This is a genomic window from Blautia sp. Sow4_E7, assembly GCF_052116245.1.
Classification (GTDB): domain Bacteria; phylum Bacillota; class Clostridia; order Lachnospirales; family Lachnospiraceae; genus Blautia_A.
Window position 1 is genome coordinate 1 of the sequence record NZ_JBQKLL010000026.1, and the last position, 46,607, is coordinate 46,607.

The 46,607-nt window shown below is 45.0% G+C and carries 46 protein-coding genes, 1 tRNA gene and 1 pseudogene; 24 read left to right on the forward strand and 24 right to left on the reverse strand.

Translation table 11 applies throughout. The features are described from left to right. Positions 1 to 120: 120 nt before the first annotated feature. The 9 genes from ACTQ50_RS13425 to ACTQ50_RS13465 all read right to left on the reverse strand — a co-directional run bounded on the left by ACTQ50_RS13425 (position 121) and on the right by ACTQ50_RS13465 (position 8,709). On the reverse strand, positions 121 to 741 hold the full coding sequence (locus tag ACTQ50_RS13425) for a V-type ATP synthase subunit D (RefSeq protein ID WP_441484617.1): 621 nt from the start codon (positions 739 to 741) through the stop codon (positions 121 to 123). Between the two features lie 17 nt (positions 742 to 758). Continuing rightward, on the reverse strand, positions 759 to 2,141 hold the full coding sequence (locus tag ACTQ50_RS13430; RefSeq protein ID WP_295309791.1) for a V-type ATP synthase subunit B: 1,383 nt from the start codon (positions 2,139 to 2,141) through the stop codon (positions 759 to 761). A gap of 18 nt (positions 2,142 to 2,159) precedes the next feature. Next, the gene (locus ACTQ50_RS13435) at positions 2,160 to 3,929 is read right to left on the reverse strand and encodes a V-type ATP synthase subunit A (RefSeq protein WP_441484618.1); all 1,770 of its coding nucleotides are present in this window, start codon (positions 3,927 to 3,929) and stop codon (positions 2,160 to 2,162) included. Then, positions 3,922 to 4,509, reverse strand: a complete 588-nt coding sequence (locus tag ACTQ50_RS13440; RefSeq protein WP_441484619.1) for a V-type ATP synthase subunit E — start codon at positions 4,507 to 4,509, stop codon at positions 3,922 to 3,924. The genes ACTQ50_RS13435 and ACTQ50_RS13440 overlap by 8 nt, the downstream gene beginning before the upstream one ends. Before the next feature lie 17 nt (positions 4,510 to 4,526). Next, positions 4,527 to 4,835, reverse strand: a complete 309-nt coding sequence (locus tag ACTQ50_RS13445) for a V-type ATP synthase subunit F (protein WP_441484620.1) — start codon at positions 4,833 to 4,835, stop codon at positions 4,527 to 4,529. Between the two features lie 2 nt (positions 4,836 to 4,837). After that, positions 4,838 to 5,269: an ATP synthase subunit C gene (locus ACTQ50_RS13450; protein ID WP_118579356.1), complete on the reverse strand. Its 432-nt coding sequence runs from the start codon at positions 5,267 to 5,269 to the stop codon at positions 4,838 to 4,840. A gap of 87 nt (positions 5,270 to 5,356) precedes the next feature. After that, complete coding sequence (locus ACTQ50_RS13455; RefSeq protein ID WP_441484621.1) at positions 5,357 to 7,327, reverse strand: V-type ATP synthase subunit I; 1,971 nt, start codon at positions 7,325 to 7,327, stop codon at positions 5,357 to 5,359. A gap of 18 nt (positions 7,328 to 7,345) precedes the next feature. Then, the gene (locus ACTQ50_RS13460; RefSeq protein WP_441484622.1) at positions 7,346 to 8,389 is read right to left on the reverse strand and encodes a V0D/AC39 family V-type ATPase subunit; all 1,044 of its coding nucleotides are present in this window, start codon (positions 8,387 to 8,389) and stop codon (positions 7,346 to 7,348) included. Then, a complete protein-coding gene (locus ACTQ50_RS13465) occupies positions 8,389 to 8,709 on the reverse strand; it encodes a hypothetical protein (RefSeq protein WP_441484623.1) in 321 nt (106 codons plus the stop codon). The genes ACTQ50_RS13460 and ACTQ50_RS13465 overlap by 1 nt, the downstream gene beginning before the upstream one ends. Before the next feature lie 565 nt (positions 8,710 to 9,274). Here ACTQ50_RS13465 and trmB point away from each other — a divergent pair. The 3 genes from trmB (at position 9,275) to ACTQ50_RS13480 (ending at position 10,524) form a co-directional block, all read left to right on the forward strand. After that, complete coding sequence (gene trmB / locus ACTQ50_RS13470; RefSeq protein WP_441484624.1) at positions 9,275 to 9,928, forward strand: tRNA (guanosine(46)-N7)-methyltransferase TrmB; 654 nt, start codon at positions 9,275 to 9,277, stop codon at positions 9,926 to 9,928. Positions 9,929 to 10,086: 158 nt separating this feature from the next. Then, positions 10,087 to 10,248: a hypothetical protein gene (locus tag ACTQ50_RS13475; RefSeq protein ID WP_441484625.1), complete on the forward strand. Its 162-nt coding sequence runs from the start codon at positions 10,087 to 10,089 to the stop codon at positions 10,246 to 10,248. A 203-nt stretch (positions 10,249 to 10,451) separates the two neighbouring features. Next, a tRNA-Lys gene (locus ACTQ50_RS13480) sits at positions 10,452 to 10,524 on the forward strand. Positions 10,525 to 11,397: 873 nt separating this feature from the next. Here ACTQ50_RS13480 and ACTQ50_RS13485 read toward each other — a convergent pair. Next, positions 11,398 to 11,964, reverse strand: a complete 567-nt coding sequence (locus ACTQ50_RS13485; RefSeq protein WP_441484626.1) for a C40 family peptidase — start codon at positions 11,962 to 11,964, stop codon at positions 11,398 to 11,400. Between the two features lie 419 nt (positions 11,965 to 12,383). Between ACTQ50_RS13485 and ACTQ50_RS13490 the strand changes: the two genes are divergently transcribed. The 5 genes from ACTQ50_RS13490 (at position 12,384) to ACTQ50_RS13510 (ending at position 19,815) form a co-directional block, all read left to right on the forward strand. Next, complete coding sequence (locus tag ACTQ50_RS13490) at positions 12,384 to 14,273, forward strand: DUF885 domain-containing protein (RefSeq protein WP_441484627.1); 1,890 nt, start codon at positions 12,384 to 12,386, stop codon at positions 14,271 to 14,273. A gap of 187 nt (positions 14,274 to 14,460) precedes the next feature. Further along, positions 14,461 to 16,008 (forward strand): CapA family protein, encoded by a 1,548-nt coding sequence (locus tag ACTQ50_RS13495; protein WP_441484628.1) that lies wholly within the window; start codon positions 14,461 to 14,463, stop codon positions 16,006 to 16,008. A gap of 269 nt (positions 16,009 to 16,277) precedes the next feature. After that, the gene (locus tag ACTQ50_RS13500; protein ID WP_441484629.1) at positions 16,278 to 17,639 is read left to right on the forward strand and encodes an SPFH domain-containing protein; all 1,362 of its coding nucleotides are present in this window, start codon (positions 16,278 to 16,280) and stop codon (positions 17,637 to 17,639) included. A gap of 183 nt (positions 17,640 to 17,822) precedes the next feature. After that, complete coding sequence (locus tag ACTQ50_RS13505) at positions 17,823 to 18,911, forward strand: hypothetical protein (protein WP_441484630.1); 1,089 nt, start codon at positions 17,823 to 17,825, stop codon at positions 18,909 to 18,911. 13 nt (positions 18,912 to 18,924) lie between these two features. Further along, positions 18,925 to 19,815: a TPM domain-containing protein gene (locus ACTQ50_RS13510; protein WP_441484631.1), complete on the forward strand. Its 891-nt coding sequence runs from the start codon at positions 18,925 to 18,927 to the stop codon at positions 19,813 to 19,815. A gap of 243 nt (positions 19,816 to 20,058) precedes the next feature. On the opposite strand, the gene ACTQ50_RS13515 is transcribed toward ACTQ50_RS13510, so the two are convergent. Beyond that, positions 20,059 to 21,414: a uracil-xanthine permease family protein gene (locus tag ACTQ50_RS13515; RefSeq protein ID WP_441484632.1), complete on the reverse strand. Its 1,356-nt coding sequence runs from the start codon at positions 21,412 to 21,414 to the stop codon at positions 20,059 to 20,061. Between the two features lie 307 nt (positions 21,415 to 21,721). Between ACTQ50_RS13515 and upp the strand changes: the two genes are divergently transcribed. Then, a complete protein-coding gene (gene upp / locus ACTQ50_RS13520) occupies positions 21,722 to 22,351 on the forward strand; it encodes a uracil phosphoribosyltransferase (RefSeq protein WP_441484654.1) in 630 nt (209 codons plus the stop codon). Positions 22,352 to 22,573: 222 nt separating this feature from the next. Here the strand turns inward: upp and ACTQ50_RS13525 are convergent, their stop codons facing one another. The 4 genes from ACTQ50_RS13525 to ACTQ50_RS13540 all read right to left on the reverse strand — a co-directional run bounded on the left by ACTQ50_RS13525 (position 22,574) and on the right by ACTQ50_RS13540 (position 26,737). After that, the gene (locus tag ACTQ50_RS13525; RefSeq protein ID WP_441484633.1) at positions 22,574 to 24,211 is read right to left on the reverse strand and encodes a SpoIIE family protein phosphatase; all 1,638 of its coding nucleotides are present in this window, start codon (positions 24,209 to 24,211) and stop codon (positions 22,574 to 22,576) included. A gap of 144 nt (positions 24,212 to 24,355) precedes the next feature. After that, positions 24,356 to 24,979, reverse strand: a complete 624-nt coding sequence (locus ACTQ50_RS13530; RefSeq protein WP_441484634.1) for a GNAT family N-acetyltransferase — start codon at positions 24,977 to 24,979, stop codon at positions 24,356 to 24,358. After that, on the reverse strand, positions 24,976 to 25,836 hold the full coding sequence (locus ACTQ50_RS13535) for a class I SAM-dependent methyltransferase (RefSeq protein ID WP_441484635.1): 861 nt from the start codon (positions 25,834 to 25,836) through the stop codon (positions 24,976 to 24,978). Before ACTQ50_RS13535 ends, ACTQ50_RS13530 begins: the two co-directional genes overlap by 4 nt. A gap of 127 nt (positions 25,837 to 25,963) precedes the next feature. Continuing rightward, positions 25,964 to 26,737, reverse strand: a complete 774-nt coding sequence (locus ACTQ50_RS13540; RefSeq protein ID WP_441484636.1) for a TatD family hydrolase — start codon at positions 26,735 to 26,737, stop codon at positions 25,964 to 25,966. 322 nt (positions 26,738 to 27,059) lie between these two features. Between ACTQ50_RS13540 and ACTQ50_RS13545 the strand changes: the two genes are divergently transcribed. From ACTQ50_RS13545 to ACTQ50_RS13580, 8 genes are all read left to right on the forward strand, one after another. Beyond that, positions 27,060 to 27,827 carry a sulfite exporter TauE/SafE family protein gene (locus ACTQ50_RS13545; protein ID WP_441484637.1) on the forward strand — a complete coding sequence of 256 codons (768 nt, stop codon included), beginning with the start codon at positions 27,060 to 27,062 and terminating at the stop codon, positions 27,825 to 27,827. Between the two features lie 263 nt (positions 27,828 to 28,090). After that, complete coding sequence (locus ACTQ50_RS13550) at positions 28,091 to 29,248, forward strand: pyridoxal phosphate-dependent aminotransferase (RefSeq protein ID WP_441484638.1); 1,158 nt, start codon at positions 28,091 to 28,093, stop codon at positions 29,246 to 29,248. 147 nt (positions 29,249 to 29,395) lie between these two features. Next, complete coding sequence (locus ACTQ50_RS13555) at positions 29,396 to 30,310, forward strand: substrate-binding periplasmic protein (RefSeq protein WP_295309724.1); 915 nt, start codon at positions 29,396 to 29,398, stop codon at positions 30,308 to 30,310. Between the two features lie 106 nt (positions 30,311 to 30,416). After that, positions 30,417 to 31,085: an amino acid ABC transporter permease gene (locus tag ACTQ50_RS13560; RefSeq protein ID WP_441484639.1), complete on the forward strand. Its 669-nt coding sequence runs from the start codon at positions 30,417 to 30,419 to the stop codon at positions 31,083 to 31,085. A 13-nt stretch (positions 31,086 to 31,098) separates the two neighbouring features. Continuing rightward, complete coding sequence (locus tag ACTQ50_RS13565; RefSeq protein ID WP_295309715.1) at positions 31,099 to 31,836, forward strand: amino acid ABC transporter ATP-binding protein; 738 nt, start codon at positions 31,099 to 31,101, stop codon at positions 31,834 to 31,836. Positions 31,837 to 31,883: 47 nt separating this feature from the next. Then, positions 31,884 to 33,143: a M20 metallopeptidase family protein gene (locus ACTQ50_RS13570; protein WP_441484640.1), complete on the forward strand. Its 1,260-nt coding sequence runs from the start codon at positions 31,884 to 31,886 to the stop codon at positions 33,141 to 33,143. Positions 33,144 to 33,157: 14 nt separating this feature from the next. Then, positions 33,158 to 33,763: an AAA family ATPase gene (locus ACTQ50_RS13575; protein WP_441484641.1), complete on the forward strand. Its 606-nt coding sequence runs from the start codon at positions 33,158 to 33,160 to the stop codon at positions 33,761 to 33,763. Between the two features lie 69 nt (positions 33,764 to 33,832). Next, positions 33,833 to 34,819, forward strand: a complete 987-nt coding sequence (locus ACTQ50_RS13580) for an NAD(P)-dependent oxidoreductase (protein ID WP_441484642.1) — start codon at positions 33,833 to 33,835, stop codon at positions 34,817 to 34,819. A gap of 170 nt (positions 34,820 to 34,989) precedes the next feature. Here ACTQ50_RS13580 and ACTQ50_RS13585 read toward each other — a convergent pair whose 3' ends face one another. From ACTQ50_RS13585 to ACTQ50_RS13600, 4 genes are all read right to left on the reverse strand, one after another. Continuing rightward, positions 34,990 to 35,478 (reverse strand): MogA/MoaB family molybdenum cofactor biosynthesis protein, encoded by a 489-nt coding sequence (locus ACTQ50_RS13585; protein WP_441484643.1) that lies wholly within the window; start codon positions 35,476 to 35,478, stop codon positions 34,990 to 34,992. Positions 35,479 to 35,656: 178 nt separating this feature from the next. Then, positions 35,657 to 36,142, reverse strand: a complete 486-nt coding sequence (moaC, locus tag ACTQ50_RS13590) for a cyclic pyranopterin monophosphate synthase MoaC (protein ID WP_441484644.1) — start codon at positions 36,140 to 36,142, stop codon at positions 35,657 to 35,659. A 104-nt stretch (positions 36,143 to 36,246) separates the two neighbouring features. Further along, positions 36,247 to 38,205, reverse strand: a complete 1,959-nt coding sequence (gene metG / locus ACTQ50_RS13595; protein WP_441484645.1) for a methionine--tRNA ligase — start codon at positions 38,203 to 38,205, stop codon at positions 36,247 to 36,249. Between the two features lie 366 nt (positions 38,206 to 38,571). Continuing rightward, entirely contained in the window at positions 38,572 to 38,730 is a 159-nt protein-coding gene (locus ACTQ50_RS13600) for a hypothetical protein (RefSeq protein WP_441484646.1), read from the reverse strand. A 373-nt stretch (positions 38,731 to 39,103) separates the two neighbouring features. On the opposite strand from ACTQ50_RS13600, the gene ACTQ50_RS13605 reads away from it, so the two are divergent. Both ACTQ50_RS13605 and ACTQ50_RS13610 read left to right on the forward strand, forming a co-directional pair. Beyond that, the gene (locus tag ACTQ50_RS13605) at positions 39,104 to 39,502 is read left to right on the forward strand and encodes a Fur family transcriptional regulator (protein WP_441484647.1); all 399 of its coding nucleotides are present in this window, start codon (positions 39,104 to 39,106) and stop codon (positions 39,500 to 39,502) included. A 241-nt stretch (positions 39,503 to 39,743) separates the two neighbouring features. Further along, on the forward strand, positions 39,744 to 40,286 hold the full coding sequence (locus tag ACTQ50_RS13610; protein WP_441484648.1) for an NADH peroxidase: 543 nt from the start codon (positions 39,744 to 39,746) through the stop codon (positions 40,284 to 40,286). A gap of 174 nt (positions 40,287 to 40,460) precedes the next feature. On the opposite strand, the gene ACTQ50_RS13615 is transcribed toward ACTQ50_RS13610, so the two are convergent. The 4 genes from ACTQ50_RS13615 to ACTQ50_RS13630 form a co-directional block, all read right to left on the reverse strand. Then, the gene (locus ACTQ50_RS13615; RefSeq protein ID WP_118050044.1) at positions 40,461 to 41,069 is read right to left on the reverse strand and encodes a recombinase family protein; all 609 of its coding nucleotides are present in this window, start codon (positions 41,067 to 41,069) and stop codon (positions 40,461 to 40,463) included. Positions 41,070 to 41,299: 230 nt separating this feature from the next. Beyond that, entirely contained in the window at positions 41,300 to 42,568 is a 1,269-nt protein-coding gene (locus ACTQ50_RS13620; protein WP_441484649.1) for a hypothetical protein, read from the reverse strand. 54 nt (positions 42,569 to 42,622) lie between these two features. After that, on the reverse strand, positions 42,623 to 42,775 hold the full coding sequence (locus ACTQ50_RS13625; protein ID WP_441484650.1) for a helix-turn-helix domain-containing protein: 153 nt from the start codon (positions 42,773 to 42,775) through the stop codon (positions 42,623 to 42,625). Between the two features lie 38 nt (positions 42,776 to 42,813). After that, positions 42,814 to 43,107, reverse strand: coding sequence for a hypothetical protein (locus ACTQ50_RS13630; RefSeq protein WP_441484651.1), 294 nt, complete (start codon positions 43,105 to 43,107; stop codon positions 42,814 to 42,816). Positions 43,108 to 43,593: 486 nt separating this feature from the next. Between ACTQ50_RS13630 and ACTQ50_RS13635 the strand changes: the two genes are divergently transcribed. Genes ACTQ50_RS13635 through ACTQ50_RS13645 form a run of 3 tightly spaced genes read left to right on the forward strand, consistent with a single transcriptional unit; the run spans position 43,594 to position 44,617 of the window. Continuing rightward, positions 43,594 to 43,845: a hypothetical protein gene (locus tag ACTQ50_RS13635; RefSeq protein ID WP_226821671.1), complete on the forward strand. Its 252-nt coding sequence runs from the start codon at positions 43,594 to 43,596 to the stop codon at positions 43,843 to 43,845. A 58-nt stretch (positions 43,846 to 43,903) separates the two neighbouring features. Beyond that, positions 43,904 to 44,407 (forward strand): hypothetical protein, encoded by a 504-nt coding sequence (locus tag ACTQ50_RS13640; protein WP_118050037.1) that lies wholly within the window; start codon positions 43,904 to 43,906, stop codon positions 44,405 to 44,407. Between the two features lie 15 nt (positions 44,408 to 44,422). Beyond that, complete coding sequence (locus tag ACTQ50_RS13645; RefSeq protein ID WP_118050035.1) at positions 44,423 to 44,617, forward strand: hypothetical protein; 195 nt, start codon at positions 44,423 to 44,425, stop codon at positions 44,615 to 44,617. Between the two features lie 116 nt (positions 44,618 to 44,733). Here the strand turns inward: ACTQ50_RS13645 and ACTQ50_RS13650 are convergent, their stop codons facing one another. Next, positions 44,734 to 45,945, reverse strand: coding sequence for a tyrosine-type recombinase/integrase (locus ACTQ50_RS13650; protein WP_441484652.1), 1,212 nt, complete (start codon positions 45,943 to 45,945; stop codon positions 44,734 to 44,736). A gap of 132 nt (positions 45,946 to 46,077) precedes the next feature. Here ACTQ50_RS13650 and ACTQ50_RS13655 point away from each other — a divergent pair. Both ACTQ50_RS13655 and ACTQ50_RS13660 read left to right on the forward strand, forming a co-directional pair. After that, positions 46,078 to 46,158: pseudogene (locus ACTQ50_RS13655) on the forward strand (NADH peroxidase); the annotation flags it as partial. A 30-nt stretch (positions 46,159 to 46,188) separates the two neighbouring features. Then, entirely contained in the window at positions 46,189 to 46,452 is a 264-nt protein-coding gene (locus ACTQ50_RS13660) for a DUF4177 domain-containing protein (RefSeq protein WP_441484653.1), read from the forward strand. Positions 46,453 to 46,607: the final 155 nt, after the last annotated feature.

The window sequence follows — 46,607 nt, forward strand, 5'->3', positions numbered from 1 at the left end:
TGCATTTTTCGTCATCATAAAAAACACCGCCCTTCTGATATTTATTATATCAGAAAAGCGGTTCCAACAATAGCAAAACCCTGCAAAAGCAGGGCTTTGTCTACAATCTGACAGGGTGCCTCATGCACCCTGCTTCATCCTCTTAATAACTTTTAATCGCGTAAATTCCTCACGCTCTTTCTCCTCCAAAGCATTGGAAATATCCTTCGTCAGAGCCTCGAACTTAGGAATCGTAATATTCTTCAGCGCATTCGCCCTCTTCTGAGTCTTCTTAATATTGCTAGCCAGTCGAATCGCTGAATTCTCAATCATAGACAACTTAATGGAAAGCTCCTTCACCCTCTCAAAAGCCGCCTTCGCCTCATCCAGAGACATCTTCGTACTATAATAAGCATATGTCGGCACATTCCCCGACTTATCATACTCCACCAGCGGAATCTCCGTACCCATAACACTACGTGTCTTAATCCGTATCGAGTCCTCCACCGGCACCGTATGCGAAATCTGATCCACAAACGCGATACCCATCTCCATATTCGCCTTCTGCAAAGCCGCATACGCAGTCCGGAACGTCTCATCGATCTGTCCCTGGATATCCTTCGCCTGATCCACCAGATTCATCATCTCACGAATCAGAATATTACGCTTTTTATCCATCAGTTCATAACCCTGACGGGAAAGAGCAAGTGAATTCTTAGCCAGAATTAAATTACCCTTGGTAGGAAAGGTATTCGGATCCATTCAAGTCACCTCACTCTTTATTTGGTAGTCTCGTGATAATACTGATCCAGAATCTTAGTATCAATACGGTCAAGCTCATCCTTCGGAAGCATGCCAAGAAGCTCCCAGCCCTTATTCAGAGTATCGATAATACTTCTGTTCTCTGTATCTGTCTGGCCAACAAACTCAGCCTCAAAAGCCTTACCAAACTGCAGATACTTCTTATCCAGAGGAGAAAGCTCATCCTCACCGATAACAGAAGCAAGAGCTCTGGCATCTCCAACCTTCGCATAACAGGAAAACAGCTGATTCGCAACATCCTGGTGATCCGCTCTTGTGAAGCCCTCACCAATACCATCCTTCATCAGACGGGAAAGAGACGGCAGAACATTGATCGGCGGGTAAATACCCTGACCATGAAGCTGTCTGTCCAGAACGATCTGACCCTCTGTAATATAACCGGTAAGGTCAGGGATCGGATGGGTAATATCATCATTGGGCATAGTCAGGATCGGGATCTGTGTAACAGAACCGGTACCGCCAGCCACAATACCAGCACGCTCATACAAAGTAGCCAGCTCACTGTAAAGGTATCCCGGATAACCCTTACGGGAAGGAATCTCACCTTTGGAAGAAGAAACCTCACGCATAGCCTCGCAGAAAGAAGTAATATCTGTAAGGATAACCAGAATATGCATACCCTTTTCAAAAGCCAGATACTCAGCTGCAGTCAGGGCGATCTTCGGAGTCAGAAGACGCTCAACAGTCGGGTCATTTGCCAGGTTCAGAAACATGACAACGTGATCGGAAGCACCGCTCTCCTCAAATGTTCTGCGGAAAAACTCCGCAACATCATACTTAACACCCATTGCAGCAAATACAATAGCGAAATTCTCATCAGAATCAGCACCCAGAGAAGCCTGACGCACGATCTGTGCAGCCAGCTTATCATGAGGAAGACCATTTCCAGAGAAAATCGGAAGCTTCTGTCCACGGATCAGAGTGGTCAGACCATCAATTGCGGAAATACCGGTATTGATGTAGTTACGCGGATACTCACGGGTAACCGGGTTCAGCGGCAGGCCATTGATGTTCAGGCTCACCTCTGGTGTGATCTCGCCAAGACCATCGATCGGCTGTCCAATACCGTTAAAGGTACGTCCCAGGATCTCCGGGGAAAGTCCGATCTCCATTGGGTGACCGCTAAGACGTGTATGTGTGTTTCCAAGGGACATATTATCAGTCCCCTCGAAAACCTGGATAACTGCTTTATCTTCGTATATTTCAATGATACGGCCAAGTTTTTCGGTACCGTCATCCATACGGAAGGAGACGATCTCCTCGTAGGAAGCGTTCTTAACGCCTTCCAGAACTACAAGAGGGCCGTTTATTTCACTCAGGCCTAAATATTCGATTGCCATAAAAAACTTACCTCCCTATCAGCCGTTTCTCTCTAATACGTTATCGTAGAATCTGTCGATGTCAGCCTTATACTGGTCAAACATCTCAGGTTTGTTGTTCGGAACATCATATTTGATGGCAATAACACGCTCAAAAATGTTGTCCTCCTTCAGTACGGAAACCGGCATGCCCTGATTTACAAGGGAACGGCACTTCTCGTACAGATAAAGGATGATCTCCATCATATTGAACTGCTTGCTCATCGGTACACAGGTATCCTCAGCATGGAACGCATTCTGCTGAAGGAATCCAAGACGGATCACCCTTGCGATCTCCAGAGTCAGCTTCTGATCATCCGGAAGAACATCACTACCGATCAGCTTTACGATCTCCATCAGGGAACTCTCCTGGTTCAGGATCGCCATCAGCTGGTTACGGTCGCTTACAAATTTGCTGGAAACATTGTCTCTGTACCATGGGCTTAAGTCCTCCAGGTACTCACTGTAGCTTGTCAGCCAGTGGATAGCCGGGAAATGACGGGCATAAGCCAGAGATTTATCCAGTCCCCAGAAGCAGCGGACGAAACGCTTGGTGTTCTGTGTAACAGGCTCGGAGAAGTCACCACCCTGTGGGGAAACCGCACCGATAATAGATACGGAACCTTCGGTTCCATTTAAGTTCTGCATCATACCAGCTCTCTCATAGAAAGCGGAAAGCTTAGAAGCCAGGTATGCCGGGAAACCTTCCTCAGCAGGCATTTCCTCCAGACGTCCGGATAACTCACGAAGAGCCTCAGCCCAACGGGAAGTGGAGTCTGCCATGATGGCAACATCATAACCCATGTCACGGTAATATTCAGCAAGTGTAACACCTGTATAAATAGAAGCCTCACGGGCTGCAACAGGCATGTTGGAAGTGTTGGCGATCAGAGTAGTACGATCCATCATCAGGTTGCCTGATTTCGGGTCGATCAGTTTACTGAAGTCCTCAAGGACCTGTGTCATCTCGTTTCCACGCTCACCACATCCAATGTAGATGATGATATCTGCGTCAGACCACTTTGCGATCTGGTGCTGTGTCATGGTTTTTCCAGTACCGAAACCACCAGGGATCGCTGCTGTACCACCTTTTGCAATTGGGAAAAGGGTATCCAGGATACGCTGTCCGGTTACCAGCGGTACACTTGCAGGGAAACGTTTGTAAGTAGGTCTTGGCACACGGATAGGCCATTTCTGGGCAAGAGCAATGTCACGCTCGCTGCCGTCAGAAAGACGAACGGTTACGATAGGATCAAGGATTGTATAAGCTCCGTCCGGAACGACCTTGATAACCTCAGCATCTCCGATTGTTGGCGGAACCATGGATTTATGAAGAATGGAAGCGGTCTCCTGAGTCTCAGCAATGATAGTACCTGCGCTTACCATATCTCCAACCTTTACGGTTACGTGAACATCCCATTTCTTGGAAGTGTCAAGGGAATCAACACTGACACCACGGGAAATATATTTACCGGAGGATTTTGCAATCTCCTCCAGAGGACGCTGAATACCATCGAAAATATTGTGAATGATTCCAGGTCCCAGAAGAACGGAAATGGCATCGCCTGTTCCTATTACTGTATCTCCTGGCTTCAGTCCTGTTGTCTCCTCGAAAACCTGTACGGTGGTCATGCCCTTTTTCAGACCAATGACCTCACCGACCAGCTTCTCAGGTCCAACATAAACCATCTCGGAAATCTTAAATCCCGGGTCGCCTTTCAGATAAATAACAGGACCGTTAACGCCGTAGATAATACCTGTTTTATTCATGGCTCAGCCCTCCGTCAAATTTGAATTCTTTTTTCAGCTTCTCATAGGCGCTCATGAAAGAATTGTCGATCAGGATATTTTTCGCCGGGATTGTTGCTTTGATGCCGCCCATAAACGGCTCATTGGAAATCTCAACTGTAAATCCTGTCTTTGCAACGATAGAACGCTGTAATGCTGTATCTTCCGGGGAAAGATAGATGAAGATTTCATCATTTCCCGCAAATTCTCTTGCCTTCTGGATTCTTGTACAAAGATAATCCTGATATTCAGGGCTCTCCATAAAGTCCTCCAGATGATTCTTAACCTCTACAAAAAGCTCATTTCTAAGCTCATTCTGTTTGGCTGTCCAGTCACGTCTTAAAGTCAGCTGCTCGGCAGAAAGTGCCTTATTTACCTCGCGGGTAGCATTTTCTGTCTCTGCCTTGATCTGTGCCTCGGCATCCATTTTTCTTGATTCTTTATGCTTTTCAAGCATTTCTTCCAGACTCTTCTTATGGGCTTCCAGTGTATTCTCAGCCTCTGTCTGGGCTTCCGCAACGGAAGTGTCATAGAAATGCTGCAGTTTTTCTTCAATTGTCATGCTTGGTCTTCTCCTGCCTATAACTTTAAGCCAATGGCTTCGTTCACATATGAAGTGATAAAATCAGGTCCACGACCTGTACCATGCCTGTCAGGGATTTCGATGATCAAAGGCGTTTTATGGTTCAGCTTTACATCGTCCACGATCTGGGGAAACTCCCGGCCGAATTTCTCGGTCAGGAGAAGGATCCCGATTTCTTTGTTGGCGATTGCTTTTTCCAGAGCGTCCTTCAGTTCGTCACGCTCATGGACTACCACGCCTTCCACACCTGCCAGTCTCATCCCTGTACAGGTATCGATGTTGTCACTGATCAAAAACATTTTCATAATTATAATTTACCGATGATCATGAAGGAAATGATCAGACCGTAAAGAGCAACACCTTCGGCAAGACCTACGAAGATAAGGGATTTACCAAGAATGCTCTGATCCTCGCTGATTGCACCAAGAGCTGCACTTGCCGCACTGGCTACGGCAATACCACCACCAATACAGGAAAGACCTGTAACAAGAGCTGCTGCGATATATCCAAGACCTGTTGCAATACCTGCATCAGCGCCTGTTGCAGCCTGTACAGAAGAGCTTCCTGCAAACATAACCATTGCTGCTACTAACATAGTACCAAAGAAGAAAAATGCGTTTGTTGCGATTGTTGTTTTGTAACGACCACGGCTCTTCTCGCCGATGAAATAATAACCAAATGGAACGATAATGCTTAATACAAGCGCTACTGCTAAAATAATCTGTGTCATAACTGTCATGATAATTGACCTCCTCGTGTTTTAACATTTGTAATGTCACTGCATTTCACAGAGACATCTGATAAATATTTCACTACCAACGGCAGCTTATTTCGCCTCCGCGTCAGAACGGAAAGGCTCGAATTTTCTTCCGCTTCCCTTGTAGAAACGGCTGAACATCTCGTAATACTCAAGTCTCAGTACCTGAATACCAACGATCAGTCCCTCAAGAGCACATACGAAAATATTTCCAAGAACGATTGCTACCCAGTTCGGGTTTCCATTCTCTGCACCTGCCAGCATCAGCACAACCTGCATCATAGCTGCATGGCTGACTGCATAAGCTCCGATACGCACAAAGGAAAGTGTGTTGGAGAAGTAGCTCAGAAGAACCTCGAACATCTCGAAGAATCCCTGGACAATAAACATTCCTACACCACCGTCAAAAGCTGCCGGCTTCTTTTCCACAAGGTTTGTAAGAGGCTCTTTTAAGAACATTACAAGCAGCGGAAGGATAAACATAATGCAAAGAACGATGCCGCCCGGAAGTTTATGACCTGTCATAAACAGAGCAAGAACAACAACTGCAGAGCCATAGAATACAAGACCGGCAACTGAGTTTGTATCAAACCATGTCTTTTCCGTATCCTTTGCTTTCAGGGAATTCATAATATTAAAAATCATACACAGAAGAATGATTCCCATACCAAAGCCAATGGCAATAATAAATACGGTGTTCAGTTTTCCAATAAAAGGTACATCCATCATGGCATCCATAGGACGCAGCCAGATAGGTTCTATAATATCCTCGAATCCGAAGAAGCTGCCGAACATGAAACCAAAGAATGTGGAAAAGATTCCGGCACAGCTGATGATTCCGGCAAGATCAATATGTTTGAACTTGTAAAGAAGGAATCCGCCAATAAGTAAAACCAGTCCCTGTCCTGCATCTCCGAACATGGCGCCGAAAATAAAGGAATAAGTAAGGGCGATAAACCAGGTGGGGTCCATCTCTCCGTAAGCCGGAAGGCCATACATTTTGGTGTACATTTCGAATGGCTTGAAAAGCTTGGGGTTCTTCAGCTTGGTAGGCGGTGTCTTGTGGGCATCCTCCTGCTCATTCTCATCGATCAGACAGAAGATATGGGTATCTCCGGAAATATCATTCTGGAATGCCTTGGCATCCTTCTCTGTCATCCAGCCGCAAAGGATATAGAAAGGTTCCTTCGGCTTATAATCAGCTGCTGCCTCTTCTTTATTGTCTCCATGTGTGCAGGCTGCCAGCTTACGGATATCAAAGTTCCGTGAAAACTGGGAAAGTGTCAGCTTGCAGGAAGCAATGTCAGATGCATATTTCTTAAAGAAAGCTTTTCTTGCCGCTTTGTTTGCATCCAGGTCAGCAATGGTCTTCTTATACTCTGCTTCAAGTGCTGTGAAAGCAGCCTTGGCAGTTCCATCGTACTGATCCGGTACATAAATTTTTTCAAAGTGCATAGCAGAATATACGGCATGGATCCGCTGTGCTTCATGAACGGGAACAAAATAAATTCCCCAGATATAACGTTCGTCTTCATCACATTTAATGAAAATCGTGTCCAGATTGTCATAAATGTAAGTTTTAAATTTCTCGAAATACTCTTTCTCGATCCGTCCAAAACGATAATGGATATAACGCATTTTCAGGATAGACTGCACATCAAAGTCTACATTTCTAAAAGGATAGATGATTCGAAGTGATTCTGACAGGGAATCACGTTTCTCTTCCAGTTCCTGGCGGGTCTTATTCAGGACATCCGCTTCCTCTTTGATCTGCTGTACGCAAGAGAGAGCTTTTTCGATTGGAAGCTTCTTCGCAGAAGCCTGCTCCGGGTTCTCAACCTCTTCAAAAAAGCTGCCCACAGTGCTGAGAGCTTCTTTGTAAGGATTGACCTCAATGTAAGGAGAGAGATTTTTCACATCTGTGAGCTCTGTAAGAGCATTCTCCAGATGGATTTCATACCGGCTGAGATAATTATTTACAACTCGGTCGATATCCTCCCTTGGCCCGGTAATGCTGACAAATTTCATTTTCTCAATCACATTGCTACCTCCGGGTTACTAATTGTTGTGAACATAACGCATTGCCTCGTCCGGATCAACCTGGTAACGAACACACTCCAGTGCGATGGTCAGACGGTTTACCTCATGTTCTTTGTGATAAAGATAAGAATACAAAACAGCTACGGAATAAGGATCCTTGCGTGCCTCTTTCTCCAGGACGGTACGGAGCAGGTTGTTATAGAGCTCCTCCATGGAAACCAGGTTCAGCTGCTGATATTTCCGGCCATACCAAGTACGGTTGAAAATCTGCTCACCCTCTTCATTGCTGGTAGCTTCTACCATGGCTGTGATTTCTTCTTTCTTTAGTTTATAATTCACGGGAATCAGCTGTGCGTAGATGGCTGCAGGCTCCATCTTGTAATAGCGTTTGGAACGCAGGATGAACTGCAGGTTTACCATATCAAACTTCTCGCCGTAAGCCTTGGTGATCTCGTCCAGATCATTTCCCTTGAATAACTTTTTGCGGACACTCCAGATCTGATTGAAATAATAAAGATCAAGAGCCATTCCGTAGTCAAATAAAAGTCCATTGCCGTTCTCATATACACTCTGAAGCGGAGCGTAGAATTCATTGCCCTTCAGGGCTGTCATGAACTCATCCATATTTCCGGAACCTGCCACTCTGTCAATATCCAGCTTGGAATGGTGCAGGAAAAAGTCGCGGTAAGGACTCATATCCACAGGATCGGTACTTCTGTGATCGAAGAGATTGGTTAAGATCTCTTTCAGAACACGGATTTCGTAGCGCTTGGAATAAAGTGCCAGGAATTTGCGCTGTTCCTTGTTTGCAAAATTGTAAATGCGGGAGAAATTTCCGAAAATGGATTTCTTCAGAAGCTTCTCGATCTCGCCTCGGTGAAGGTTATTCTCATCAAGGTCAGACCAGGCTTTCGCATATTCCGGCGTTTTCTTCAAATAAGCGGCTACCTGTGGAACGTCCGAAAAGTGGACGATTTCCTGAAGCTGTTCATCTGTCACCAGATGACTGCTCATAGCGCGTATTTTCGTGGAAATTCCGCTGTAGGAAAGAACGCTTCCCATTACATCACTTCCTCCTGAATGATCTTTTCAAAAATTTCTCTGGAAAGGCGTTCGTGATTCTTCTCGTAGTAAGCGTCGAGCTGACTTAAGGATTTCTGGGTGTCCTCACGCAGGGAAGACAGGCGCTTATCCTTCTCACCTTCAAGATTCCGGCGAATTTCCTTAATCTGCTCTTCGGTCTGTTTCTCCAGCTGGGTGTCGAATTCCTTGGACTGCCTTTCCATCTCAGCTGAAAGAGCTTTCTTCTTCTGCAGGGCGTCTTTCATAATGGTCTCTGCAGTGGTCTCTATCTCGGATAACTTACCGATTATCTGTTCCATTTTTCCCCTCCTTTTCAATTTTTAAGTATCTTACACCCATTTCGTGGAAAAAGCCAGTCAAAGTTTGCCTAAAATTTTCACAAAAATTCAATACAATTCCAGATAATATGACTAAAAATTAACAATCTCGACCAGTTCTGTTATATCGAAAATTTATAATAGGTACATGTATTATTTATAATAGGAAGAAAGTGCATATTTATATATTGTTTTCGCATATCTTCTCATCTGTTTTTTCTTATTCACGGATTCACATTCCGTCAAATTCGTTCAAAATATTCTTTTTGCAGGGCATGTTCATGTTCACAGCAACATGCTTTGCGAAATACTGCCTGCGAACAGTAACACTAGCGCCTCCACTGGAGAAAATCATGCTATCAATATTATTGCGGAAAAGTTGGAAATCATGTATAGTAGTTTTGTTATAAATAGATATGATCAGCTGATCCCAACAGCCATTTTAGCTGTATGCCTATTTTCCCCTATTGCCGCTCACTCAGCAGAGCTTTCGTGGAAAATAAGCAGCAGCTTTCACCCATTATAAAATCATTCACAGGAGGAATTTATGCGACTTAGAAATATACCAGGCGCAAAAGACGCAATCGAAGAAAGTATCTACGTGATCCAGAATCCCCAGGAGAATAAAGGCCACTGGGACAAGGTTTTCCCACAGGTTCAGCCTATCCAGCTGGAGGTAGGCATGGGAAAAGGCCGCTTTCTTATGGATATGGCGAGACTTCACCCGGAGATCAATTATATCGGAATCGAAATGTATGACAGCGTGCTCCTTCGCGCCATCCAGAAAAAAGAGGCTCTGGCAGAAGACGGCCAGGAGCTTTCCAACCTGAAATTCATGCGTATGGACGCCCGCCTGCTTCCGGAGGTTTTTGAGAAAGGGGAGGTTGACAGAATCTACCTGAACTTTTCCGATCCATGGCCGAAGGCACGCCACGCTTCCCGCCGACTTACTTCCCGGGAATTCCTTGCCCGCTATGACAAGATTCTGAAAGAGGACGGCACCATCGAATTCAAGACCGACAACCGCGGCCTCTTCGACTTTTCCCTGGAAGAAGTTCCGGAAGCCGGATGGAAGCTGGAGGCACATACCTTTGACCTACATCACGATGAAGAAATGATGGCTGGAAATGTGATGACCGAGTATGAGGAAAAATTTTCTTCTATGGGGAATCCGATCTGTAAGATGATCATCAGCCGGTAAATGCTTCATTACCGGAGTCGGTTTCGATATCCTTACGCGCCCCTTCCACAGGGTGGGACTTCCATTTAGTTATACAATCTTTCTCCTGTCAGATATTGCACCTTATTATATTTTTCATCATATTATAAGGAAGAAATATCCGACAGGAGTTTTTTTATATGAAGCGAACCAGCCCTTTACAGAAATATGCTGCCCAGTTCGGCTACGAACATAAGAATATGAACAATCATTTCTCTGGCGTGAAAAAGCACGCAGACGAACTCTCAAAGCTCTTGGATGGCATGTTTCCAAAAGATAAAAAGGACAAAGAAAAATCCTAAAAGATCCTTTTTCCCTAAAAAATCGCAGGTTTTCCCAAGCTCCAAGCCTCGTAAAGTCCGCTATTTTCCTATGTTTCCTGCATAATCGTAAAAGTTTTCGAAAAAATTTAAAAAAATTATAAAATTCCTATTGACTTTTGGTACGCACCTGATATATAATACATCTTGCGTTGAGGAAATAACAAATCAACGAAATAAGAAAAGCGCCTTTAGCTCAGTTGGTAGAGCACCTGACTCTTAATCAGGGTGTCCAGGGTTCGAACCCCTGAAGGCGCACTGAAAGCACTGTTTTTGCGGACAAAGCGATTGCCGCGGGGACGGTGTTTTTTTGTGCCCTGAAAGCCAGTAAAATCAAGGCTCTCGGGAATTTTAAACCTTTCGGCTATAAATTGTAATCTCACGTTTTTAACCCCAAACTGTTCCATTTTTTGTGGTTACTAATGGTTACACTTGAATACATTTTTGTTTTGCTCAGTAATGAAACGTCCCAATGGGATCACCCCATTGGGCGTTTTTTCTTATCAAATCAAGTGGAGCTATGATTATTTTAGTCTTCATTATCGTCAGATAATTCAGCTTTTATCTCCTAAATTGTTATTTTCTCCGCGAATATTCTATAATATTTTGATTTTGTAAAAGTCAATACCTTTTTTCCGATTTCTGTCGAATTTTACATTTTCATAACAATAACCAAAACATTTGTTTCGATTCCCATTATGTAAATCAACTCATCCACATGCTTTTCCATGTGGATAATGTGGATAACTTTGTGCATAACTTGATTCTTCAACGTTTTTCCATATTTGGAAAAGTGGAAAACTTTTGCTGGACTAATTCACCTATCCACATTTTCAAAAAGTCTTTGTGCAATCTGCCAATTTCAACATTTTTCGACATTTCCCCTTGAAAAATATCGTATTTACAATACCTTACAAAATACACACAAATCAAATTCGTTCTCTCACCATTCCCCTGTGTTTTTCGCCAGCGTGTAGATTCATAAAATAAGAGCTCCCATAGATTTCCTCTAAACGAGACAAAACAAGCTCTGCAAGTTTGGCTCGCTGCTCACGCAAATATAAAAAAGACCGGGGAATGTTCCCCGGCCGTAAGTACTGGAACATATAAAAAACTTCCAGTCTCTCATCCTTATTCACTGGCAAAGCCATCCGCCTCAATATAAGTTCCCACTCCCACAGGAGCCTCGTAATCATAATTGGAAATCTTGATTCCTGATGCAGATGTGCTGGCATGGATGATCTGTCCATTTCCGATATACAGCGCTACATGGCTGATCCCGCTTCCGTAAAAAAACAGATCTCCCGGCTCTAAGTCAGCCACACTCTTTTTCGCAGACTGATAATACTGGTCCGCCGCCACCCTTGGCAGAGAATATCCAAACTGTGCAAACACAGACATCACAAATCCCGAGCAGTCCGCCCCATTTGTCAGGCTTGTCCCGCCATAAACATAAGGATTTCCCTCAAACTGCAGGGCAAAATCCACGATCTGCTGGCGAAGCTCTTCCTCTGAGAGCACCTCTTCGGTATCTTCTGCGGTATCGTCCTCTGTCAACTCAGCCACAAACGCCTCTCCCGCTTTTTCCACAGCGGCCTCAGTCGCTGCGAACGCAGTCTGTGGAAAAATCACCTGGGAACAGACCGTAATGCACATTGTCATCCCGCAAGCCAGTTTTTTCATTTTATTTTTTAACATTCATACACCTCTCGATTTATATAAAATGACCCTTCATTTCCAGATTCGGAAATTTTCTTTCCATTACCGTTTTCCGGAATGCTCTCACATTACTGTCCACCTCCTGAACAGTAACTCGTTTCACTCTTTCGCGATATACTCCCTCGCCTTCAATTGTTACATTTTTATTAAGTCTATGTAACAGTTACGTATAATATCACAACAACCTGCCACCGTCAATTTTCCTTCCAACTACCGCAAAAACCAGTTTTCCGTGAAATTCCACAACTTCAACATTCCATCACACTTCATTTTCGTCAGACCGCCAGTCCTGTACACAAAGTCCTCACACTCCCGGCACCATGGAACCAAATATCTCGCATACTCTACCGAAATTCTCAATAATATAGTAGAAATCCCCCAGCTTCGGAGGGCATATTATGCCAGATACTCCCAAATCCACAGATTTTAATTGCCATGAACATGCCAAAACCAAGAAGGCCCTTTCAAATAGCAGGAATAAATTTTATACATTTTTCTCACAAAACGACTTTTTTAAGTCCTCATTTCCATTCCATAAAAACAGAAAGCTTCCGGCTATTTTTCTAGCCATTTTTCTGCTCCTGTTTCTCTCCTTCACCTGGCTTTCCAGCCACATCTTTTCCGAAAACGCCCGCTTCGAAAAATTCGCAGAATCCATATTTGAAAAAGAAGTTTCCAGCAACGCCCTGAACCTCCACTATTCCCTGGCTTACCCGGAAAAGCAGGGCATCTCCCGCCCCCGCGCCGCCCTTGGCACCATCCCCCTGGACAACGAAAAAGCAACCGCTCTCTGCCAGCAATATGAAAAAAAGCTAAAAACCTTTTCCACCTCCAAGCTCTCTACAACCAACCGCCTCACCCTGGACCTGCTGCTCCTCTACTACCATACAGAAGCCACCCTTGGAGACCGGTATCTTCTGGAAGAACCTCTTAGCCCAAGCCTTGGCATCCAGGCCCAGCTGCCTGTCCTTCTGGCAGAATACGCCTTTTATGAAAATCAGGACATCACCGATTACCTGAACCTTCTGTGCAGCACCGACGACTACTTCCAAAGTATTTTTGCATTCGAACAGGCAAAATCAGACGCCGGATTTTTCATGTGCGACGAAACCCTTGACCGCATCCAGGAACAGTGCCGCGCCTTTATCCAGAACCCGGATTCCAACTACATGCTGGAAATTTTTTCCCAGAAGCTGGAAACCTACGGCAAGCTCTCCAGCCAGGACCAGGAACAGTTGATCCGAACCCACAAACAGATCCTTCAGGAAAAAGTTCTCCCAGCCTATCAAAAGCTGATCGAAGGACTGGAACAGCTTCGCGGCACCGGCAAAAATACAGGAGGACTGGCGAATTTCTCTGGTGGAAAAGAATATTACCAATACCTGCTCCAAAGTCAGGTTGGAATCTACCTGCCTGTGGAAAAGCTGGAGAAACGCCTTACCCAGCAGCTTTCCGCAGATTCCCAGGAGCTATCCCTTCTTTTGGAAAAATACCCGGAACTCCTTTCCCTTCTGGAAGCCAAAGCAGATCTGCCAGATATGGAACCGGAGCTGATCGTCACCACATTGGAGACCTCTATTTTCCAGGATTTCCCCCCCATATCTTCTGTGGACTTTGAGATCCGTTCTGTACATAAATCTATGGAAGAATTTCTAAGCCCGGCATTTTACCTGACACCGCCTATGGACACTGGCACACCAAATGTGATCTACATCAATCACGGACGGCAGATCTCTAATCTGGAGCTTTTTACCACACTGGCCCACGAAGGTTTTCCCGGCCACCTTTACCAGACGATTTATTTCGGGCGGCAAAATCCTTCTCATATCCGGTATCTGATCGACTACAGCGGCTATGTGGAAGGCTGGGCGACCTATGTGGAAAGTTATGCCTACAGTTACGCAGCCAGCTACCTGTCCCCAGAGGAAGCCTCCGCCTACACCCGCCTGTCCTGGCTGAACCGCAGTGTCAACCTGTGCATCTACTCCCTTTTAGACGTGGGAATCCACTACCGCGGCTGGACACCCGCCCAGGCCGCCAGGTTCCTGAACCTTTTCGGGATCCGTGACGCCCATGTTACCGCAGAAATCTACCGCTACATCGCAGAAACCCCGGCTAATTATCTGAAATACTATGTTGGATACTTAAATTTCCTGGATCTGAAAGAAGAACAGCAGGCTCTCCTTGGGGAAAATTTTGACCTGAAAGCCTTTCACCAGCAGATTCTGTCCATTGGGCCGGTACAGTTTCCAGTGCTGCGAAAGTACATCAACGAGACCCTTGAATAACCGTAGTTACTGTTCACCACCTTCACAGCAGCACGCCTCACGGAACACTGCCATTGATCAGCAACTTCCCGTAACAATTTTTTAAAGATTTATGTAATAACTTCTTTCTTTGGTCACAATAATTTGCTATAATAAATGCAAATTAGCAAACATAGCTTTCCTACATTCATAACAAAGGAATAAAACCATGAAAAAACGAGATAATCTTCCATTAAATTATAAAGAACGGCTGAATTCCAGAACCAGCTTTCTGGTATCTGTGGCAGTTCTCATTGTCCTGTGCCTGATTTTTAACCAGATGGACTACACCATGATCCGGCAGCCTGCTGCCCAGGCCAAGAAAGTAGCCGATGCCCAGAAACAAAAGGAGGAAGCCGAGGCAGTTTCCGCTCCGGAAGTCACCACCGCCACAGTTCTTGCAGTTGGCGACAACCTGATACAGCCAAGCCTTCTTTCATCCGGACAGTCCGACAGTGGCACCTGGAATTACGACAGCGTTTACACCAACCTGAAAGCTGACATCCAGGCAGCTGACATTTCCATCGTGAACCAGGAGACACCATTTACTGCAGATCATAATGCAGTCAGCGGTACCGCTCCTTATGCCACCCCCACTGAGATCGGGGACGCCCTGGTAAATGCAGGATTTAATGTGGTCACATCCGCCACTTCCCTCATTGACGATAACGGTACTTCCATGATCACCGAAACCCTGAATTATTGGAAAACCAGCCATCCGGAGATAACACTGGCAGGTATCCATGAGAACCAGACCGGCACAGACGCCCCGAAGATCGTGGAGATAAACGGAATCAAGATTGCCATCCTGGACTATACCTTCCCGGCATATGGCAGCCAGGACACAGGTTCTGACCAGTCCTCCGAAGAGGACACCCAGGATTCTTCCAGCTCTGACACTGCAGGAAGCAGTTCCACTTCCGCCGCTTCTGCCAAAGGTTCCATGATCGACACCTTCAACACCACCGATGTGGCTGCAGCCATCAAGCAGGCGAAGTCTTCAGCTGATTGCGTGATCTTCTGTGCAAACTGGGGCAAGACCGAAGAGCCTATGCCTACCGAATATGAGAAAGAATGGGCGAATTTCCTTATGGAACAGGGTGTGGATGTTGTGATCGGCACCAACCCTAATGTACTTCAGCCTTACGGTTATCTTACCGATGATTCCGGCCACAACATGCTGATCTACTACTCCCTTGGCAACTTTGTCACCGGACAGGAGACACTGAAGCAGCTTCTTGGCGGAATGGCAACCTTTACCATCCAGAAGACTGTAGAAGGTGACCAGACCACCGTTGAGATCCAGGATGCCACATTGACGCCGCTGGTAATGCATTACAGCTATGACAATAAGGAATATGCTCCTTACAAGCTGGATGACTATACAGATGCACTGGCCTCTGTTCACAGCGTCCGCGAATCGATCGGAGATGAATTCTCCCTTGAGAATCTTACAACCAAGTATGACGAGATCATGTCCATGAATGTGACGCCATCCACGAAGACAGATCTTATGGATGTCGCCTTTGACTCCGATGGAAATATGATGGATTCCAATGGAAATTACGTGGAAGATAATGATTCCATCACTTCTTCCTGGTACTATCAGAACCTTTCCAGCCAGAGCAGTTCCGACAGCACTTCCAACGACAGCTCCGGAACGGACACTTCCGGATCCGATGGCTCTGATTATTCCGAGGACGATTCAGAAGAATAAAAATTGACTAAAATTAGTATTTCAAATGACAAAAATCCACAGTACTATATGAATAGGCTGTGGATTTTTTTCGTGCATGCAAATAACGTCTTATTTTCACGAAAACCTGTCTTTTTTCACAGGTTGCTTGTTTTTTCAGATAAAATCAGATAAAATTCAGATATAAGTGCATAAACGAAAAAAAAACACTCGGACAACTGCTGTACAATGAAAAAATTCAGTTTTTCATCTACAGCCTTTGGACGATTTAAAAGAAAGGGGTTACTATTATGGGACTTATTAAAGCAGCTCTGGGAGCCGCAGGCGGTACACTTGCAGACCAGTGGAAAGAGTTTTTCTACTGCGATGCCATTGACAACGACGTTCTGGCCGTGAAAGGCCAGAAGCGCACCTCCAAGCGTTCCTCCAATACAAAAGGAAGCGATAACATCATCACCAGCGGTTCCGGAATCGCCGTTGCAGACGGACAGTGTATGATGATCGTAGAGCAGGGCAAGATCGTAGACATCTGCGCAGAGCCTGGCCAGTACACCTACGACGCTTCCACTGAGCCAAGTATTTTCTCCGGAAACCTTGGCGACGCCATTATGAAAACTTTCCAAACTATCGGAAAGCGTTTCACCTTCGGCGGTGACACTGGTAAAGACCAGCGCGTTTACTATTTCAACACCAAGGAACTGGTAGACAACAAATTCGGCACACCGAATCCGATCCCATTCCGTGTGGTAGACCAGAATATCGGACTGGACATTGACGTTTCTGTCCGCTGCAGCGGTGTTTATTCTTATCGGATTGCCGATCCGCTTCTCTTCTATTCCAATGTGTGCGGCAACTTTGAGCAGCAGTATGACAAAGAGCAGATCGAGAGCCAGCTGAAAACAGAGTTCATCTCCGCCCTCCAGCCCGCATTTGCAACTATCTCCCAGCAGGGAATCCGCCCAAGTGCACTTCCCGCTCATGCAATGGAGCTTTGTGATGCCATGAACCAGGCCCTTACCCAGAAATGGAGCCAGCTTCGTGGTCTTGTGATCGTTTCTGTTGCCATGAACCCGATCACGCTTCCAGAAGAAGATGCAAAGATGATCAAAGAGGCACAGCGTATGGCTATCCTCCGCAATCCTGCTATGGCAGCTGCTACTCTTGCAGGAGCACAGGCAGACGCTATGAAAACAGCAGCAGGCAATGCAGGCGGCGCTATGACTGGTTTTATGGGAATGAATATGGCAAATATGACTGGTGGACTGAATGCACAGAATCTTTACGCTATGGGACAGCAGCAGGCAGCACAGCAGATGGCGCAGCAGCCAGCCCAGCCGCAGATGGCTTCCCCGACGCAGTCCGCTCCTTCCGCAGACCAGTGGAAATGCTCCTGCGGCGCTGTGGTTTCCGGCAATTTCTGCCCGGAATGCGGTGCGAAAAAGCCTCAGGCTCCTACGGCAGGCGGAAGCTGGACCTGTTCCTGCGGTGCGGTAAATACAGGTAAATTCTGCTCCAACTGCGGTTCTCCCAAGCCGGCAATGAAGCCCCGCTACCGCTGTGACAAGTGCGGATGGGAACCGGCAGATCCAACCAATCCGCCAAAATTCTGCCCGAACTGCGGAGATTCTTTTAATGAAGGAGATATCCAGTAAATAAATCGTAATGCCCTATATATGCTGCGCTTAATTTAAACTCTATTGTAACTATTCAGAAGGTAATATTTTATGAATGTAGTTCACAGTTACACTCTATTGTTTAAATTTGCGCAGTATAAGTGATTTTCATTTAGATACCCTGCATGCGCAGATATCCCATATTCCGAGAGGAGATGAACTATGTCCGATTTACTTGAATATAAATGCCCCTGCTGCGGCGGAGCCATTGAGTTCAACAGTAAGCTTCAGAAGATGAAGTGCCCTTACTGCGACACCGAATTTGATATGGAAACCGTCAAGGAGTTTAACGAAGCCGCAGCCGAACAACAGACCGATGACTTTAGCTGGGAAAATGCCTCTGACAATTCCTGGAAGGAAGACGAAGCCAGCGGCATGTCCGTCTACATATGCCAGTCCTGCGGCGGCGAAATCGTTGCAGATGAAAGCACTGGTGCATCCAACTGCCCCTTCTGCGGAAATCCAGTAGTCATGTCCGGTAAGTTTTCCGGAGCCCTCCGTCCAGACTTCATCATTCCCTTTAAGCTGGACAAAAAGGCCGCCAAAGCAGGCCTTTCCAAACACCTTCACGGCAAAATCCTTCTTCCGAAGGTTTTCAAGAAGGAAAACCACATTGACGAGATCAAAGGTGTCTACGTGCCCTTCTGGCTTTTTGACACAGATGCCTCCGCAGATATCCGCTACCATGCTACCAAGATCCGCTGCTGGAGCGACAGCGACTACGACTATACGGAAACCAGCCACTATTCTGTTTTCCGCGCTGGAAACATTGGCTTCGACCAGATCCCGGTAGATGGCTCTTCCAAGATTGACAACGATTTAACAGAATCTCTGGAGCCTTATGTAACCTCTGAAGCTGTGGACTTTGCCACACCGTATCTGGCAGGCTATGTAGCAGACAAATACAACGTGTCAGCAGAGGAATGTGCAGAGCGCGCCAACCAGCGTGTAAAAAGAGCCGCTGAGGACGCTTTCCGCGACACCGTCATTGGCTATGACACCGTTACCCCAGAGGACACCCGCATTCAGCTAAAAGGCGGCAAAACCCACTACGCCCTTTTCCCGGTATGGCTTCTTTCCACCACCTGGAAGGGTAACCACTACCTGTTCGGCATGAACGGCCAGACTGGTAAATTTGTGGGCAATCTGCCTGTAGACAAAGGTATTTTCACCAGATGGTTCCTTGGACTGACTGTAGGCTTTTCCGTAGCAGCCTATGTGATCGCATGGCTGGTCCACACATACTTTTAAGGAGGGGCATGCTATGAAAAAACAATCTATAGGAATTATCCTGGCGGCAGCACTGGGAGTTGGAAGCCTTTTCGGTACAGCCATTCCAGGCGCAGATACGCTTTTTAATACCGCTTTGCCAGGTACAGGAGCTTTTACTGTACAGGCCGCATCCAACAGTCTTGGTGAATCCGACAGTGAGGAAGAATATGACCCTTATCAGGACTTTGCAGCTTCCGGCGAATTTTCCCTTGTCCAGGATGAGGCGGATCTTCTCACAGACGAAGAAGAGTCTCTGCTTCTGGACAAATTGCAGACCCTCACCGACGAATACGGTTGTGAAGTGGCAGTTGCCACAGTAGAGTCGAAAAAAGGCTATGAGATGAACTTCTTTACAGACCATTACTTCGATGAGAACGGATACGGACTGGGCGAGGATTATGACGGCATCCTTTTCATGGTCAGCATCGGAGACCGCAAATGGCACATTACCACCCATGGATATGCAAGAACTGCATTTAACGATGACGGGCTTGCTTATCTGAAGGATAATGTGGAGCCGCTGTTAAAGGATGAAGACTTCTACGGAGCCTTCGATACCTACACAGACCTGTGCGGGGATCTCTTGGAGATGGCAGCTAACGGGGAGCCTTATACCGAGCCCTTTTCTCCCAAGTGGATCTTTATTTCACTGGGTATTGGACTTGTGCTTGCGTTCCTTTGCACCATGGGTATGAGAGCCCAGCTGAAGAGTGTGCGCCCTCAGGACAGCGCAGTGGATTATGTACGTAAGGGAAGTATGGATGTGACAAGATCAAACGATATTTTCCTGTATCATACCGTTACCAGAACCGAGAAACCCAAGGACGACAGTTCTTCAGGCGGTTCCGACAGCGACCACGGCGGTACGGGAGGAAGTTTCTAAGACTTGCCACGCTGCGCGGATTAACTTCTCCATTTGAAGTAAAATAATTCAAATAATAGCTATAAAAAAAGGACCCAATTCATTGTACTTATAAATACATCTAGCATTTAAGTACTTTGAATCGGGTTCTTTTTATGATGTCTTTTCAACAAACGATCAATCTGTTCGTAAACCGGTCACCTGTTCACATGACTTTTTTGCCATGCATCGTGACGCCAGCCGACGATATCATCCTATTCAGGATCAATCGTCTTCCATCTCTTCTTTCTTCTTCGCTGTCTCAAATACATAATCATTTCCAGGAAGAACGGCGTTCAGAAGGATTCCTACGATTGCAGCAAGTGCAAGTCCTGTAAGAGTGATGTGTGCGCCTGCGATGGTAAAGGTAAGTCCATCGGAAATACCAAGGCCGCAAACCAGGATAACTGCTGTGATCACCAGGTTACGGGAACGTGTCAGGTCTACTTTGTTCTCAACCACGTTACGGACACCAACTGCGGAGATCATTCCGTAAAGGATGAAGCTGATACCGCCGATGATCGCAGACGGAAGGGAGCTGATCACCTCTGCCATCTTCGGAATGAAGCTGAGGATTACAGCATAAATAGCAGCCAGACGGATTACCTTTGGATCATAAACACGGCTCAGTGCAAGAACACTGGTGTTCTCACCGTAAGTTGTGTTTGCAGGTCCACCGATCAGTGCGGACAGGGAGGTTGCAAGTCCATCACCAAGAAGGGTGCGGTGAAGTCCCGGATCCTCGATAAAGTTACGGTCAACTGTTGCAGAAATGGCGGAAATATCACCGATATGCTCCATCATGGAAGCGATGGCGATAGGTGCCATTGCAAGGATTGCTGTGATATTAAATTTGCAGAGGAAGAATTTCGGAACTCCCACGATTGGTGCGCTTGCTACACCAGCAAAGCTGAGGATCGCGCTTCCGTCTGCGTTTGTCATGCCAAGGGCATTCATGATCAGGGCTACTACATAGGAAACCACAATACCCATCAGGATCGGAATGATACGGAACATTCCAACGCCCCAGATATTGAAGAAAATAACAGTTCCAAGTGCTACCAGAGCAAGGATCCAGTTCTGTGAAGCATTGCTGATGGCAGATGGCGCCAGGCTAAGACCGATGCAGATAATAATGGGACCGGTTACAACTGGCGGCAGATAACGCATAACACGTTTTACGCCGATGGCCTTTACAATGAGGGCAAGTACCAGGTACAGAAGTCCTGCTACAAACACACCGCCGCATGCGTATGGAAGCTTCTCTCCATAAGACATGTTTGCAAAGATCCCGGTATCCAGCTCTGCAACTGTGGCAAAACCGCCAAGGAATGCAAATGAAGATCCAAGAAATGCAGGTACCTTCATCTTGGTCAGTACGTGAAACAGAAGTGTTCCAAATCCAGCGCAGAACAGGGTTACCTGAATGGATAAGCCTTCACCGTGAAAATAGTTGTTTACCAGGATCGGCACCAGAATGGTTGCACCAAACATGGCAAACATGTGCTGGAGTCCCAGGATCAGCATCTGCGGGATTCCCAGCTTTTTGGCATCATAAATGCCTTCAACTCTGAACTTCATAAATAAAGCTCCTCCTTTTCCCTTGCATTAGTATGAGATGTACCAATGTAGCTTATACTGTAAACAGTATCGTATTTCGTCACCGCTGCACATAGTGAGCAGCAGCTCCTTTTCCCGTATTGCCGCAGTAAACTGCGCGGCAATCTTGTTATAGTATAAAGTATGCGACAAGTTTTTACAATTATTGACTTTCTATGGAAAGTGCGGTATCATTTTTACAGTATTCCCTTAGGGATTTGTTATTGCATAGGGCAATGGCAACTTTTATCACACTACGGAGGTTTTTATCATGTCAAATTTTTCAGATATGGACAATGTATTTATTATGGACCACCCGCTGATCCAGCATAAGATTTCCATTCTTCGTAATAAGGATACCGGAACAAACGAATTCCGTAAACTTATTGAGGAGATCGCAGTTCTTATGGGTTTTGAGGCTCTTCGTGATCTTCCTCTTGAGGATGTTGAGGTTGAGACTCCGATTGAGACTTGCAAGACTCCTATGATTTCCGGTAAGAAGCTTGCTGTTGTTCCTGTACTTCGTGCAGGTCTTGGTATGGTAAATGGTATCACTACCCTGGTTCCATCCGCTAAGATCGGTCACATCGGTCTTTACCGTGATCCGGTTACCCATGAGCCTCATGAGTACTATTGTAAGCTCCCGGATCCCATTGACCAGCGTCTCATCGTTATGGTTGATCCAATGCTGGCTACTGGCGGATCTGCGATCGCTGCTGTTAACTTCATTAAAGAGCATGGCGGAAAGAGCATTAAGTGTATGTTCGTGATCGCTGCTCCGGAAGGTCTGAAACGTCTTCACGAAGTACATCCGGATGTACAGATCTATGTAGGTCATCTGGACAGAGAGCTGAACGACCGCGCATATATCTGCCCAGGTCTTGGCGACGCCGGAGACAGAATTTTCGGTACCAAATAAATTCTGGCTCTGTCAGGCCGCTAAATAGACGGATATACCGTCCCCCAAGCATCAACATCAAAATAAAAGGCTGTAATTCTGAAAAGTATCTTACTTCCAGAACTCAGCCTTTTTTCTTTTGCATTTTTTACAATTATACGAACCAATTATTGTTCACTTTATGGCCATGAATCCGCTTTTTGGATCTTACCAGACAACTTACATCACAGCCACCAATGCACATTATGCTCTCTCCATCTTCGCCTTATATTCCACGCAAAGCATGGTAATATCATCAAACTGCGGCGCTTCCCCAACAAAAGCGTCGATATCTGCCTTCACTTCCGGTAAAATTTCCGATGGCACCTTGTCCTTCGCCCGGTTCAGGACCTGCTCCAGACGCTCCATTCCATAAAGCTGATTTTCTGCATTTGTAGCCTCTGTCACACCATCTGTGTACTGGAAAACCATATCTCCCACATCCAGGGTCATACAGCCAGCCTTATAATCCATATCCTCGAATCCAGCAAGAACAAAGCCCGGACGGATCTTATACGCTTCAAAGCTGCCGCCAGCCTTACAGATAAACGGCATTTCATGACCGGCATTTACGAAGCAGAATTCTCCTGTCACAAGATCCAGCACCCCTTCAAAAGCAGTGATAAACAAGCCCTCACTGTTCGCCTCGCAAAGAAGATTATTTACAGTGGAAAAAACCTCGCCTAAATCTCTTCCAGGTGTGGTGTGGTCCTTGATCAGCGTTTTTCCAATGACCATAAACAGCGCCGCCGGAACACCCTTTCCGGAAACGTCCGCCATCACAATGGCCAGATGGGTTTCATCCACCATAAAGAAATCGTAAAAATCACCGCCCACTTCCTTGGCAGGAGTCATGGTCGCATAGATATCAAATTCCTTCCGGTCCGGGAACGCCGGGAAAATACAGGGCAGCATGGACGCCTGAATGTTTCTGGCAATGTCCAGCTCCGTCCCGATCCTCTCCTTCTCAGCTGTCACCTTGGACAGATTGGCAATATAGTTCTCCAGTTCTTCCATCATAAAGTTGAAAGAATCACTGAGTGCCTCGATCTCATCCCCGGTTTTCATAGTGATCCTCTGGTCTTCAAACTTTCCGCTTTTGGTGATCTCCTGGGTAAAATCAGCCAGCTTGCTGATCGGTGTGGTGATAGTCTTCCGTACAAAGACAACATACGCAGCCATGGTCACAGCAATAATGCAAAAAGAGATCAGCAGCATATTGATGAGAAAGGAATTCAGGTAATTTCGAACATCCTTCATATCCAGAATATACTGAATCTCTGCGATTGCCTTTCCATTCTCGTCCAGGATCACGGAAATCCCGGTATAGTTATAGCCGTAGCTGTTGTCCGTCACAAGCGGACGGTCCACGCCTTTGTTCTGCTGATACTGGTTCCATATGGTAATGTATTTCTCCATATCAGCCGGATCATCCGGGTTGGCCGCATCCGTGTACAAAATGTCACTTCCGTAAGGAATCTGGTTCGCCGGATCATCTCCCATCTCCTCCACCATGGCATCTATGTAGAAATGAACGCTGTCCTCATCTGGCACAACCAGAGACAAATAGGTAACATCCCCATCTTTTTTCAGCTTGTTAAACAGTGCGACCATTTCCGAGTACTCTTCTGTCTGATTTCCGCCTTCCGCCAGGATCTTCTCCACATCCTGCACAGAAAGCATATCCGCAATGCTGTTGCTGTTGGTCATGACTCGCTGTGCATACAGATCCTCCAGATAGGATCTGGAACTGCTGTAGCTGAAAAGGGAAATGGCAATGGTCAGGATCACGCCGATCACACCAAGCGAAAGAATAAATTTGGGAAGAAGTTTAATTTTCATTTGTAGTTCCTTTCCTGAAGTTTCTTATTATTTTCAAAACGGTAACTGTTCAGCACCTTCTCAGTTACACGCTTCGGGAAATACTGCTTTCTGAATCGTTACCCGAAACGGTTCCGCGCCGTTGCCAATTATCACCTGTAAAGCTTAGGTTTCTGTTGGATTCCCTGTACGGATTCTCTTAAAATAAACCTCTGCATCACACTTGCAGCGCCCCTTGCAATATGGGCAAAAAAGGTCTTTCTTGTCATACCAGATCCGCTTCGCAGAAGAAAGATGAACGAACTGGCACTTCTGAAGGGCTTTTTCCAGGGGAACTTTACCTCCTGCATTCCAGCAGATGATAAACACATTCTCTATGCCCTTCCCCGCAAACTGCGCCAGCGCATGCTCCATCAGCAGAACCGCCAGCCCCTGCCTGCGAAACGCTTCTTTTATCCCTACGGACTGAAACTTTCCTACAGACTGAGACTCCCCCTGCCCGCAAACCAGTCTGATCTTCTGCGCCCCAAGCCTGGCATCCTCTGCAATCTGATCCACCGTCGTAAGATAATAATAAATATAGCCAGCCAGCTCTCCCTCTGCCGTTTTCAGCAAAAGAAACGCCCTGTCCTGGCGCCCGATGGTCTGTTCAAGCTCAGCCTTCTGGTACAGATTTTCCCCCACACACCGATCCATAAGCTGCAAGGTTTCCTCTATATCTTCTTTTTCCAATGGACGCAGATAAAATTCTCCGCCAGAAGTCTTTATCTTCTGTATCTCTTGTGTCATAAACTCACCTTTTCGCAGGACAAAATCTGCATTCCCATGGTAATTTCCGAATCCTTGCTGAGAATCTGCTGCCGAAGCCCTTCGTAATTCTCTACGAGCCACTTCTGCCACTCCTGATAAGCTCTGTTATCCGGTTCTTCTGCAAGCAGAATTTCCACATCCTCTGGAAGATAAGAAAAAAAGGTCTGAAAAATATGTTTTTTCCGTTCCAGCTCTTCCTTTCCGGCAGAAATCCCCTGGCACCAGACGTGAATATGATCATATCCACAATCCGCCAGCCAGCCAGAAACCCTGGCGCCAGTATCTCTTCGCCCTGCATATTTATCCTGGTTCAAAATATCCAGAAACTGTTCCAGAAGGTTCTTCTCATCTGGAACAAGTGTGGAAGCACAGTCATTGCTTTCCGTAATGAAGATCACTCCGTCTTTTTTCAGAAAATGTGCCAATGTGCTAAGCAGCTTCTCTCCATCCAGCAAATGCATTAATACAAAAGAAAGACAGATCAGATCAAATTCCCTGCCCCCGGAAGCATCCGCCAGTTTCTGCAGATCTTCGGAAAAGGACTGGCTCTCCACATCCATCTGATAAAAATAGAATTTGGAATCCCCATACTGTCTGTGGGCTTTTTCCACCAGCTCCTGATTGTATTCCAGGCCAATTACCCTGGAAACCCTTTGGTCGGAAAAACGCTGAAAGGTTCTGTTTCCATCATTACAGCCAATGTCCAGAACGGAAAGCTCTGATTTTCCATTAAAAAAATGCTCCAGTGCAGGTTTCTCCGCCTGTGACAGCAGCTTATTCTGTATCCGCAGGCGCTCCCGCTCCTTTTTTTCCTGAAATACCAGCTGACTTTGCACGATCTGTCTCCTTGTTTCTTATAATTCACGCCATCCACGGCACCTGCCTTACGGCACAGGCTTTAGAATCTCCATGAATCTTACGCCACGCGGAAGGCTGCTTTTACTCATCACACTATTTTTCCAGCTATTTAAACAACAGCTTCTTCGCATTCTCTTCTGTCACCGCGATCACTTCCTCCGCAGTGATTCCCTTGATCTGCGCCAGCGCTTCTGCAACATAAGGCAGATTCAGGGAAGAATTTCTCTTGCCCCGGTTGGGCTCCGGTGCCATATAAGGGCAGTCTGTTTCCAGAACGATCTGGGACAAAGGTGCCATGGCAGCCACTTCCTTCAGCTTCTTCGCATTTTTGAAGGTGAGCACACCCCCGATTCCCAGATAAAGCCCCATTTTCAGATATTCTGCCGCGATCTCCTTGCTGTAGGAAAAGCAGTGGATGATCCCGCCGGACATATCCTTTTTCATATATTCCTTTACAATCTCCAGGGTGTCCTCTGCTGCATCACGGCTGTGGATCATAAATGGCAGCTTCTCTTCCCTGGCAATGTCCATCTGGGCGCGGAACATTTCCTTCTGCCGCTTATGCTCCGCCTCCTCCTTGTGCCAGTAATAGTCAAGCCCGATCTCTCCGATGGCCACCATTTTCTCCATATGGGAAAGCCGCCGGATCTCGTCCAGGGTGTCCTGTGTCATAATTCCCGCATCATCCGGATGAACGCCTACGGCGCCATACACAAAGGGATACGCCTCCATCAGTTCCAAAGTTCCGCCAAATCCACCAGCGGACGCGCACACATTTACGATACAGCCCACTCCCCCATCCTTCATGGCGGAAAGAAGCTGGTCTCTGTCTTCATCAAATGCCTCATCATCATAATGTGCATGTGTATCAAATATCATTTTTCTGCCTCTTTTTTAAGTATTTCCGGACGCGGTTCCTTTTTCGGTATTTTCGCGCGTACTAGTCGATTTTTAGAAAAAACAAGTGTTTTTCTTTTCAATATTACTATTATAGCATACCAAAATCGTACCAGTAAAGCGTTATAAAACGGTTTTTAGAAGTCCTATTTTAAAAAAGGGGTTAAAAAAGTACTTGACAATTTCAGGAAATAGATAAATAATGTGAGAAATCAATCAGCAAGGAAGCCGGTGCAAATATGCGCTGGCTTTTTTGTTTAACAGGAAATCCCCTATTACAGAACACACTTTATAGGAGGCGCCTATGGAACTACACATGTCTACGTTTGTAATCATAAGCATAGCATTCTTCTTTGCCGGAATCATTGACGCCGTGTCCGGAGGCGGCGGGCTTCTCACTCTGCCAACCTTTATGCTTACCGGATTTCCCGTACATTTGATCGCAGGGACCAATCAGTGCTCCTGTCTTCTGGGAGGTTTCACCTCTCTTTTCAAATTTATAAAAAGCGGACATGTTTATCGTTTTACAGCCGTTATCGCCGGGATCAATGCAATCATCGGTTCCGTCCTTGGCGCCAGGCTGAACCTGATCCTTCCTGCAAAATATCTGCAGATCATTATGATCGTAATCCTTCCGTTTGTAGCGGTTTTTATTCTGGCAAACAAAAATCTGGGAGAAGAAAACAAAATGGACACCCTTACTACCAGCCAGCTGGCGGTCCGTTCCGCCCTGATCGGCTTTCTGTTGGGTGGATACACAGGCTTCTATGGAGCTGGCGGTGGTGCCTTCATCCTGCTTGCTTTTACCACCCTGACCAGGCTGGATCTGATCACGGCCTCCGGCAATGCCAAGGTCTGTTCCGTGGCAGCCGGTTTTACTGCCAGCATTACGTTTGCACTCTCCCATTCCGTTGTGTGGCCCATTGTCTTCTGTGCGGCTGCATTTAACATTGTGGGCAATTACATCGGCGCCAGTCTTGCCATAAAAAAGGGCGCCAGTGTGATCCGTCCCATGTTTATCATTGTGCTTGTGCTTCTTTTTGGCAAGCTCATAACATCCCTTATCTTTTAATCCCCAGGGTATTTGCGGGTTCTTCCCGTTAATGCATAGAATTTTTTACTATGAAAGTACCGGACGGCAGCCATGAATGAGCCATGCTTGCATGCGCGAATTCATGGATATCGGACGGGCTATACCGTATGAGTAAGTAGGGCGATAGCCCGGATTACGAATGCGGTCGGCAGCTGTGGGAGCGCCATAGGCGCGGAACAGCCGACTTTCATATATGATGATGTCGCCGGCAGGCGACATGTCCATTTTAGGAGGAGGTTATTATGAATTATTCAAAAGTAGCAGAGTCCATCCCAGCCTCACCCATCCGGGATATGATGGTGAGGGCCGCTGCAATGGAGAACGTTATATCCTTTGCAGTTGGCGAACCTGATTTTGCGCCGTCCGAACAGGTAATCGAGGCTGCAAAAACCGCCCTTGACAATCAGGATACCAAATACGCCCCAGGCGCCGGCATCACAGAGCTTCGGGAAATCTATGCAAACTATATCAGTGAACTGACAGGCGTTCACTACGAAGTCCCCAACGTGATCGTAACCGCCGGAGGAATGGCCTCCCTGTTTCTCAGTCTCCTCAGTCTCCTGGATTCCGGAGATGAGGTTCTGGTCAGTGCCCCCTATTTCAGCAATTACGCCCAGATGGTATCCATGTGCCATGGCGTCACCATTCCTGTGGATGTATATGAAAAAGATGACTTTGTCCTTACCCCTGAGGCGGTAAAAAAGGTACTCACCCCACGTTCCAAGGTGCTTATCCTCAACTCTCCCTGCAATCCCACAGGAGGCGTGATCACCCCTGATGTGTTAATGGAGATCGCACAGATTGCAAAAGAGCGGGATCTTTTTGTCATAAGTGATGAAGTCTACAGCCATATTATTTTTGATGGGGAAAAATGCCACAGCATTGCGGAGCTTCCAGGCATGGCAGAGCGTACCCTGATCGTGGACAGCTGTTCCAAAACCTTTGCCATGACCGGCTTCCGTGTGGGCTTTGGAGTAGGTCCAGCCCATCTGATTTCCCTTATGACCAAGCTTACAGAAGGAGTGTACTCCGCAGGCGTTACCTTCAGCCAGCGGGCCGCCATAGAAGCCTTCCGAAGCGGTCTGGAGCACTGTGAGCAAATGCGCCAGGAATATGAAAAACGCAGAAATTATATTTACGATGCCCTGAACAAGATTCCTGGCATCAGCTGCATTAAGCCCAGGGGAGCCTTTTACATATTTGCAAATATCAGCGGAACCAGCCTGTCCGCCAAGGAATTTTCCGACCGTCTTCTGGACGAAGTCCACGTGGCCGTTGTCCCTGGAGACAACTTCGGATCCCAGGACGGAAGCCGCTATATCCGCATTTCCTATGCCACAAGTATGGAAAATATCGTGGAAGGCGTGAAACGTATTTCCGACTTTTGTACAAAAAAATAAACATAATTGGTATTGACAAATCAAAAACCATGGTTTAAACTTCACCTCAACTTAAAGAGCAAAGGCGCTTTAGACAGACAATTGTCGGAAGTGCCTTTGCTCTTTTAGATTTTTCAAACAATATCAGCTGCACAAGGAGGAGTTATTATGAAAACAAAAAGATTATTCAAAACCCTTTTAAGTGGACTTACCGTAGTATGTATGGCTGCATCTGTACCTGTATACGCAGCAGATTCTTCCGACACAGACCTGAAAACCAAATACGCAGACCTGGCAGGCAAAACCCTGAAAGTAGGAACCGGATGCGCCCAGGCCGGCTGGACAATGGACGATGGAACTGGAAATCCGGAAGGAATGGACATCGATGTTCTCACCTACATCTGTGATTACTACGGAATCAACATTGAATGGACCATTTCCGAATACGCTTCTCTCTGGGGCATGGTTCAGAACGGTGTCATTGATACCATTGCAAACCTTACAACCGTCAACGATGACCGACTTGGTCTTTACTGGTTCACCAATACATACGCCTGGGAATCTTACTCCATCGTTTCCCGAAAAGCAGATGGTGTTCCGGAAGATGGAGATATGACCTTCTGGAAAGATAAAACAATCGCCGGCGAAGCTGGATCCAATGCAACTCTTGTACTGGAAGACCTGATCGCAGAGCAGGCTGAGCAGGGCAACACCATCAACGAGCTTACCCTTGATTCCGCCGCATCCCTGATCCCGGCTGTTATGCAGAATCAGGCAGACGCAGAATTCCAGTGTACTTCCACCTGCGCTTATGCAGTTGCACAGTCTGGAAATTCCGACCAGCTTACCATCCAGAACGTAAATTACAAAAACATGCCAATCCTTTACGGCTGGGCACGTAAAGAAGAAAACAAAGAATACATCAAAGCATTCAACGATCTGATCGCCCAGATGCACGAAGACGGAACTCTTACAGAAATGTCTGAAAAATGGTTCGACATGGATGTAACATCACTTCCAGAAGGCGAAGTAGACTACGTAACAACAACCGGCGATGATGCTTGGCAGAGTTATGAAGAATAATTAAAAGTATTTATTTCGCCGTCAGGCAGGGGAGTTCAAGATGCGTTTACCAAAGGCGGTACGCATCTTGAACTCTTTTTATAAAAAAAAGACGGAGGTTACCTATATGTATCATTTTTCAATGGATTATTTTACCGACGCATTTGCCCCTATCATAAGCTGTATGAACATCACACTGCTTATCACATTTGCTTCCTTTGCACTATCCTTTGTGCTTGCCATCGTTCTTGCGATCATTTCTTTTTCCAAAAGTAAGATTGTAGATTCGATCCTGAAGGTATGGCTTTCCCTTTTTCGAGGAACCCCGCTTCTGGCACAGCTTTTTCTGTTTTGTTATGGTGTATTTCCATACATACCGGGAATCAACAGCATGTCACTGACTGCACAGGCCATCTTCTGCCTCTCCCTTTCCTTTTCATCCTACATGGCAGAAACCATCCGGGGTGCGATCCTTTCCGTTGACAAGGGCCAGATGGAAGCATCTATCACAACCGGTATGTCAACCATGCAGGCTTACGTACACGTCATCCTGCCTCAGGCCTTCCACCTTGCGATCCCGTCCCTTATGAACAACTTCATTGACTGCTTTAAGGGCTCTTCCCTTTGTTCCATGGTCGGTGTTGTGGACATGATGCTCCGGGCAAAAATGCTTGCCAACAAAACATACCGTTTCATTGAAGTTTATCTCTGCGTGCTCATTCTTTACTGGCTGCTGAACATGGTATTCGTTGCCGTTCAGAAAATGATCGAGCGCAAGGCCAGCTCAAAATATTAAGGAGGAACGCCATATGATCAAATATGAAAATATCCATAAAGTATTTGGGGATCTGGAAGTTTTGAAAGGAGTCAACTTTGAGATCAATACTGGAGAAGTTGTATGTATATTAGGACCATCTGGTTCCGGCAAAACAACCCTCTTAAGATGCACCAATTTCCTTGAAGTTCCCACAAAGGGCCTGGTAACCGTAGGCGATTCTACGGTAGACGCCACCCATCACACCAAGAAGGATGTCCATGAACTCCGGCAAAACAGTACCATGGTATTCCAGAATTATAACCTTTTCAAAAATAAAACAGCTCTGGAAAATGTAATGGCAGGCCTTACCATCGTGCAAAAGAAATCCAAAGCCGAAGCAAAAGACATTGCCGAGCATTACCTTCAGGTAGTAGGAATGGCAGAACGCCGTGATTATTATCCTTCCCAGCTTTCCGGCGGCCAGCAGCAGCGTGTGGGTATTGCAAGAGGCCTGGCACTGAAGCCTCACGCCATCCTTTTCGATGAGCCAACCGCAGCCCTTGATCCAGAGCTGGTAGGCGAAGTTCTTTCCGTTATGAAAAACGTAGCCCAGTCTGGAATCACAATGGCAGTTGTCACTCACGAAATGGGCTTCGCAAGGGAGGTTGCCGACCGTGTGGTATTCATGGATGGCGGCGTGGTGGTAGAGCAGGGAAAACCGGCAGATATTTTTGACCACTCCGAGAATCCCAGAACCCAGAAGTTCTTACGCGCAGTTGCTCAGAAATAAAAGTCTTATCAGCAATACTATTTTTATAAAAAAGGGATGAGGTATCAATGAATATTTTAAATATTGCGAAACAAAATTCAGACTACACGATTAAAATAAGAAGATATTTTCACGAACATCCTGAATGCGGGCCTGCCGAACAGACAAATACCATGGCTGTCATTAAAGAGGAACTTGATAAAATGGAAATTCCTTACAGCCAGGTACCCGGCGGCGGCATTTTTGCATATATAAATGGAAGCAGTACCGGAAAAACCATTCTTCTTCGATCCGACATCGATGCGCTTCCCATACTGGAATCCGAAACCAACCTAAAAAATAAAAGAGTATGTATTTCCAAAAATCCTGGGGTTATGCATGGATGCGGTCATGACGGCCACATCGCCATGCAGCTTACCGCCGCAAAAATACTAAAAAGCATGGAAGCTTCCCTGAGCGGCCGCGTGGTCCTTATGTTTGAGGAAGGGGAAGAGGGACACCGGAATATTGAAAAGCTCCTGGCCTATATGGCAGAAAAGGACATGAAGTTTGACACCTGCTACGCCTGCCATGTACGGTGGGATATTCCAACCGGAAAGCTGTCCTGCTGCCAGGGCTCTGCCATGTCAGGCCTTTATCACTTTGTTCTTGAAATCAACGGAAAAGGTGGACACGGCTCCAGACCAGATCTGGCCCACAGCGTGGTCGACTGTTTCCATGACATATATTCCAACCTTGACACCCTCCGGCTTAAGTACATAAAGCCCAACACGGTCCTCACCTGGTCCCTGGGTTCTATCCATGCAGGCGCCACCTTTAACCTGATTCCCGACAAGCTGACCTGCGAGGGAAGTATCCGAATGATGGACCGGGGCAGCGGAGAAGAATTTATCAAGGAATTTGAACGGATTGTGGCTGCAATCTGTCCCCTTAACTACTGCACATACCAGTTCAAATTACTGGAACATCTTTTGCCCACAGAAAACGATCCGGCATGCAGAAAAACCTATCTGGATTCCGTGAAAAAATATATCGGCGAAGAAGCCATATATGACTGCGAGCCCTGGATGGCTTCTGAAACCTTCAGCTATATGTGCAGCCTTTTTCCAGGCATAGAAACCTTCGTGGGAATAAAAAATGACCAGTTGGGCTCCGGTGCCAATCACCATACCCCGGAATTTGACCTTGACGAGGATGGGCTCATCTATGGTACCGCAGCTGCTGTCAGCTATGTTCTGGGCTATTTTGAAAATACCCCTGATACGTCAGCCTTTCAACCAGTATACAACAGCGTCAGCGATCTCATCGCAACCTTCAGTAAAAAATAGAAAGGAGAACCATTATGGAAAACTTCGTAGTAACGGTTGGACGACAATTCGGAAGCATGGGACGTCCCATCGCAAAGAAAGTAGCAGAAATGCTGGATATCAGCTATTATGACAGAGATATTGTGGAAGAAGTATCCAAGAGAATGAACGCCCCTCTTTCCCTCATAAGCGATAAAGAGGAAGGGGCAAAATTCGGCCTTGGAAAATACGCAAAAATGCTGCGCCCCCTGGGTTCTGGCACAACAGACCTTCAGGACAAGATCTTCTCTGTCCAGGAATGTGTGCTGCAGGATTTTGCAGACAAGGGGCCGTGTATCATGGTCGGAAGATGCAGCGACTATCTTATGCGTGACCACAAAAATCTGCTCCGGGTATACATCTATTCCCCACTTGACGCAAGGGTTCGTAACTGTGTACAATATTTTGGAATGACCGAAGAAAAAGGCCGGAAAATGTGTATCGATGTAGACAAAGCCAGAAAGGCTTACCACAGGCATTACGCAGGATATGATCCAGGCAGCACCGAATATATGGATCTGATGCTGAACAGCAACAATTTTGGTATTGACGGTACTGCGGAGCTGCTTGCCAATGTGATCCGGAAAAATTTCGGATTATAGTATCTGAAAAAGGTCTGCCTGATGCTGACAGAAAACAGAACTATCATAGACAAAGGACAGTGACGGAAAATGAAAAGACAGATGAAAATGATCGCTTATGCTGTTGAACCGGAAGAAATTCCTATTTTTGAGAAGTATTACAGATATTATAATATCGACCTTAAGCTTGTAGGTGAAAAACCCAATCTGGCAAACATTGCCCTTGCCAATGGCTATGACTGTATCAATGTTCTGTCAGATACTTATATCACAGATGAAATGTGGGATGGTTTTCACGCGTGCGGAGTGCGGATCGCGGTCACACGATGTATCGGTATGGAGCATATGAACCAGACCTATGCCCGCAAGCTGGGGATCCAGATTTTTAATATTACCTACTCTCCTGCAAGTGTGGCGGATTATGCCATTATGATGATGCTGATGCTTCTTCGGAATGTAAAGCCGATCCTGCAAAGATATCTGGGGCAGGATTACACCATGTCCGGGATCCGCGGGCGTGAGCTTCCCAACATGACCGTGGGCGTAATTGGCGCCGGTCATATTGGGCAGACCGTTGTAAAGCATCTCTCAGGCTTTGGCTGCAGGGTCTTATACTGGAACCGTCATCCCAAGGATGAGCTGGAAGGATTTGCAGAGTATTGTGATCTGCCTACACTCCTTGCACAAAGTGATATTGTGTCTCTTCACATTGCTTCTAATAAGGAAACTTATCATTTCATGGATTCTGACCGGATTGCTTCCATGAAGCAGGGCGCGCTTTTGATAAACACGGCGCGGGGGCCTATTGTGGATTCCGCTGCGCTTATTGAGGCTCTTGAAAGCGGCCACCTTTCCGGCGCCGGACTTGATGTGATCGATGGAGACCGCAATATCTATTACAGGGATCACAAAAATGAAATGATCATACACCACGAAATGGCGATCCTGAACGCCATGCCAAATGTGCTTATGATGCCTCACGCCGCTTATTTTACAGACCAGGCGCTGGAGGATATGGTGCATAATTCGCTGATCGTGACGAGCCGGTGCTTTAAGGATATGAAAGAGCAGAACTAACACCTCATATATTTTCTTTCAGCCAGGAATCAATAATACCCTCTGCTGAAACTGTAAATAACCTTACAGCCGCCGCGGAGGGTATTATAATTTATGTAGCAATTCAACACTTACAGCTGCACTTTTTGTGGAATATCGTCTACAAAATAGCTACTGATTTATTTACATATTTATCTCGCGCAGTTCCCTGCTTCTCCAGTCATGATCTCAATTCCGTGTTCCAGGGCGCCAATAATATATTCCAGGCTCTCTTTCACTGCTTTAGGACTACCTGGAAGATTGATGATCAGTGTCTGCTTGCGGATCCCGGCTGTGGCGCGGCTGAGCATGGCGCGGTTTGTGATGGTCATGCTGTAGGCGCGGATCGCTTCCGGGATCCCTGGAACCTTCCGTTCTGTAATATCTTCCGTTGCTTCCGGCATGACATCCCGCGGGGAAAAACCGGTTCCGCCTGTGGTCAGGATCAGTTCCGCCTGGTTTTCGTCTGCGATTTCTGCCATCCGCTTAGAAAGCATGGAGCGGTCATCTGGCAGAATGTCCATGGAGACCACCTGATAGCCTTCTCTTTCTACAATCTCTTTAATCGCCGGGCCGCTTAAGTCTTCCCGCTTGCCCTGGTATCCCATGTCACTGGATGTGATAATTGCAACTCGTTTCATATTTATCCTCCTGTACATATAATTGGACTTTATGTTTATATTGTTACAGTCCATAAAATCGGACAGTAGAAACTTTTTTCTACTAATATATTATCTAATTCAAGTTTTCGCTGAATCACCTTCAACCAAAACTCCTATTATCTTAACCAACAAAAAGAGTTCTTTATTTACTGATACTTCATCTTCTCTCAAATAAAAAATCCCCGCTCTTACCGCCAGTTTTCTCAACCAGGTGAATATCCGTCATCACCATGTGTTTGTCGATGGCCTTGCACATATCATAAATAGTCAAAAGCGTCGCCTGCACACCAGTCAACGCTTCCATCTCCACACCGGTTTTTCCGTCTGTCTTCACTGTACAGAAAGTGCGGATAATCCCCTTCTCTTTTTCCAGTTCAAAATCAATGGTGCATTTGGTGACCGGTAGCGGATGGCACATTGGTACCAGGTCAGAAGTGTGCTTCACAGACATGATTCCGGCAACTCTGGCCACACCAAGAACGTCACCCTTGGCCACCGTTCCGGCGGTAAGGCGCTCCATGATCTCGGTTCCCACCTGGATCGCGCCTGTGGCAATGGCAGTTCTGTGGGTAATTGGTTTATCCGAAACATCTACCATTACGGCATTTCCGCTTTCGTCAAAATGGGTTAATTTATTTTCCATAGTATTCTTTCCTTTAAATAGCATAATACCAGGAGCAAAAATCCACTTTCTGCCCCTGGCACCACTCGTCTAGCTTATATCATATTTTATTCTGCAAACTGTGCTTAGCAGATTTCAGATCCTGCCGGCATATTCTTCTCCGGGCTGACTACGCACACATTTCCGTCAGCGTCCTCTGCGCAAAGGATCATGCCTTCGCTGAGGATTCCAGCAAGCTTCGCTGGCTTCAGGTTGGTTACTACCATAACCTTTTTGCCAACCATTTCCTCTGGTGTATAGTAAGCCTTGATTCCGGATACGATCTGGCGTACCTGGCTTCCGATCTTCACCTGGGAGCAAAGCAGCTTCTTGGATTTCTTTACTGCCTCGCAGGCGATAACCTCACCAACCTGGAACTGGAGCTTTGCAAAATCATCAAATGTGATCTCTGGTTTCGCTTCAATATCCACAACCTTCTCCTCTGGCTTCTCTTCCTTCGGCTCTTCTTTTGGCGGATGAAGCTCGTTCACTTTTTCCATTACTTCTTTGATGTCCATACGGGCAAAAAGGATCTCCGGTTTGTCTGTTACCTTGTTTCCTGATGGATAGAGACCAAATGTCTTCAGATCCTCAAGAGTTCTCTCAGAAGCATTTAACTGGCCAAGGATTCTCTTGGTTGTGTCCGGCATAAAGGACTCAAGAAGAGTGGTTCCAATGCAGATACCCTCAACCAGATTGTAAAGAACAGTTGCAAGACGATCCTGTTTGGACTCATCTTTTGCAAGTGCCCATGGCATTGTCTCGTCGATATATTTGTTGCAGCGTTTGAAAATAGTGAACACTTCTGTGATGGCATCAGCTACACGAAGCTTCTCCATCTTTGCGTCAACCTTTGCAGGAACAGAAAGGATGAAGTTCTTCAGATCATCATCAACTGGCTCTGTTACGCCCTTATTCTCTACTACGCCGCCGAAATATTTATTGGACATGGAGATGGTACGGTTTACCAGGTTTCCAAGGGTATTTGCCAGCTCGGAATTCATACGCTCTACCATCAGCTCCCAGGTGATCACACCGTCGTTGTCAAACGGCATTTCGTGAAGTACGAAATAACGGACAGCGTCAACGCCGAAGAAGTCAACCAGCTCGTCTGCGTAGATAACGTTTCCTTTAGATTTGCTCATTTTACCATCGCCCTGGAGCAGCCACGGATGACCAAATACCTGCTTCGGAAGAGGCAGATCCAGTGACATCAGGAAGATCGGCCAGTAAATGGTATGGAAACGGATGATGTCTTTTCCAATAAGATGAAGGTCTGCAGGCCACATCTTGTTGAACAGGTCTTTGTTGTCGCCGTCGCAGTCGTAGCCGATTCCGGTGATATAGTTGGTCAGTGCGTCCAGCCATACATATACAACGTGTTTCGGATCAAAGTCTACCGGGATTCCCCATTTGAAAGAGGTTCTGGATACACACAGATCCTGAAGTCCCGGAAGAAGGAAGTTGTTCATCATCTCGTTCTTACGGGATTCCGGCTGAATGAATTCCGGATGTGTTTTAATGTGCTCGATCAGGCGGTCTGCGTATTTGCTCATTTTGAAGAAATAAGCCTCTTCTTTCGCCGGTACACATGGACGTCCGCAGTCCGGACATTTGCCGTCTACAAGCTGGGACTCTGTGAAGAAGGACTCACATGGAGTACAGTACATTCCCTCGTACTCGCCCTTGTAGATGTCCCCTTTTGCATACATTTTCTTGAAAATCTTCTGAACCTGTTTCTCGTGGTCTTCATCTGTGGTACGGATGAATTTGTCATAGGATGTGTTCATCAGATCCCAGATATTCTTGATCTGGCCGGATACGTTATCAACGAATTCCTTCGGGGTAACGCCTGCTTCTTCTGCTTTCAGCTCGATTTTCTGGCCATGCTCGTCAGTTCCGGTCTGGAAAAATACGTCGTAGCCCTGCTGTCTTTTATAACGTGCGATCGCGTCTGCCAGAACAGCCTCGTAGGTGTTGCCGATATGCGGCTTGCCGGATGTGTAGGCAATGGCGGTGGTGATGTAATATTTTGGTTTGCTCATTATATTTCCTCCTTCTATGGAAATGTCTGTGTCCGCAGACATCTTGATATGTGAAAGTCAATTGCTTCGCAATTGACCCCAATTCGCAATCCGCTTCGCTTCTTGCTCATTGGGGTTGCCCGTCCAATATCTATGAAACATTGCGTGCAAGCACGCCCTGCTTCATAGCTGCTGTCCGGGACTTTCACACAAAAAAACGCCCTCCCATAAACTGAGAAGACGAGTTATTCCCGTGTTACCACTTCTTTTCATTCCCGCCTCGCGGTGCAGATAACATCTTTTCCATATTGTTATGAAAAATTATCTTCGGGAACCTTACCGGGTACTTCCATACCCTTCCGCTATAACAGGCGGTCCTGTCGCAATCTAACTGCCGTCTGGCTCTTCGACTGCGCCCCTCCAAAGCCATCTTCCATTCGCTCCATGCATGCCCCTCTCAGCCTGTGGGAAAATCTTCTGCTTAGTGCGCCAATCAACCTGCGCCATCCGTCTTCCCTGGGGGATTCTCTGTAATGCGGTGTACAAATGTACTCTCTTTTTCTAAGAGTTTCTATTATAACGAGGACTGAAAACCTCGTGTTTCATATGTAGAAGCGTAACACATTTTGCGGGTTTTGTAAACCCATTGCGCAAAAAAATAACCGCCCCAGCCCAACCAACTGAACGGTTATTACAACATATATGAATGGGCTAACCGTCTATCGGTAGCACCTTTATTTCTATACATATATTAACATGAAACAAAATATATGTCAATTTACAAAAACAACTTTTCTCTGCAAATCTTATTTCAAAATTTCCCAATTTTTATTTCATAATCCTCTTGACAAAATAGCTTTTATCCTTTATATTAATATCAGTAACAATTACTATTATTAAGGAGAAAGGAGGAAAACAGATGGCCACATTGAAATACAGCCGCCAGAGAGAATCGATCAAGGAATTTCTTACCGGCAGAACTGACCATCCCACCGCTGATTTTGTATATAAGAATATGAAGCAGATCTATCCGAACATCAGCCTTGGAACTGTATACCGGAACCTCTCTCTTCTCTCTGATCTGGGTGAAATACAGAAGCTTTCCAGCTTTGGCGGAGCAGACCGATTCGACGCCCGCACCGCTCCCCATTGTCACTTCATGTGCACCCGCTGCGGCAGAGTGATGGACGTATTCAGCGAACATATTGATAAAAGTCTTGAGAATATTGCAGCTGACTTTAAGGATGGTCAGATTTCCGATTATAAAGCAAGATTTTTTGGAATCTGTAATGAATGCCTGAAGGAAGAGTCACACTGAACTTTTGAATAAACTTTTCATTTACTGGTCATAGCTATTCTGCAGGGAATCACAGCTGCTCAGCAAGCAATGACCACAGCGCAAAACTCTGAGTAGGCATCAGCTAAACCGCAGCTCATAAATGAAAAAAAATTTCAATAACTCTTGACAATTAAGAAACAATATGCTACTATGAAACAGTAATGATTACTATTATTAAAAACTAAATAAAATTTTTATATAAGAAAAGGAGAATTTAATTATGGCTAAATGGGTATGTAATGTATGTGGTTATGTTTACGAAGGTGAAGCAGCTCCGGAAGTATGTCCAATCTGTAAAGCTCCGGCTTCCAAGTTCACTAAACAGGAAGAAGAAATGTCTTGGGCAGCTGAGCATGTTGTAGGTGTTGCTCAGGGCGTCAGTGAAGACATCCTCGCAGACTTAAGAGCAAACTTCGAGGGCGAGTGCTCTGAGGTTGGTATGTATCTTGCAATGGCACGTGTTGCTCACAGAGAGGGATATCCAGAAGTTGGTCTGTACTATGAGAAAGCAGCTTACGAGGAAGCAGAGCACGCAGCTAAATTTGCTGAGTTATTAGGCGAAGTTGTTACAGACAGCACCAAGAAAAACCTTGAAATGCGTGTAGCAGCTGAGAACGGCGCAACAGCTGGTAAATTTGATCTTGCAAAACGTGCAAAAGCCGCTAACCTTGATGCAATCCACGACACAGTTCACGAGATGGCTAAGGACGAGGCAAGACACGGAAAAGCATTCGCTGGTCTCCTTAAGAGATACTTCGGCTAATCTGCAAGCCGCATAGAATAAGGATTTTTACAGGGGGAAATCACGAAAGTGGTTTCCTCTTTTTTTGCTGCTTCTGCTGATTTTTTATATTTCCTGTGTCCTTTGCGTGTCCTGCTGCCTTTTTGAAAATCCTAAATGCAAGAAAATGTGTCCTTTAAAAATGTGTCCCTAAATTTAATTGTTTTCAGTCATGTTTACAAGTTTATAAAAGCTTGTTCTTTTGGTATTTGTCTGTTCCATTGCGGTCTTTGCAGTAATCTCTCCCGCTTTCCAAGAGGAATAGACTTCATTCCAGTTTTCGGGAAATGTGAGTGCGGGACGTCCAAGACGTTTTCCGTTCTGTTTGGCTGCTGCAATCCCCTCTGCTTGACGCTGTTTGATTGTTGTGCGTTCTTGTTCTGCGATTGTTCCTAATACTTCAATCAGAATATTGTTTACCATCTCAAAAACCCACTCTTGCCCCTCTGGTAAGTCCATCATAGTAGTTGGCAAGTCAATCACTTTCAAACGAATGCCGTTGTCTTTGAAATACTGCAATTCGTTGTGAATGTCGCTTTTGTTTCTGCTCAATCTGTCAAGGGATTTTACAACAAGTGTATCGCCGCGGCGCAGCATGGCATTTTTTAATGCTTGATAACCTTTTCTGTCTAAATCCTTTCCGCTTTCCTTATCTGTGATAATATCTCTTTCATCTGCTCCAAGAGCCTTGAAAGCTGCTATCTGACGGTCAAGGTTCTGTTCTTTACTTGATACTCTTGCATAATAGTATGTGCGGCTGTTCATGTTTGCGCCCTCCCATTTCCTTATGTTCGTATTATATCAAAAGTGTTCGTAAATGTCAATATATTTTACGAATATGTTTGCAAATATAAAAATAACTTTCTCGAACATAAAAATACACGCTATTTTGCGTGTTTGTAAAGGTGTACTCTTGCGAACAGATAAAATAAGGAGCAGGCCGCGCACCCTGCTCCTTATTCACTACAGTAAATTTCAATCCGTTTTCATTTGATTTATTCTTCTGTAAATTCGTGTAACGGCATATTATTTTCATTGTATAAAACAATCATCATAGCTGGGCCGTTTCCAGAAGTTCCACATAACAAATAATATCCATCGTGGTCTAATGATTTAACCTTGTACTTATTTTCTGCTTTTGTAGAAGTCACTGTACGAATCAGTTCTCCGTTTTCTATTCTCCAAGTTCCATCAATCTCCGGCCAGTTTGGATTTATTTCTTCACGTGTGCGGTAACTATCATCAAGTCCATAACTGCCAAGAAATTTTGTATTCCCTTCTGCGTCATATTCATAAAGTTCACCCGCACCTGGCGTTCCAACTAATACAGGATTAACCAGATAATATCTAAACCTACATGGGAAAATAGCTGATAACTCTTCTTCTGTTAAATCCTCAAATTCATCTGCATGACCATTAAAATAATAATATCCACTTTCATAATTATTATCCGCATCTGTATGATTCACATAAGTTGCGATAAAATCAGTTTTGGATTTTATAACACTTTCTGCTTTTTCCAGATGCGCATCCGCTTTCTGATCTTTAAATCTTTGTTCTTGCCCCTCTGCATCTAAAGGTTTTTCCAAATCATTTTCATCAATAATTTTTTGAAAATTTCCTGCTTCTAAAGTAAATTTATACTTTGAAGAACCTATTTCAACAATACAACGAACATCATTTCCTTCATATAAATCTTTTAACAGTAATTCTCCATTTCTTTCAAAACCAGTTACACCCATTATTACTGGATTTACTAAAAGATCGCTGTTATCTTCATTTCCTATTAAAATATACTCTTCGACATCCTCACCAACTTTTGTCTTCAGAATCATATTATCCGATTTCAAATGTGTAGCAGGCGTTTTATCATATTCTAATAGTCTGAATTGTACATTATATGCAGAAGTAGGATATGTAAGAGTATTCCTAATTAAAGTAGCATTATCAGATATAAAATCGCTGCTATATGCAGGAACGCCCATTGTAATAAATGCCACTACTGTCAAATTACTCTCAGCCGTCGCCGTGTTGCTGAAAGTTCCCGATACGACCGATCTTATAGCAGATTCACCTGTAGCATCTCCAAATTCATCAACCACCTCTGTATTTTCCCAGCTTCCGACACTGTCATCCTCTAAACCAGAAATATTTGCTTCTGCATAAGCCTTTTCTACATTCAACGTAAAAACAGTAGAAAAAGCGACCGTTCCAATAAGCATTGTTGAAAAAAGCGTTTTAAATATATTTGTGCATTTTTTCATTATCCATCCTCCCGCAATCCTCTATTCGTTTTTTTCATTGCATTCATTTCTTTTTCAAACATTATCTTGCATTAAATTATTAACCGCCAGTCTCACATTCAGCGGTACACCTTTCATCTGTATGTATTTCGATACAGTGCTTGCACTACGTCCAATAGCACGCGCAACGGCGGCATAATTACCAAGCTGCGCATATAAACGGTACATTTGAACGATTTCCTGCGGTGTTACACGCGGCGCGCCCATTACTTTTTATCAATAGTCGCAGTGTCAGCAGAAATATTACTTTCGCTAGTTGCAACTGACTCAGCGGCACCATTCGATTTTCTGGCACGTGTAGTGGTCTTTGCATTTGACTGTGTCAGTAAACGGTTATCCGTATCATTCATTGCAATTTCAAATGACTTTTTAATACGATCGATTGCTTTCACTGGTTTTGCACCATATTTTTCCAGTTTTTCGTTTTCCTCCATAATTTTTTTGAAAAAATTGTCTGGAATAATAACAATGTCTCTGTCAAGATCAATAGTCACACGCATTTTCATTTCCTCCTTAGAATAATATTTTATGTATTTTGCATAAAATTTGCACTTTTAATTATATATATATATATATATTCTGTCAATATGCAGTATGCATAGTATTTAATATTGTCAAAAATCATCTTAATAAAGCTTATTTCTTTTCTCATTTTTGTTATTTCGTTGTAATAAGGTTTATTTCAATGAAATAAGCCTATATCATATCTTATTTTTATCTATTTAGCGCGATTAGGCTTAAATAAGGCTTATTTTACGATAACGGCAAATAAAAAATACCTTTTCGTGTCGCGGTTATCCACGCATAAGCCGCGTCACGCATAAAAATAATATTTTTCCCGAAATAGGGGCGGGGGGTGGCAGCAGGTTTATTGTATTCTCCTGCCAAGTTAAAACGCCCTTTATTTTATTCAAATAAAAAATTTTGTTATAATATGTTCATAAGAAAAAGAAATTTCTTAAATCTAAAAGAAAGGGGGATACCGTATGTTTGGTGACAACGGATTTACTTATCAATTTGCTGAATTTCTGAGAAAAGCAGGAGATGTAAATTTATCATATACATTCCAAAAGGAAATGATGAATCAGCAACTTTATAAACAATTAGAACATGAACAAATTGTCCACGAAGTAACCGAAGAAGTTTTATCACGTTTAAATACAGCAGTTGACACGCAAGAGATATTTAACAAAATAGATGGACTAAACGACAAAATAAACAGTTTAGAACGTAAATAAGAATACACTGGCGGGCGGTTCTGCCGCCCTGCCATTCCAATAGAAAAGAGGTTTATATATGCCTTATACAGTACCTAATCAGCGTACCGTATTCATTCATAGAAACATGCTTTTAAATGATTTCTTAGGAATACAAAACGCAAACTGGCAAGCTGCGGCGCGCGACTTAGGCGCACACGCGCTCATGCTTTATTTATATCTTGCGTCTAATGCTAATAATTATGAGTTTGCGCTCTCACCTGCTGCCATAAGGCAGGCAATAGGAATGCCTGCGTCTACTTATCGCGACCAATTTGTAAAACTGGTAGATAAAGGGTATCTTGTGCAGCGCAAGGAAAGTACTATCTATGATTTCTATGAAACACCACAACGCGTCACGCATACAGAGCCAATAGAAACGATTGACGGCTTAGACTTTACGGCTGACGCTTATGGAACGCCGCAAACCGTAAATAACGAAGCGGGAAAGGATATAGAAATAAATATAAATAAAACAGATACTATAAATATTAGCGGCGTGGAGAAACAAGTTTCTCCTACGCCGATACAATTCAATTTTTAAAGGGGAGAACTCACTATGACAGAAAAAGAAATGTTAGGAACTTTACAACTTGTTTGGGATAATATGGGCTTACAAATGCAAGATAGAGAAGTATGCGGAGAAATGCTTGTGCTTCTGGATAATATGTATCATCTTTTACATGACGATTTACAGTGTCCTTATCCTGTTCGCAAATATGAGATAAATAAAGGTGGCGTGTTTGATTTCTAATAGCCCTAAAATAAGCGGGAAGCCTTGCGCGTCCCGCTTTTCCTTTGTATAGATAAAATATCCGTCTACTGCTGCCGCGTGCCGTAAATAGCCGTTTTATGCGTCACACGCTTATTTTATACAGCGTTTAAATTTCTTACAAGAATATCAATTCCAGACTGTGAAACCGCAAGATAATAACGTTCTGTGACTTTTCCGCTTGCGTGTCCCATCTGATTACAGAGAATGTGTGTCGGTGTATTTAACTCTGCAAGCCGCGTGCCGTATGTGTGGCGTAAATAGTGATATTTAAAATCTATTTTTAATGCTGTTTTGATTGTTCGGCTGTGATATTTCATAGAATTTACAGTCTGTATTTTTCCGTTTGGCAAACTGTTTACTAATTCCAAAGATGAAATTTTGTTACCGTCAACGTCATAAATATAAGTGCAATTTTGCGCCCGCTGCGCTTTTAAATCAACCTCATGCGCCTTTGTTTCTGCCGCAAGTTTTAAAAAATAGTCTTTTAGCTTCTGGCTCATATAAATTACACGCCGCGCGTTGCGCGTTTTCAGCGGTACAAGTTTAATCAAGCCGTCTTGATACTGCATTTGTCGGTCTATAGTTATTCTGCCGTTCTCAATATCAACATTTTCCCATTTTAAGCCGTAACACTCATTGATACGCAAGCCGCAGCACTTTCCCAACAGATAAGCGGTTTCTGCATTTGTGCCTTGAAAATAAGTGTCAAGACGTTCTGTTTCTTCTTTGCTGAATGCTACAATTTCGGTATCTTCATCAATCTTCATTTTCGGCATACGAATCCGAACATCTTTGTTTACGCATAATTTGTTATATACATCTACATCTAAATAATTGCGGGAATACGCCTGTCCGAATATCAGATAGAACATTTTTAAAAATCCCTCTACATACTTATAAGCGCGTCCCTCAGTGTAATACAGAAAAGAAAGATAATCATTTACTTCTGCAACAGAAATGCTGTCAACATAGCGTGAACCGAATTTTTCTTCAAGATGATTTTTCCATAAGCTGTTTTGTTTCTTTATCGTGGAATATGCTTTTCCGCTGCGCCCCTGTTCGCAATATTCCATGTAAACCTCTCCAAAAGTCATGCGGTGTTCTGGCTTCTGGTTCAGACTTGCTTCAAAACGCATTTCTGCAATCGCTTTTGCCTGTGCTGCTGCCCGCTTTGTTTTCAAAGGGTTTCCCGCTTCATCTTTTGAGCCTTTGCGATTTACTCTTTTCCCATCAACTGTTTTTGTGAAACGATAGCACCAGTTTCCGTTTGGTAATTGAGATATTCCTAAATCCTGTGTTTTTGTCATTTTTGTCGCCCTTTCCTGTGTTCTGGGGACACATTTTTTAGGATTTTTCTTTTACTTTTGGAGACACCTGTGTTTCTTATAAAAGATAAGAAATCCTTTATAATACAAAGGTTTTGAAGTCACGAGCGAAGCGAAGTGACTTATGAGATGGCTAAGGACGAGGCAAGACATGGAAAAGCATTCGCTGGTCTGCTTAAGAGATACTTCGGCTAATCTGAAAACACAACAGGGAGGATACACTCTATGGGAAGCTGGAATCAGGAATCGCGCTTTTCTAGTGCTTCAGGCAATGATTTCCCCTATGTAGTGATGCAAGTAACGCTTAAAGAAAAGCTCTTTGGCACCGGATCCGGTAATCTAACTGATCTTGAAGATGTTATCAATGCACAGGTTGCCAAAGGCTATCGCCTCCATACTATGTCAACCTCAAATGGCGGAAGCAAGGGCTTTGGCGGCGGTGACCGCATTCAAGCAACATTGGTCTTTGAACGTTTGGATATGCGCTGATTTGTGCGACAAAACCCGAAAGAGGGAATCACTTTCATGATTCCCTCTCAGACTGTAGACAAACTTGGTGTTGGGTGTTATGCCCAGCACCATTTTTCTTTTAAAACTTCTTTTCTTTTTATTTTTTTCAAAATCAACAAAAATCTGGCTGTGTT

Excerpts from the sequence above, each read along its gene's own strand:
- ACTQ50_RS13505 (WP_441484630.1), top strand. The coding sequence starts at position 17,823 with ATGTCCGATTTACTTGAATATAAATGCCCCTGCTGCGGCGGAGCCATT.
- ACTQ50_RS13650 (WP_441484652.1), bottom strand. The coding sequence starts at position 45,945 with ATGACAAAAACACAGGATTTAGGAATATCTCAATTACCAAACGGAAAC.
- trmB (WP_441484624.1), top strand. The coding sequence starts at position 9,275 with ATGCGACTTAGAAATATACCAGGCGCAAAAGACGCAATCGAAGAAAGT.
- ACTQ50_RS13530 (WP_441484634.1), bottom strand. The coding sequence starts at position 24,979 with ATGACACAAGAGATACAGAAGATAAAGACTTCTGGCGGAGAATTTTAT.
- metG (WP_441484645.1), bottom strand. The coding sequence starts at position 38,205 with ATGAGCAAACCAAAATATTACATCACCACCGCCATTGCCTACACATCC.
- ACTQ50_RS13545 (WP_441484637.1), top strand. The coding sequence starts at position 27,060 with ATGGAACTACACATGTCTACGTTTGTAATCATAAGCATAGCATTCTTC.
- ACTQ50_RS13445 (WP_441484620.1), bottom strand. The coding sequence starts at position 4,835 with ATGAAAATGTTTTTGATCAGTGACAACATCGATACCTGTACAGGGATG.
- ACTQ50_RS13465 (WP_441484623.1), bottom strand. The coding sequence starts at position 8,709 with ATGGAACAGATAATCGGTAAGTTATCCGAGATAGAGACCACTGCAGAG.
- ACTQ50_RS13475 (WP_441484625.1), top strand. The coding sequence starts at position 10,087 with ATGAAGCGAACCAGCCCTTTACAGAAATATGCTGCCCAGTTCGGCTAC.
- ACTQ50_RS13540 (WP_441484636.1), bottom strand. The coding sequence starts at position 26,737 with ATGATATTTGATACACATGCACATTATGATGATGAGGCATTTGATGAA.
- ACTQ50_RS13635 (WP_226821671.1), top strand. The coding sequence starts at position 43,594 with ATGTTTGGTGACAACGGATTTACTTATCAATTTGCTGAATTTCTGAGA.
- ACTQ50_RS13490 (WP_441484627.1), top strand. The coding sequence starts at position 12,384 with ATGCCAGATACTCCCAAATCCACAGATTTTAATTGCCATGAACATGCC.
- ACTQ50_RS13565 (WP_295309715.1), top strand. The coding sequence starts at position 31,099 with ATGATCAAATATGAAAATATCCATAAAGTATTTGGGGATCTGGAAGTT.
- ACTQ50_RS13660 (WP_441484653.1), top strand. The coding sequence starts at position 46,189 with ATGGGAAGCTGGAATCAGGAATCGCGCTTTTCTAGTGCTTCAGGCAAT.
- ACTQ50_RS13550 (WP_441484638.1), top strand. The coding sequence starts at position 28,091 with ATGAATTATTCAAAAGTAGCAGAGTCCATCCCAGCCTCACCCATCCGG.
- ACTQ50_RS13495 (WP_441484628.1), top strand. The coding sequence starts at position 14,461 with ATGAAAAAACGAGATAATCTTCCATTAAATTATAAAGAACGGCTGAAT.
- ACTQ50_RS13575 (WP_441484641.1), top strand. The coding sequence starts at position 33,158 with ATGGAAAACTTCGTAGTAACGGTTGGACGACAATTCGGAAGCATGGGA.
- ACTQ50_RS13500 (WP_441484629.1), top strand. The coding sequence starts at position 16,278 with ATGGGACTTATTAAAGCAGCTCTGGGAGCCGCAGGCGGTACACTTGCA.
- ACTQ50_RS13555 (WP_295309724.1), top strand. The coding sequence starts at position 29,396 with ATGAAAACAAAAAGATTATTCAAAACCCTTTTAAGTGGACTTACCGTA.
- ACTQ50_RS13460 (WP_441484622.1), bottom strand. The coding sequence starts at position 8,389 with ATGGGAAGCGTTCTTTCCTACAGCGGAATTTCCACGAAAATACGCGCT.
- ACTQ50_RS13580 (WP_441484642.1), top strand. The coding sequence starts at position 33,833 with ATGAAAAGACAGATGAAAATGATCGCTTATGCTGTTGAACCGGAAGAA.
- ACTQ50_RS13510 (WP_441484631.1), top strand. The coding sequence starts at position 18,925 with ATGAAAAAACAATCTATAGGAATTATCCTGGCGGCAGCACTGGGAGTT.
- ACTQ50_RS13570 (WP_441484640.1), top strand. The coding sequence starts at position 31,884 with ATGAATATTTTAAATATTGCGAAACAAAATTCAGACTACACGATTAAA.
- ACTQ50_RS13450 (WP_118579356.1), bottom strand. The coding sequence starts at position 5,269 with ATGACAGTTATGACACAGATTATTTTAGCAGTAGCGCTTGTATTAAGC.
- ACTQ50_RS13585 (WP_441484643.1), bottom strand. The coding sequence starts at position 35,478 with ATGAAACGAGTTGCAATTATCACATCCAGTGACATGGGATACCAGGGC.
- ACTQ50_RS13430 (WP_295309791.1), bottom strand. The coding sequence starts at position 2,141 with ATGGCAATCGAATATTTAGGCCTGAGTGAAATAAACGGCCCTCTTGTA.
- ACTQ50_RS13620 (WP_441484649.1), bottom strand. The coding sequence starts at position 42,568 with ATGAAAAAATGCACAAATATATTTAAAACGCTTTTTTCAACAATGCTT.
- ACTQ50_RS13440 (WP_441484619.1), bottom strand. The coding sequence starts at position 4,509 with ATGACAATTGAAGAAAAACTGCAGCATTTCTATGACACTTCCGTTGCG.
- ACTQ50_RS13615 (WP_118050044.1), bottom strand. The coding sequence starts at position 41,069 with ATGAACAGCCGCACATACTATTATGCAAGAGTATCAAGTAAAGAACAG.
- ACTQ50_RS13640 (WP_118050037.1), top strand. The coding sequence starts at position 43,904 with ATGCCTTATACAGTACCTAATCAGCGTACCGTATTCATTCATAGAAAC.
- ACTQ50_RS13435 (WP_441484618.1), bottom strand. The coding sequence starts at position 3,929 with ATGAATAAAACAGGTATTATCTACGGCGTTAACGGTCCTGTTATTTAT.
- ACTQ50_RS13610 (WP_441484648.1), top strand. The coding sequence starts at position 39,744 with ATGGCTAAATGGGTATGTAATGTATGTGGTTATGTTTACGAAGGTGAA.
- ACTQ50_RS13625 (WP_441484650.1), bottom strand. The coding sequence starts at position 42,775 with ATGTACCGTTTATATGCGCAGCTTGGTAATTATGCCGCCGTTGCGCGT.
- ACTQ50_RS13560 (WP_441484639.1), top strand. The coding sequence starts at position 30,417 with ATGTATCATTTTTCAATGGATTATTTTACCGACGCATTTGCCCCTATC.
- ACTQ50_RS13605 (WP_441484647.1), top strand. The coding sequence starts at position 39,104 with ATGGCCACATTGAAATACAGCCGCCAGAGAGAATCGATCAAGGAATTT.
- ACTQ50_RS13525 (WP_441484633.1), bottom strand. The coding sequence starts at position 24,211 with ATGAAAATTAAACTTCTTCCCAAATTTATTCTTTCGCTTGGTGTGATC.
- moaC (WP_441484644.1), bottom strand. The coding sequence starts at position 36,142 with ATGGAAAATAAATTAACCCATTTTGACGAAAGCGGAAATGCCGTAATG.
- ACTQ50_RS13425 (WP_441484617.1), bottom strand. The coding sequence starts at position 741 with ATGGATCCGAATACCTTTCCTACCAAGGGTAATTTAATTCTGGCTAAG.
- ACTQ50_RS13515 (WP_441484632.1), bottom strand. The coding sequence starts at position 21,414 with ATGAAGTTCAGAGTTGAAGGCATTTATGATGCCAAAAAGCTGGGAATC.
- upp (WP_441484654.1), top strand. The coding sequence starts at position 21,722 with ATGGACAATGTATTTATTATGGACCACCCGCTGATCCAGCATAAGATT.
- ACTQ50_RS13630 (WP_441484651.1), bottom strand. The coding sequence starts at position 43,107 with ATGCGTGTGACTATTGATCTTGACAGAGACATTGTTATTATTCCAGAC.
- ACTQ50_RS13645 (WP_118050035.1), top strand. The coding sequence starts at position 44,423 with ATGACAGAAAAAGAAATGTTAGGAACTTTACAACTTGTTTGGGATAAT.
- ACTQ50_RS13485 (WP_441484626.1), bottom strand. The coding sequence starts at position 11,964 with ATGTTAAAAAATAAAATGAAAAAACTGGCTTGCGGGATGACAATGTGC.